The following is a 55,816-nucleotide window of genomic DNA, read 5'->3' as shown; positions in this document are numbered from 1 at the left end:
ACATGAGCTTCCCGTTCGGCGGCTACAAGCAGTCGGGCAACGGCCGCGACAAGTCGTTGCACGCGATCGACAAGTACACGGAGCTGAAGTCGACGATCGTACGGCTGGGGTAGGGGCGTTGCCGTTGGAACGCGGCCGTTCGATCGTTGAGAAAGGATCGAACGGCCCAGTACAGGCGACGATGCAGAAAAGTCCGTCGGTGCATTCGAGCGCGAAGGTGTCGCCGCGGGATCAGGCGTGTGCCAGGGTCGCGCCGAGACGATTGATGTAGCCCGTGAGCTTCGGCAAATCGTTACAGATTGTCTCAAACACTGTGCGGTAATTGGTATCCCAGAAGCGGTGGATCATCCGGTCGCGCATCCTCGCAGCCTCCGTCAGGTTGGCGAGCAGGTCGTATTCGTTCGTCGAGACCTGCTCGATGCCGTCCGGGTGGCGCGCAATCAGGCGCTTGGCCGCTTCGCCGATGATCAGCAGACGGTAACACGCTGCGTCCTGCTCTTTCCGCACGAAACCAGCGAACCCGCGAACCAGCTGTGTTCCAAGGTACTGCGCGATGCATTCGATCGAGAACCGGATGTCGCCGCAAAACTCGATGCCCGTCCTCATTCGTTTTCCGGTAGCGGGCTGATCGGCGGACGAAAGCCGCGACGCTTCACCGTGATGTCGTAATCGTCGTCCGTCACGACGAACGCTTTCAGTCCGAGCTTCTCCTCGATGTTGATCATCACCCTGCTGATATCGAAGAGCGTCGCGCCTCCGACCGGCTCGAGCAGGAGCGTCACATCGTAGTCGGGGTCGTCGTAATCCACGACGCGCGGGTTTGTGAAACGGCGTGCCGACACGATCTCGCGGATAGCGGACGCATGTTGGCGCAACAACGCAATTGGAATGGGCATCTTCGCTCCTTTCAGGGTTTCTCGATCGAACTTGATGTGAAGTGTCAGAGTTGTGCTGACGGTTCGATTATGAGCAGCCCTGACAGAATCGACCAGTCCGCCGAATGGCCAGATCCGGTCGCTGCGGTTATCGGCCAGCACCGCTTCTTCCTGCGTCGCACCACGCGTTACAGGTTTTCCTTGGAAAACGGCGCGAGCGTCGCCGCCGCTTCATCCACATACTGCGGCACGTCGCACAGCGACATGTAGTTCGCGCCTTCGACTATATGGACGTGCTTGTTCTTGCTCGCGACTCGCGCGTAGACGTCATCGCTCATCCACTTGCCGCCCGCCGTGCTGCGCTGCGGTACGCCATCCAGGTTCCGTAGCCGCTGCGGCATGGGCCGGATTTCGCTCCGGATTGCCAAACCTCGGGCCGTCCCCGCGACGCGCGGCCAGCCCGTTTTTTCGCGTCCGCCGGTTGTTCTGTCCCCCAACTTCCGCACCATTCGCCCGCCACAGGGCAAAATACGGGTTTTGCGCCCCCGCGAGGGGGCTGGAATGGCGCGCCCGGCCGGCGCTGCGCGAGTGTCCGCGCGCCCCGTGCCCGCCGCCCAGACAAGCTTGCTCGCCGCGTCGCGAGCCCACAGGAGTCCAAGCCACATGCCCGAATCCAACCTGTCCTTCTTCGGCCGGCTGTCGCTTGCCGTCGGCACGTTCTTCTCCGTGCTCGGCAACCGCGAGTTCGCCGCCGGCGTGCTGCGCGTGCGCGACGGCGCGCCCGTTGCCGCGCAGCCGGCACCCGCCGCCGCGCCGGTGCCGACGCCTGCGCCCGCTCCGGCGCCGGTGAAAGCCGCCGCGCCCGAACTGCGCGAAGCGAGCCCGCAGGCCGCGCTGCAGCTGCTCGGCCTGCTGCAGCGCGATGCGCGCTTCATCGATTTCGTCGAGGAAGACATCGCCGGCTATGCGGACGCCGATATCGGCGCGGCCGCGCGCCTCGTGCACGACGGCTGCCGCGCCGCGCTGCGCGAGCACTTCACGATCGTCCCGGTGCGCGACGAGGCCGAGGGCAGCCGCGTGACGCTGCCGGCCGGTTTCGATGCAACGGCCGTGCGCGTGACGGGTAACGTCGTCGGCGCGGCGCCGTTCACCGGCACCGTCAGTCATCGCGGCTGGCGCGTGTCCGACGTGCGCCTGCCGAAGCTGACCGGCAGCCACGATGCGTCCGTGGTCGCACCGGCGGAGGTGGAACTGTGAGCGATTCCCGTTATTCGATCGGTATCGACCTCGGCACGACCCACTGCGCGCTGTCGTACGTCGACACGGCAGCAAGCGACGGCGAGAAGATCGCGCAGCAGGTGCTGCCGATCGCGCAGCTGACCGGGCCCGGCGCGCTCGAATCGCGCGACCTGCTGCCGTCGTTCCTCTACCTGCCGCATGAAAGCGAGCTGACGCAGGGCGACCTGACGCTGCCGTGGACCGCGTCGCGCAATTTCGCGGTCGGCGAGATGGCGCGCAGCCGCGGCGCCGGCACGCCGATCCGCCTCGTGTCGAGCGCAAAGAGCTGGCTGTGCCATCCGGGCGTCGACCGCCGCGCGGCGATCCTGCCGAGCGACGCGCCGCCCGAGGTGTCGCGCGTGTCGCCGCTCGAAAGCGCGACCCGCTACCTGACGCACCTGCGCGAAGCGTGGGACCACGCGCATCCGGACGCGCCGTTCGCCGACCAGGACGTGACGGTCACGATCCCCGCATCGTTCGACCCGGCCGCGCGCGAACTGACCGCCGAGGCTGCGCGGGCCGCCGGCTACGCGCGGATGACGCTGCTCGAAGAGCCGCAGGCCGCGCTCTACAGCTGGATCCAGAAGAGCGAGGGCGGCTGGCGCAAGCAGGTGCAGGTCGGCGACCTGATCCTGTGCGTCGACGTCGGCGGCGGCACGACCGACCTGTCGCTGATCGCGGTCGTCGAGCGCGACGGCAATCTCGAGCTGCATCGCGTCGCGGTCGGCGAGCACATCCTGCTCGGCGGCGACAACATGGATCTCGCGCTCGCGCACGTCGTCGCGCGCAAGCTCGCGCAGCAGGGCACGCAGGCCGATCCTTGGCAGCTGCGCGCACTCACGTACGCATGCCGCGCCGCGAAGGAGACGCTGCTGTCCGACCCGTCCACCGACGTGGTGCCGCTCGTCGTGCCGAGCCGCGGCTCGAAGCTGATCGGCGGCTCGATCCGCACGGAACTGACCCGCGCGGAACTCACGCAGACGATCCTCGAAGGCTTCTTCCCGCAGGTCGACGCGGCTGCGCGCCCGATCAGCCGCGCGCGCGTCGGCCTCACGCAGCTCGGCCTGCCGTATGCGCAGGACGCGGGCATCACGCGCCACCTTGCGGCGTTCCTCGGCCGCCAGGTCGCGGCGCTCGATACGCTCGAAGGCGTCGAGCGCGCGCTGCCGGCAGGCGCGACGTTCCTGCATCCGACCGCGGTGCTGTTCAACGGCGGCGTGTTCAAGTCGTCGCTGCTGACGCAGCGCGTGCTCGACACGCTGAACGGCTGGCTCGCGGCCGAAGGCTCGGCGCCCGCGCGCCTGCTCGACGGCGCGGACCTCGATCTCGCGGTCGCGCGCGGCGCCGCGTATTACGGCTACGTGAAGCGCGGCCGCGGCGTGCGGATCCGCGGCGGCACGGCGCGTGCGTTCTACGTCGCGGTCGAATCGGCGATGCCTGCGGTGCCGGGGCTCGAACCGCCGGTGCAGGCGCTGTGCGTCGCGCCGTTCGGGATGGAGGAAGGCACGAACGCGGCGCTGCCGCCGCAGGAATTCGGCCTCGTCGTCGGCGAGCCCGTGCATTTCCGTTTCTTCGGTTCGTCGGTGCGCCGCCAGGACCAGGTCGGCACGCTGCTCGACTACTGGTCGCCCGAGGAGCTGCAGGAACTCGAGGAAATCCAGGCGACGCTGCCGGCCGACGGCCGCTCGGTCGGCGAGATCGTGCCCGTGAAGCTGCACGCGCGCGTGACCGAGGCCGGCACGCTCGAGCTCGAGGCGATCCCGAGCGGCACCGACGAGCGCTGGAAGGTCGAGTTCGACGTGCGCGGCGCCGCCTGAGCGCGATGAAGCGCTATACGGTCGGCATCGACCTCGGCACGAGCAACACGGTCGTCGCGTACGTCGAAGCGGGCTCCGACACGATCCGCGTGTTCGACGTCGAGCAGCTCGTCGGGCCGGGCGCGGTCGGCGCGCAGCCGCTGCTGCCGTCGGTGCGCTATCACCCGGCGCCCGGCGAGCTGCCGGCGGACGCGCTGCAGTTGCCGTGGCAGGCTGTTGCGGCGGCCGGCGCAACGGGCGCGGCTGGCGGAACGGGTGCAGCGGGTGCGGCTGGCGCTGGCGGGGCACCTGCAGCGAGCGCCACCGCCGCACCGCCGGCCGTGATCGGCCGGTTCGCGCGCACGCTCGGCGCGCAGGTGCCGGGCCGGCTCGTGACGAGCGCGAAGAGCTGGCTGTCGCACGCGTCGGTCGACCGGCTCGCGCCGATCCTGCCGTGGGGCGCGGCCGAAGGCGTCGCCAAGGTGTCGCCGGTCGACGCGAGCGCCAGCTATCTTGCGCACGTGCGCGACGCGTGGGACGCGCATTTCCCGGACGCGCTGCTCGCCGAGCAGGACGTGATCCTCACGGTGCCCGCGTCGTTCGACGACGGCGCGCGCGCGCTGACGGTCGAGGCCGCGCGTCTTGCGCGGCTGCCCGCGCTGCGCCTGCTCGAAGAGCCGCAGGCCGCGTTCTACGACTGGCTGTACCGCCACCGCGCGTCGCTGCGCGACACGCTCGCCGACGCGCGGCGCGTGCTGATCTGCGACGTCGGCGGCGGCACGACCGACCTCACGCTCGTCGACGTGACGGTCGGCGACGACGGCGAACCCGCGCTGACGCGGATCGGCGTCGGCAATCACCTGATGCTCGGCGGCGACAACATGGACCTCGCGCTCGCGCGGCTCGTCGAGACGCGCCTGACCGAGCCCGGCGCGCGGCTGTCGGCCGCGAGCCTGTCGCAGCTCGTCGAGCGCTGCCGCGCGGCGAAGGAGCGGCTGCTCGGCGACGATGCGCCCGATGCGGTCACGGTCACGCTGCTCGGCGCGGGCAGCCGGCTCGTCGGCGGCGCGCGCTCGGCCGAACTGACGCGGCAGGAAGTCGAGCAGATCGTCGTCGACGGTTTCTTCCCGCAGGTTGCAGCGGACGACCTGCCGCGCCGCGCGCGCAGCGCGATCGTCGAGTTCGGGCTGCCGTATGCGAGCGATGCGGCCGTCACGCGGCACGTCGCGGCGTTTCTCGCGCGGCACGCGGAAGGCCCGCTGCCCGACACGCTGTTGCTCAACGGCGGCGTGTTCCGCGCGGGCGCGCTCGCCGGCCGCCTTGCGCAGACGCTCGGCACGTGGCGCGGGCAGCCGCTCAACGTGCTGCACAACGATCAGCCGGACATTGCGGTCGCGCGCGGCGCGGTCGCGTACGGCCTCGCGCGCGCGGGCCACGCGCCGCGCATCGGCGGCGGCTCGCCGCGCAGCTACTTCCTCGTGCTCGACGACGGCGACGCGGACGCGCGCGGCGTGTGCCTGTTGCCGCGTGGCACCGAGGCGGGCCACGAGATCCGGCTCGAGGCGCGCACGTTCGCGTTGCAGCTCGGGCAGCCGGTGCGCTTTCACCTCGTGTCGACGGTGGCCGATACCGCCTACCGGCCCGGCGACCTGGTCACGCTCGGCGATGGCGATTTCGTTCGCCTGCCGCCGATCGCGACGGTCGTCGAACGGCAGGATGCGCGCGGCACGCGCGAGACGCCGGTAAAGCTCACGGCGTCGCTGACTGAAGTCGGCACGCTCGAGATGCACTGCATCGCGACCGGCGATGCGGCAGCGCGCTGGCGGCTCGAATTCCAGCTGCGCGGCGACACGGCAACTCAGGGCGACGCGGATGCGCCGCTGCGGCATCCGCGGCTCGACCAGGCGATCGAGCTGATCGACCGCTCGTTCGGCAGCCGCGCGTCGGACGTGACGCCGAAGGACACGCGCCGGCTGCGCGCGCAGCTCGAGCAACTGCTCGGCCCGCGCGAGGACTGGGACGTCGCGCTCGCACGCGAACTGTTCGATGCGCTGCTCGCGCGCGCCCGGCGGCGGCGGCGTTCGGCCGACCACGAGCGCGCATGGCTGAATCTCGCCGGTTATTGCGTGCGTCCGGGCTTCGGGCATCCGCTCGATGCATGGCGTATCGAGCAGCTATGGCCGCTGTTCGACGACGGCATCCAGTACGTGAACGACGCGCAGGTGTGGTCCGAGTGGTGGACACTATGGCGGCGCGCGGCGGGCGGGCTCGACGACGACGCGCAAGGACAGGTCCGCGACGCGATCGCGTTTCTCGAACCCGCCGACGGCAAGCGCCGCAAGCTGCCGTTCGATCCCGACAAGGTCGGCCCTGCGGACATGACGCGGTTGTCTGCGTCGCTCGAGCGGCTGCCGGTCGAGCGCAAGATCGAGCTCGCCGAACGGCTGATCGCGCTGCTGCAGAAGCCCGCCGAGCGCACGCTCGGCGCGTGGGCACTCGGCCGCATCGGTGCGCGCCGGCCGTTCTACGGCAGTGCGCATGGCGTGGTGCCGGCCGACGTCGCGAGCGGCTGGCTCGATGCGCTGTTCGCGCTCGACTGGAAGCAGGTGGAGCCGGCCGCGTTCGCGGCCGCGCAGATCGCGCGGATGACGGGCGACCGGTCGCGCGATCTGCCGCCCGACACGCGCGACGCGGTGGTCCGGCGGCTCACGGCGGCCGGTGCGTCGGCGACTTGGGTCGCCATGGTGCGCGAGGTCATCGAGCTCGACGCGGCCGATACGGGGCGTGTGTTCGGCGAATCGCTGCCGGCGGGGTTGAAGCTGCTGGGGGAGTAAGGGGCGATCGGTCGGGCGGCTGTTCGTCGGATGGCGACCTCTCGGGTGTCGATCCCCCAGGTGTTGATCCTTCAGGTGTTGATCCTTCAGGCGGCCAACCATCGGGCCGCAGTCCATCGGGCGATGCGGCCACCGCTGTCGCCGCAATACCTCGGTCGCAATGCGAAGAAGCGGCGCGCCGGCCGCGACAGGCGCCGGCGCAATCACGGAACCGTCAGCCGTGCCGCCGCGCGAGATGAATCCCGGCCAGCATGCACCGCACTGAGCCGCCGGCCAGTTCGATCGTCGGCACGTCGAGCGGCAGCAGCCGCGCCGAGCGCTCGATCAGCTCGCGCTGGCGCGGGCTCAGGCAGTCGAACGCGCGCCGCGACAGCGCGAGCACGCGCGAGTCACGCCCCGACAGTTCCAGCGCATTGCCCGCGAAGTTCGCGATCTGCGACGGGTCGAGCGCGATCACCGTGCGGCCCGTCTCGATCAGGCGGCGCTGGATGTCGTCGCGACGCTTCGGATCACTGATCAGGTCGAGGCCGATCAGCGCGAACTCGGTCGCGACGCTCATCATCACGTTCGTGTGATAGATCGGCCGGCCGTCGGCGTCGGCCGTGTCGAAGCACATCGGCTCGAAGTTGAAGTGCGTGCAGAAGCGTTCGAGCGCGACCGGATCGGCGCGGCGCGAGCGCGCGGTGTACGCGATGCGCGCGACGTGGTCGAGCACCATTGCGCCGGTGCCTTCGAGAAACACGTCATCGTATTCGAGGCCCGAATAGTCGATCACGTCCTGCACGCGGTATTCGGCCTTCAGCATCTCGATCACGTCCGCGCGCCGTTCGCGGCGGCGATTCGGGCTGTACATCGGATACAGCGCGACGTGTCCGCCCGGGTGCGTCGAAAACCAGTTGTTCGGAAACACGGAGTCGGGCGTGTCGCGCTCGCCGCGGTCGTCGAACACGTGCACGCGCACGCCGGCGTCGGCGAGCGTTTGCGCTGCGGCCGTGACTTCATCGCGCGCGGCGGCGGACACCGCGTGCGTCTCGCGCTCGCCACGTGCGCCGGCGGTGCGCTGGAACGCGTTGTCGGCGGCGGTTTCGGGGTTCGGCAGGAAGTGGTGCGGCCGGATCATCACGACGGCGGCCGGCGCCTGAATCGATACGAGGTTCATCGCTAGCAGGGGCGAAGGGCAAAGGGCGGCGCCGCGCACACGCGGCGCCGGCTCGGGTCAGCGCGCGAACGCGGCGACGGCGTCGGTCACGAAGGATGCGTGGCCGTGCGCGATCGCGGACGGGTCGTCGATCAGCGCGAACAGGTTCTTCGGATCGACGGCCGGCGGGATCAGCGCGATCTCGACGCCCGCGTTGTGGTGCTGCGCGAGCGTGAACAGGTAGCGCAGCGCGGAATAGTCCTCGAGCGCGAAGCCGACCGAGTCGAACACGGTGATCTGGTCCGCGCTGTCGCGGCCGCTCGTCTCGCCCTGCAGTACGCGCCACAGCTCGGTCACGGGGAAATCCGCCGGCAGTTGCTGGATGTCGCCCTCGATGCGCGATTGCGGCTCGTATTCGACGAACACGCGGCCTGCGCGCAGCACGTCCGCATGCAGCTCGGTCTTGCCCGGGCAATCGCCGCCGACCGCGTTCAGGTGCATGCCCGGTTCGATCATGTCGGGCGTGATGATCGTCGCGTACGCCTTGTCGGCGGTCACGGTCGTCACGATGTCCGCGCCGCGCACGGCGTCGGCGGTCGACGCGGCGCGCACGACACGCAGCGCCGGATACGCGGCGAGGTTCCGCACGAGTTTGTCGGTGGCCTGCGGGTCGACGTCGAACACGCGGATTTCGTCGATGCCGAGCAGCGTATGGAACGCGATCGCCTGGAATTCGCTCTGCGCGCCGTTGCCGATCAGCGCCATCGTGCGCGCATCCGGACGCGCGAGCGCCTTCGCGGCGAGCACCGACGTCGCGGCGGTGCGCAGTGCGGTGGTCAGCGTGAGTTCGGCGAGCAGCAGCGGATAGCCGGTGTCGACTTCGGCGAGCGCGCCGAACGCCATCACCGTGTGCATCCCGCGCGCCGCGTTGACGGGGTGGCCGTTCACGTACTTGAACGCGAACAGCGACGCGTTCGCGACCGGCATCAGCTCGATCACGCCGTCGCGCGAATGGCAGGCGACGCGCGGCGACTTGTCGAACTCGGCCCAGCGAAGGTAATCGGCGTGCAGCGTGTCGACGAGTTCGCTCAGAAAGCGCGTGACGCCTGTTTGGGCGATCAGCCGGGCGGTGGCGGGAACGTCGAGGAAGCGGGTCATGGGTCTGTCTCCTGTATCGAGTGTCGACCGGCGTTGGCGCATGAGCGCCGACGCCGGTCCTGTTCAAGGCAATGGGTGCGGCACGGCAGGCCGCGCGATAGAGACATTATTTCCGGGACGCCGGCCAACAAATAGCCAGCAAATGTGGCAGATTTATCGATAAACTGCACAAAATGACGGCCACATAGAGCAATGTGTCCAGTTTCCACTGGTCAAGCGCGTTGACGCGCGGCACGCTTGCGGCTCGCTCACCACTCACAGGAAAGGCAGGTCCGATGATTACCCTCGACGACGTCGACCGTCAGCTCATCGCATTGCTGCGCGACAACGCGCGGCTGTCGGTTGTCGCGCTCGCCAAGCAGTTGCGCGTCGCGCGCGCGACTGTGCAGAACCGGCTGACGCGCCTCGAAAAGAACGGCGTGATCGTCGGCTACACGGTTCGGCTGAAGCCTGCGGCCGAACGGCACCGGATCCGCGCGCTGATGTCGATCGCGGTGCAGGGCAACCGCGCGGCTGAAGTGGTCAAGGTGCTGCGCGGGCATCCGAATGTCGCGACGATTCATAGCACCAATGGGCGCTGGGATCTGGTCGCGGAACTGCACGCGGATTCGCTCGAGCACTTCGATCGCGTGCTGGGCGCAATCCGGCTCGTCGACGGGATCGCGAATACGGAGACGAGTATCTTGCTGTCGACGCACAAGGCGTGATGCGCAAGGCGTGACGCACAAGGCGTGATGCGCAAGGGGGCGTGCTGGGACGGCGGGCGGCGCGTGACGGGTCGCCGTCGGCCGATTCCCGTCAACTGAACGTGTCGACGCGCGCCCGCCAGTCGCTTCGCGAAAACGACTCCGTCAGGAACTCGACGAACGCGCGGACCTTCGGCGGCGTCAGCCGTGCGTGCGCGTAGTACACGTGGATCGTGCCGGCCGTCGCCGGATAGTGCGTGAGCACGCGCACGAGCCGGCCGTCGTCGAGATGCGGCAGCACATGATGCACGCCGAGCCGCGCGAGCCCCATGCCGGCCACGGCCGCGTCGCAGATCGCGTCAAGGTTGTGCAGCATCGGGTGCAAATCGGACCGTTCAGGTCGGTTCGGCAATGAATGTCCCGCATAGCAGCTATCACCACGCGAACATCAGCAATGCAAGTAGCTCGATGAACGGGAATCCAACGACGAGAAACAGCACGATCATTGACCTGTTTCGCTTGTCTGTCACGGCTAATCCGATCGCGAATGCGATGGTGGCAAACCATCCAGCGAGGCAGTAGAAAGAATACTGTATGAGAGGGGGCAATGCGCCGGGACCGTCGAGAAAGTCTATATCCGGCCATACTCTGCGCCGGAGCCAGCCGCACGTTGCGATGAACAGTAGCTGAACGATTCCGAGAATGACGTAGCGGAAACTCATTGATCTGGACGGCTCTTTTCGGATATGCCCTTGCCGGTGCCGATTATCTTGAACGATCCGCTGCAATTGCCGCAGGTCGCTTCGTCGCCATCCAATGCAACCTTCTTGCCGTTATCGTAGATCGTAGAGGTGTGAGCGATGACCGATCCGCGCGTCGTGGTCGGATCGCCGTCGCTTACTGCGGCTTTACGCATGGTCCGCACCTGCGAATTGCATGGACGTCGCGACAACTTCGACGAAGTCGTGTTGTGAGACGTCGTCGTCATGACAAACACAATGGCGGCAGCAGGGTTGGAGAAATGCCTTTTCTTTTCTTGATTGTGGAAGCATGCTCGGGACCTCTGTGGTGTAAACGATCGAGGCGAGCGCGGTGCGTTCGAACTTCTTGCATATTGCTCATCCGGCAACGCGTATCAGCCGGAGCATTCTGAGCGTTTGCGCCAGTCGAATGCAATGAGACGAGTTCGAATTTGAGTCAGGTTGACGCAATTCCCGGTTCGTTCCTGGATTGCTGGGGAGGTTTCGTCAAGAGTCCGGACGAGATCAGTGGTACATCATGACGATTCGAAGAGCCGCACGGCGGTCGAGAGTCGGCTTGAGTCCCTCGATGTCGTTTCCGGAAACACCGGCTCCCCAAGCGTCAGCATCAACCGGTTCGCCCACGCAAAGTTCGCGACCGCATGCGACAGGTCGAGGATCTCGTCGCTTGTGAGCCCGACCGCTTCGAGCGCGGCGATGTGCATGCGGGCGAGCTGGATCGTGCGTCTGCGTCCTTCCTGCACGCGTCAGTCGGCTTGGCGTTCGCGCGGTGCACCGGTATCTGCGCCGCCCGCGCTTCCCCGCGACCGCGGAAACATCAGCACCACCGCAAACCCGCCCGCCGGCGGAAACGCGAACCCGACGCGCCCGCCGTGCGCCTTCATCACTTCCTGCACGATCGCGAGCCCGAGCCCCGAGCCCGTGCGCCGTTCGGTGCCGTCCGGCGCGATGCGCACGAACGGCTGCAATGCGGCGTCCCAATGCTCGCGCGGAATGCCGCGTCCGTTGTCGGTGACAGTCAGTGTCACCGCATCGTCCGCGCTCGCGACCGCCACGGCGATGTCGTCCGCATGCCCATGCAGCAGCGCGTTGTGCAGCAGGTTCGACAGCGCTTCCTGCAGGCTGATCGCGTCGCCGTCGATCCACGCGTGCGGCGCATTGCTGTCGAACGCGACTGCGACGTCGCGCTCGTCGGCGAGCGGGATCGTGCGCCCGAGCACTTCCTTCGCAATCCCGACCAGTTCGACTGGCTGCAGCGGCACGACTTCGGTACGGTGGATCACCATTGCGTGATTCAGCAACTGGCCCGTGAGGCGCCCGACGTCCGCGCAGGTCGCGCGCAGCGCATCGAGCCGCGCGGCCTGGCGCGCCGCGTCGGTTTCGCCGCCGAGCAATTCGATCTGCGCATCGAGCCGCGCGAGCGGCGTGCGCATCTGGTGCGCGGCGTCGGCGATGAAGCGCTGCATCGCGGCGATCCGTTCCGCGAGGCGGCGCATCAGCCCGTTGATCGCGCCGATGATCGCGTCGATCTCGCTCGGCGTATCGACGGCCACCGGCCGCAGGTCGGCGGGATCGCGCGCGGCGATGATCGTCTCGATCTGCGCGAGCGGCCGCAGCCCGCGCCGGATCGCGAGGCCGCTCGCGCCGATCGCGAGCACGCTCATCAAGAGGATCAGCGTCCACACCTTGAAGCTCATGTCGTTGGTCAGCGCCTGCCGCGCGTTCGTCGTCTGCGCGACGGTGACGAGCGCCCAGCCGGGCGTGCGCTCCTCGGGCATGTAGCGCGCGATGGTCGCCATCCGGATGCGTTCGCGCTGGTAGGTGCCGTTCGCGAACGCGGGGCCCTGTTTCGCGGCGGCGAGCGTCGCGGGGCTCGCGAGATCGTTGTAGCCGGCCACGACGACGCCGCGCGAGTCGACCACCTTGTAGTACACGAGGTCGTAGCGCGACAGCGTCGACAGCGCGGCAACCGGCGGATTCAGCGCGAGCACGCCGCCCTGCACGTAGAGGTTCTCCGCGACCTGGATCGCCGCGCCGGCGAGCAGCTGGTCGTACGCGCGCTCGGCGGCGACGCCTGCGTAATAGCGCGCGATCGCCGCGAGCGCGAGCGCACCCGTCGCGACGACGAGCGCGACGAACAGCAGCGTGCGTCCGAACAGCGTCTTCGGGAACCAGTCAATGCGCGGCAATCTGATACCCCATCCCGCGTGCGGTGCGGATCTCGACCGAGCTGCCCGACAGCTTCCTGCGCACGCGCGTCACATACTGCTCGACTGCGTTCGCGCTCGGCTCGTTGCCGAAGCTGAACAGCTGGTTCAGCAAGTCGTCTTTCGAGAAGATCCGCTGCGGCCGGCTCGCGAGAATCTCGAGCAGCGCGAACTCCTGGCGCGACAGCGACAGCGGCTTGCCGTCGAGTTCGGCAAGGCGGCTGCTGCGGTCGATCACGAGGCCGCCGAGCGTCAGCACGTCGTTCGCGTGGCCGCTGTTGCGGCGCAGCAGCGCCTGCACGCGCGCGTCGAGTTCGCGATAGTCGAACGGCTTCACGAGATAGTCGTCCGCGCCGAGCCCGAGGCCGCTCACGCGGTCGTCGATCGCGGAGCGCGCGGTGACGAGCAGCACCGGCGTCGTGCTGCCCGATGCGCGCAGGTTGCGCAGGATCGCGAAACCGTCCATCGCGGGCAGCATCACGTCGAGCACGACGAGGTCGAAACGTTCGACGCCGAGCAGGCTGTTCGCGGTCGCGCCGTCCGTCTCGTGGTCCACCGCGTGGCCGAGCCGCGTCAGGCGGCTGCGGATTGCCGCGCCGATTTCCGCGTCGTCCTCTACGACGAGAATGCGCATGATGCCGTCCTGCCGATTCGTTCGATTAGGGGTTTTCCCGGGGAAGGGATGTCAGCATTTTCTCAGACTCGCTCGATAACCTGTGAACAGCCGAGGAATGCAAAGACGGCATTAATACCAGAGGAGACGGCAACATGCAGCAGGCAACGAGCGAAACGGGCGCGCGGCATCGCGCTGCGATCGCATGCGCCTGCACCCCGCCGGATGCGGCGAGCGTCGTATCCGCACGCACGTTGCCGTCGACGGCCCGCGCGGCCGGAGCGCCGGCATGACGCCGTCGCCGCGCCGCCGCGCGTTCGTCGCCGCAGGCCTCGCCGGCGCGCTCGGCGCAGCGCTCGCGCCGGCGCTCGTGCTGTCGAAGCCGCGCACGGTGCGGATCTCGAAGGGCTACGGCGTGCTGTACCTGCCGCTGCTCGTGATGGAGAGAGCACGGCTGTTCGAGCAGCACGCGGCGCGGCACGGCGTGCGCGATGTCAGCGTCGACTGGGTGCTGCTCGACGGCGGCAACTCGGTAAACGACGCGATGATGGCCGGCACGCTCGATTTCGCGGGCGCCGGTGCGCCGGGCTTCATCGAACTGTGGGCGCGGGCGCGCGGGATTCCGAACGTCGAGGTGATCGGCATCAGCGGGCTGTCGACGACGTCGCTGTCGCTGAACGCGAACCGGCCCGCGCTGCGCACGCTCGCCGACTTCACGCCGTCCGACCGGATCGCGGTGCCGGGCATCCGCACGTCGCTGTCGGCGGTCGTGCTGCAGATGGTGGCCGCGAAGCTGCTCGGCCAGAAGCGGTTCGCGCACCTCGATTCGATTACCGTGAACCTGCCGCATCCGCAGGCGATGCAGGCGCTGATCCGGCACGAGAACGGCGTCACCGCGCACTTCACGTCGCCGCCGTTCTCGACGCTCGAGCTCAGGCAGCCGGGCATCCATCGGGTCGTCAATTCGATCGACGTGCTCGGCCCGCTGACGCTCGACGTCGTGTTCGCGCCGAAGCGGCTCGTCGACACGGAGCCGGCGCTCGTCGCCGCATTCCTCGACGCGCTCGACGACGCGAACCGGCTGATCGTGCAGGACCCGCGCGCGGCTGCGGCGATCTACGTCGCCGGGTCCGGCGTCGGCGTGTCGCACGACGACGTGATGCAGATGCTCGCGGCGCCCGAGACGCGCTTCTCGGTGAAGCCGAACCAGCTGATGGACTACGTCGATTTTCTCTACATGGCCGGCACGATCAAGGCGAAGCCGCGCGCGTGGACCGAGATGTTCGTGCCGATGCTCGACGGCTTCAGACCGTCGTGAGCGCACGCCCCGGCCCGCTGGACAAACGACCGGCGCCGCGCGATCGAACGGACGCGGCGCCTGACCCGACACAACCGATACAACCGATACAACCGACACCACGGAGGAGCATGCAGTGAACGCCACCGATACCCTGGACCCCGCGTCCGCCGAAGAGCAGCGCATCATGTCGAAGACGGCGCGGCGCCTGCTGCCCATCCTCGTCGTGATGTTCCTGATCGCATTCATCGACCGGCAGAACGTCGGCTTCGCGAAACTGCAGATGGTGCACAGCCTCGGGATGACGGAGGCCGCGTTCGGTCTCGCGTCGTCGCTGTTCTTCATCGGCTACCTGCTGTTCGAAGTGCCGAGCACGCTCGCACTGCATCGCTACGGCGCGCGCGTGTGGCTCGCGCGCATCATGCTGACGTGGGGCGCGATCACCGTCGCGATGGGCTTCACGACGTCGATGCCGGTGTTCTGCGGGCTGCGCTTCGCGCTCGGCATCGCCGAGGCCGGGTTCTACCCGGGCGTGATCTACTACCTGACGCTGTGGTTCCCGCAAAGCTATCGCGCGAAGGTGCTCGGCATCTTCACGCTCGGCAGCGCGCTCGCGAACATGCTTGGCTCGCTCGTCGGCGGCTGGCTGCTGAGCCTGAACGGCGTGTGGGGCCTCGCGGGCTGGCAGTGGGTGTTCATCGCGACCGGCATTCCGGCCGTGGCGGTCGCGATCGTCGTGTTCCGCGTGCTGCCCGCGTCGTATCGCGATGCACGCTTCCTCGACGATCGCGAGAAGCAGATCGTCGCCGCCGCGCTCGAACGCGAGCAGCCCGTGCAGGCGGAGCACGCGCAGCCGTGGAAGGCGCTGCTCGATCCGCGCGTGATGCTGTTCGCGGCGACCTACATGCTGATGTCGACGTCGCTGTACGGCGTCACCTACTGGTTGCCGACGCTCGTGAAGTCGTTCGGCGTGTCGAGCGGCACGAACGGCTTCCTGAGCATGCTGCCGTGGGCGCTCGCGGTGCTGCTGCTGCTGTGGCTGCCGGCGAAGCTGCGCCGCGCGAAGAGCATCCTGCGCACGATCGCGATCGTCGCGGCGCTCGGCGCGCTCGGCTTCCTGCTGAGCCTCGTGCTGCCGTCGACGCCGCTGCGCTTCGTCGCGCTCGTGCTCGGCGGCGCGTGCATCCCGCTGCTGTATCCGTGCTTCTGGTCGATGCCGCCGCGGTATTTCACCGGCGCACGCGCGGCGGCAAGCGTCGCGGCGATCAACTCGATCGGCAATCTCGGCGGCTTCTTCAGCCAGAACCTGATGCCGTTCGCGGGGAAGGTGACCGGCACCGCGTTCGGGCCGATGATCGTGCCGATCGTGTGCCTCGCGCTGCTCGGCGTCGGTGCGCTGGTCGCGTGGACGCGATCGGAGCGGGGGATGGTCGCGGCGCGGGCGTGAGGGGGACCTGCGTCGACCGCTGGTCCATTAATCCTGCTCCCCCGCAAGACGCCCGCCCGCCGCGAACATCGCGTGCGCATGCTGCAACGGAATCCGGACGTCGACGGTCGTGCCTTTGCCGGGCGCGGTGTCGATCCGCAACGTCCCGCCGACCAGGTACGCGCGTTCGCGCAGCCCGACGAGCCCGAACGACGCGGGCTTGCGCGGGTCGCCGGGATCGAATCCCGTGCCGTCGTCGCGAATGGCCAGCGCGATTTCGTCGTCCGTGCACGCGAGATCGACCATCACCTGCGACGCGGCCGCATGCCGCGCGACGTTCGCGAGCGCTTCCTGCGCGATCCGGAACACGGCCGTTGCATACGGCTCGTCGAGATGATGCTCGGGCGGATCGGCGCGCAGCGTGCACGCGATCCCGTGTCGCTGCCGGAAGTCCTGCACGAGCCACTGCATCGCCGCCGCAAAGCCGAGATCGTCGAGCATCAGCGGCCTCAGGTCCGACGCGATGCGCCGCGTCGCGGCCACCGCGCCGCGCGCGAACCCGTGCATCGCCGCGATCTTGCGTGCCAGCGTGGCGTCGTCCTGCGGCACGTGATCGAGCAGCCATTCGAGATCGTTCTTCAGCGATGCGAGCGTCTGCGCGAGTTCGTCGTGCAGCTCACGCGCGATGCGGCGCTGTTCCGCCTCGCGCGCGGTCGCGCTGATCGCCGAGATCTCGCGCAGCTCCTCGCGCGACGCCTTCAGCGCCCGCTCGGCGCGCACGCGCTCCTCGACCTCGCGGCGCAGGTCGCGGTTCGAGGCGCTCAGCTGCGCGGTGCGCGCTGCAACGCGCTGCTCGAGGCGTTCGTTCGCGTCGTTCAGCTGCTCGGTCTTCTGCAGCACGAGCAGATGCTGGAAGCGCGCGCCCGCAAGCGCGCGCACCGTCTGCGCATGCAGCCGCCCGTGCTCGAACAGCAGCGCGAACAGCACGACGCATGACGCGGCGAGACCGTACGTGCGGCCCGCGTAGAACCCGAGATCGAAGCGCCCGTGGTTCAGCATCGACGACATCGCGATGTCGAACAGCCACGCAACCATCACGGTCATCACCCACAGATCGAGCACCGAATGACGTCGCCGGCGCCACACCATCAGCGCGAGCGCGCCGACGTTCAACGTCCAGACAACCGCGATCGCCCGTGTCATCGCCGCGGTCATCCGGTTGCCCTGCATGATGTGCGGCAGCCGGTCGTGGCCCGCGGTCGCGAACACCGCGAGCGCGACCGTCACCGCGATCGCGCCGGCGACGCACAGCACGATCGGCACCGTTGCGCGGCGGAACGGCACCGGCGGCGAGCGGGGCGCCGCGCGCAGCAGCGCGTAGCACGCGACCGTCAGCGGGAAGCCGCCGTGCCAGAACAGGTACAGCCAGGCGGTCGTCTGCTCGCCCGCGCCGAGGAGGCCTGTCGGCGCGAACAGGCCCGGAAAGGTCAGCATGTGCACGCCGGCCATGAAGCCCGTGAACAGGTAGCCGCCCGCGAGCGCGAGCAGCGCTTTCTCGCGCAGGATCGTGTACTGGCCGAGCAGCAGGCCGGCCGTCACCATGTCGTTGACGAGGATCGCCGTCTGGTAGACCGGGATGAACCCCCATACCTGCGCGAGCTGCACGGTCGCGAACGGCGCGAGCGCGACGAAGAATGCCGCCGACACGATCACCGTCGCGATCGCGAGCCGCCGCTCGCGGCGTCCGGGCGGCAGCGACGCCATGAACATCTGCGCCGTCTCCGGATCGGCCGTGTTCACGGGCGGCGCGCTCCACGGCGGCATATCGTCGTCCGGCGTCGCGGTGGGGCGGGGCAGGTGCGTTTGCGTCATGCTTCGTCCACGTCGATGCCGAGGCCGTGGCGCACCGCGTAGCGGATCAGCGCCGCTTCATGCGGCAGATCCATCTTCTCGAGAATGCGCGTCTTGTACGTGCTGACGGTCTTCGCGCTGAGGCCGAGCACGGCCGCGATCTGCGTGATGGTCTCGCCCGCGACGATGCGGCGCATCACGTCGACCTCGCGTGCCGACAGCCGATCGTGCGGCAGCGTTTCCGCCGGCGCGTGCAGGGTTTTTGCAAGGCTTTCCGCGGCTGACGGGCTTACGTAGACGCCGCCCGCCGCCACCTTGCCGACCGCTGCGACCAGCTCGGCGGTCGCGCTGTCCTTCGTCAGGAAGCCGGTCGCGCCGGCCTTGAACGCGCGCGCCGCGTACTGTTCTTCCGCATGCATCGTCAGCACGAGCGTGCGCAGCGCCGGCGCGTGCGTCCTGATCAGCTTGATGAGCTCGATGCCGGTCGGCGCCGGCATCGACAGGTCGAGCAGCAGCACGTCGGCCGCGCGGCGCTCGGCCAGCGCGAGTGTTGCCGCCCCGTCGCTCGCTTCGCCGACGATTTCGAAGCCGCCGGCCGTCTCGAGTATGTGACGCAGTCCGTCGCGCATGACTGCGTGGTCGTCAGCCAGTATCACCTTGATCATGGAGCGTTCCTCTTCCGGGATGGCGCTTCGGCGCGCAACGCGCGGGTGTCGTGTCAGACGGCAATGCCGGACCGCCGGTCGGCGCGACGTCGCCGAAGCGGTCCATCATCTGAGCAATATATTCCGCCGATGCGGAAAACGGTACACGCGCGGGAGATTTTATGCGGCGCAACACGCGGAATCCATCGCGGGGTGAAACAATCGGGGCGAGATGCCGCCGATGCGTGCGCGCGCCACAGCCGCGCATCGCGGCGCGTATTGCAACCGGCTTTCGGTCCTTTTTCGACCTGCTTGCGGTTCCTCCCGCCCGGTCATCCCGGCCAACCCGGCCCGCTCGTCGCCCTGCCGGCCGCGTCGGGCGGCGCGCCTCGCGAGCGGGCACGATTCGGGGCTAAACTGGTCCCACATCGAACCCGCCATCCGAGGAGACCCCGCGATGATCGATCTCGCCGAAATCCTGCCCACCGCGCTGCCGGCCGCGATCGCGTGGGCCGAAGCGCAAGCGGCGCGCGGGCTCGCGCAGGGCGCGCCGCTCACGCCCGAGCAGGCTGACGACGCACGCGCGGTCGGCGTCGCGCACCCGGACCGGATCCGCATCGTGACCACCGGCGCGTTGCCGTTTCCAGAAACGCCGTCGCTGGCCGCGATCGCGCGCGACGCGGGGCTGCTGTCGCCCGGCACGATCGGCCTCACGCTCGGCCACGCAGTGTTCGTCGTTGAAGGACACGTGAACCGCCGCCTCCTGACCCATGAGTTCCGCCACGTACATCAGTACGAAGCCGCCGGCTCGATCGGTGCGTTTCTCGCGCGCTATCTGCACGAGATCGCGACGGTCGGCTACGTCGACGCGCCGCTCGAAGCCGACGCGCGGCAGCACGAGCGCGGCTGACGCACGCGCACCGCACAAAGGCATGCATACACCGATCGGCCGGACCGTCGCGCCGTCGCCGGATGCCCGGCCGAGTGGCGCCGGGCGCAGGGCGTCGCATCCGGCGCGCTGGCGCGCCGCCAATCGACGAGACCCGCGATGAGCGAAACGATCCATGCGTGGCTCGGCGCCATCGGCATCCATCCGGTGCTCGCGCTCGCCGTCGTGTTCGCGACCGCCTGCGCGGAATCGCTCGCGCTGATCGGCACGCTCGTGCCGGCCGGCGCCGTGATGTTCGCGGCCGGCGCATTGATCGGCGCGGGCGCGCTCGACGGCTGGGCGACGATCGGCGTCGCGGTGGCCGGCGCGATCGTCGGCGACGGGATCAGCTACGAACTCGGCCGGCGCTACCGCAGCGAAGTCCGGACCTGGTGGACGCGCGCCGGGTACGCGCAGTCGTACGAGCGCGGCGAGCAGTTCGTGCTGCGCCACGGCATGAAAAGCATCGCGTTCGCGCGCTTCCTCGCGCCGGTGCGCGCGGTCGTGCCGGTGATCGTCGGCTGCGCGTACCTGCCGCGCCGGTCGTTCTATCCGGTCAACGCCGCGTCGGCGTTCGTGTGGGCGCCAGTCCACGTCGCGCCGGGCATCGTGTTCGGCGCGTCGGCGGCGCTCGCCGCGGCGGTCAGCGCCCGGGTCGCCGCGATCCTGCTGGTCGTCGCGGCGCTGGTCGCGGCCGTGTGGTTCGGCGTGCGCGTCGCGCTGACGCGCGGCCTGCCGCTGCTGCGCCGCGCGTGGTCGGCCGCGACGCATGCCTGTGCGCGGCACTGGCCGTGGCTCGGCGCGACGCGGCGCCGGCTTGCCGAGCGCGGGCGCCGCATGCCGGGCGCGGTGCCCGCGCTCGCGCTGCTGTTCGTCGGCAGCGTGTGGCTGTTTGCCGGCGTCGTGCAGGACGTCGTCGCGAACGATCCGCTGATGCAGGCCGACACCGCGCTCTACACGTTCCTGCAGAACCTCCGCACGCCGCCCGTCGATGCGGCGATGAGCGCCGTCGTCGTGCTGAACGGCCGCGACGTCGTCCTGATCGTCGCGGCCGCGTTCCTCGTCTGGCTGCTGATCCATCGTTGCTGGTTGACCGCCGCGTGGTGGCTCGCGGCCGTCGGCGTCGCGGTGGTGCTCGTGCCGGCGTTCGGCCCCGGGGCGAACGGCGCGGCGCCCGCAAGCCTGCTGCCCGGCAGCGAGCACGTGCCGCTGCCGAACGGCGATGCCGCGTTCGGGATGCTCGTGAGCGGCTTCATGGGCTGGGTGCTGACGCGCGGACGTTCCGCGCTGTGGCGCAGCGGCGTCGCGACGGCGATCGTGATGTGGATCGTGCTCGGCGGCTTCGCGCGGCTGTATCTCGGCGAGACCTGGCTGTCCGGGCTGCTCGGCGGCTGGAGCCTCGGACTCGCGTGGTTCGCGGTGCTGGCCGGCACCTACGCGTACGCGCACGTGCGCGACGAAGTGCAGCCGAAGGGCGCGTTCGTCGCCGTCGTCGTGGTGCTCGCGACGGCGGGCGTCTGGACGATTCCCGCGCAGTGGCAGGCCGAGCGGGACCAGCACGCGCTTGCGGCCCGCGTGGTCGCGATGACCGTCGACCAGTGGATGCGCGGCGGCTGGCTGCGTGTGCCGATGCGGCGTACCGAAATCAGCGGGGATAGCGAGGAATTCCTGCCGCTGCAGTGGAGCGTCAAGTCCGACGCACTCGACCGGCATCTCGCGCAGGCCGGCTGGCTGCGCGCGACGCCGTGGTCGATGCAGTCCGCGCTGCGCTGGCTGCTGCCGCAGACACCGCCGGAAGGCCTGCCGGTGCTGCCGCGCTATACGCAAGGCCAGGGCACGCGGCGCGTGTTCGTGCGCGCCGATCCGCGGCAGCCGGACCGCCGGCTCGTGCTGCGGCTGTGGCGCTATCCGTACGTGCTGGAGGATGCGCAGGGCACGCGCGGGCTGTGGTACGGCGCGCTGTATCGGGAAATGCTGCATCATCCGGCGCGGCTGATGACCGTCGTGCGCACGCGGCCGATCGACAACACGACGGAGATCGCGCAGGCGCTTGATGTCGACGCGACGGTCGTGCATCCGCCGGCCGGCACGCCGTCGGCGCCGGCCGACGTGCTGCTGGTGTGGACGGTGGCGGCGCCGTGAGCGGGGCGGCGCGCGGTTTGTGTGTGGCCTATTGGCTGCGGGCCCGTCACCGCAACGCAACCACCCGTTCCCGCGCGAATCCCGCGAGCGTGCGCAGCGCGTCGCGCGCCGAGCGCAGGTAGAACGACTGCAGATGAAACACGTGCCAGCGCGCCGCGTGGATCTCGAGGCGGCATGGAATGCCGCACGCGAGCGCGTGATCCGCGAGGCGCTGCGCGTCCGACAGCAGCACTTCCTGGTCGCCGGCCTGGATCAGCATCGGCGGCAGGCCGCGCAGATCGGTATCGAGCGGGCCGCGCGTCGCGGCCGCAGCGGCACCGTGATACCAGCGCAGCCCCTGTTCGAGCCAGCCGCGCCGGATCATCGGGTCGTCGCCGCGCCGCGACATCAGCGTGTCGCCGTGAAGCGCCGCGTCGGTGACGGGCGAGATCAGCAGCAGTCCGGCCGGTGCGGGCTCGCCGCGGTCGCGCAGCGCGATCGCGAGGGCCAGCGCGAGCGCGCCGCCCGCCGAATCGCCGGCGACGACGATGCGTTCGGGCGCGTAACCCAGCGCACGCAGCGCGGCATACGCGGCCAGCGCATCGTCGAGCGCGGCGGGGTGCGGATGCTCGGGCGCGAGCCGGTAATCGGGCGTCCACACCGCCATCCCCGATTCGTCGGCGAGCCGCGTCGTCACGCTGCGGTGCGTGCCGGGTCCGCCGACGCAGAACGCGCCGCCGTGCAGGTACAGGATCGCGCCGCCGGTATCGCCGCGTTTCGGCGCGACGACCTCGGCAGGCACGCCGCCCGCCGACGTGCGATAGCGGATCATGCCGCCGATCCCCGGCATCAGCGGCGACAGCAGCCCGACCACGCGCCGCTGGAGGCCGACGCCGAACGGCGGCCCGATCAGCGAGCGGAAGCCGACCCGCAGGAAGCCGCGCAGGAAGCCCGCGTTCAGCGCTTCCAGCACGCCGCCCGGCGCGGCGATCGCGACACCGCCCGCGCGCCCGGCCGCGCCCGGCAGCACGGTCGAGTAGCGGTACGCGGCGAGCCCCGAGAAGCGCGCGAGCCAGCGATACGACAGCGTGAAGCCCGGCCAGTTGGTGCTGTTGTGGCCGGACGCATCCACATACCAGCTCTTGCAGGTGCTCCACACCGAACCCGCGAGGCGCTGCTGGACATGCACGTTGTAGCGCCGGTAGCGGCGTGCGTCGACGTCGACCGCGGTGGCGCCGGCGCGCCGCATCGCGCGCACGCAGCGCATCACGTGCGCGATCTGGCTCTCGAGCATATAGACGATCGAGTTGTGGCCGAGGTTGGTGTTCGGGCCGTACAGCATGAAGAAATTCGGAAAGCCCGGCACCGTCATCCCGAGATACGCCTGCGCGCCGCGCCGCCACGCGTCGTTCAGGTCGAGCCCGCCACGGCCCGTGATGCGCATCGGCGACAGGAATTCGGTTGCCGCGAAGCCGGTACCGTAGACGATCGCATCGACCGGATGATGCGTGCCGTCGGCGGTCTCGATTCCGTGCTCCGTTACGCGGCGGATCCGTTGCGTGACGAGCTCGACGTTATCCTTGCTCATCGCGGCCAGGTAGTCGCTCGACAGCAGGATGCGCTTGCAGCCGATCGGGTAGTCGGGCGTGAGCCGTACGCGCAGCGCCGCGTCGGGCACTTGCCGCGCGAGCAGCTTGAAGAACGGCCGGCCGACCGCGCGCTTCATCAGCCCGTTGAAGCGCGTGAACGCGAGCGCGCGCGATTCGTAGCGAAGGTAGATCGCCGCGCGATGCAGCTTCATCGCCCACGGCAGCCGCCGAAACAGCGCCTGCTCCCACGGCCGGTACGCGCGGTCCGGGCGCGGCATCAGGTACGCGGGCGAGCGCTGGAACACCGTCAGCGTCTTCACGGTATCGGCGATCGCCGGCACGAACTGGATCGCGGACGCGCCCGTGCCGATCACCGCGACGCGCTTGCCGGCGAGCGGATACGCGTGGTCCCAGTGCGCGGAATGGAATGCGCGGCCGCGGAAGGTCTCCATGCCGGGCAGGTTCGGCAGCGCGGGGCGACTCAGCTGCCCCGTGCCGCTGACGAGCAGTGCGGCGCTCAGCGTCGTGCCGTCCGTCAGCGTCACGCGCCACAGCGCGTGCGGCTCGTCGTAGCGTGCGTGCGCGACTTCCGCGCCGAAACGGAGGTAGCGCGCGAGACCGTACTTGCGCGCGCAGTGTCGCAGGTACGCGTGGATTTCCGGCTGCGGCGCGAACGTGCGCGACCAGCCGGGATTCGGCTCGAACGAGAATGAGTACAGATGCGACGGCACATCGCACGCGGCGCCCGGATAGCTGTTGTCGCGCCATACGCCGCCGACGTCGTGCGCGCGTTCGAGGATCACGAAATCGTGCACGCCGGCGCGCTGCAGCGCGATCGCCATGCCGATGCCGGCGAAGCCCGCGCCGATGATGATCGCGGTGAGCGGTGGGGGTGTGTCGTCGAGGGCGGGGAAATCAGGCGAGCGCATCGCGGGTCTCCTTCGGTTGGGCGGTGGCGTGAGTATCGGACCCGGGTTCCGCGAGAGACTCGGCGCCGATCCCGGCGACGGTCCGTACTGCGGCAGCGATCGCAGTCATTGCTTCGGCATCCGTGCCGATCGTTGCGTCGGCATGCGGTCGACCCCGTACGCGGCTGGCCCCGCGCATCAGGTCGACCGCCTTCTCGGCGATCATGATCGTCGGTGCATTGGTGTTGCCGCCGATCAGCGTCGGCATCACGGACGCGTCGACGATCCGCAGTCCCTGCAGCCCGTGCACCCGCAGTTGCGGATCGACGACCGCGTGCGCGTCGCGTCCCATCCGGCACGTGCCGACCGGGTGGTACACGGTGTCGGTGCGCCGCCGCAGCACGTCGCGGATCTCGTCGTCGGTCGTCACGTTCGCGGTGAACATGTCGCGCGTGATCCAGCTGGCGAGCGCAGGCGCCTGCATCAGCCGGCGCGTCAGCTTGAAGCCCGCGACCATGTCGTCGAGATCGCGCGGATCGTCGAGGAACGCCGGATCGATGCGCGGCGCGTCGAGCGGATCGGCGCTTTGCAGCGTGACCGCGCCGCGGCTGCGCGGCCGCAGCAGGCACACGTGGCACGACAGCCCGTGGCCGAGATGAAACCGGCGCGCATGATCGTCGACTAGCGCGACGACGAAATGCAGCTGGATGTCCGGCGCGTCGAGTTCGGCGCGCGTCTTCAGGAACCCGCCGCCTTCCGCGAAATTCGACGTCAGCATCCCGCGCCGTTCGCGGCGAAAGCGCAGCAGCTCGCGCAGCATGCGCAGGCCGCCGCGCGCGGACACGCCCATCGTGTCGACGCTGCGCGTCCGGTAGCCGAAGATGAAGTCCGGATGGTCCTGCAGGTTGCGGCCGACGCCGGGCAGGTCGACGAGCGTGCGGATGCCGAAACGCCCGAGCTCGGCGGCCGGGCCGACGCCGGACAGCATCAGCAAGTGCGGCGTCTGCAACGCGCCCGCGGCCAGCACGACCTCGCGGCGCGCGCGCAGCGTGCGGACCTCGCCATGCTGCCGCACCTCGACGCCGATCGCGCGCGTGCCGTCGAACAGGATGCGCAGCACCTGTGCGTGTGTCTCGACCGTAAGGTTGTCGCGGCGCCCGACGTGTGGCAGCAGGTACGCGCGCGCGGCGCTCCAGCGTTCGCCGTGCTTCTGCGTGACCTGGTAGACGCCGATGCCTTCCTGCTGCGCGCCGTTGAAGTCGTCGGTCAGCGGCAGGCCCGCCTGGCGCGCCGCTTCGCGGTAGCGCGCGTGGAACGGATTGCCCGTGCGCAGGTCGCTGACCCACAGCGGGCCGTCGCGGCCGTGCCATGCATCGTCGAAGCGTTCGTTGTGCTCGCTGAGCAGGAAGTACGGCAGCACGTCGTCGTAGGACCAGCCTTCGTTGCCGAGCGCAGCCCAGTGGTCGTAGTCGCTGCGGTGGCCGCGGATGTAGACCATCGCGTTGATCGCCGACGAGCCGCCGAGCGCCTTGCCGCGCGGCTGGTAGCCGCGGCGCCCGCCAAGCCCGGCCTGCGGCACGGTCTCGAACGCCCAGTTGTTGATGCGGGACGGCATCATCGCGACGGCGCCCGTCGGCACGTTGACGAGCGTGCCGTCGCCGCGGCCGCCGGCTTCGAGCACACAGACGGTGACGCTCGGGTCCTCGGTCAGGCGTCCCGCGACGACGCAGCCGCCCGAGCCGCCGCCGGCGACGATGTAGTCGTATGTCTTGCTCATGGAATCGTCTCCGGAAAGTCGGCGGGTCAGGCGGTGCGCGACGGCGCTCTGCGTGCGACGACGGCGATCGGTAGGTTCGGATGCATGGTGTCTCCTCAGGGCGGTCGATGAGGTCGTTCGGACGACGACTGGATGACGCCGATGGTGCGTGCCGCATGGGAAAACACCAATGCTGCGACGGGACAATTGTTTTAGTATTTGGGCCAAATCGGCGCTTCAAGGGTTTCCCCCGTATGAGCTTCCAGGATTTCACCCGGAGTCCGGCCGGCGCGCGGCTGCTGGTCGATTTCGGCGGCGAGCGCGGCGTGCCGCAGACGAAGCTGCTGGCCGGCACGGGGCTGTCGGCCGCGCAGCTCGACGACCCGAACGCGGAGGTCACGGCGGCGCAGGAACTGCGGCTGACCGGCAACCTGCTGCGGCTGCTCGGGCATCCGCAGGGCCTCGGCTTCGAGGTCGGCCAGCGGTATCACTTCTCGGCGTACGGCGTGTGGGGCTACGGGCTGATCTCGAGCGCCACCGCGCGCGATGCGCTCGGGCTGGCGCTGCGCTTTTTGCCGCTCACCTATGCATACACGGTGATCACGTACCGCGAGGAGGACGACGGCTGCGTGCTGAATTTCGGCGCCCCCGAGCTGGCCGGCGAGCTGAGCCGGTTCGTCGTGGAGCGCGACATGACTGCGGCGGTCGTGCTGCTGCAGGAAATGGGCGGCGCGGATTTCAGGTTGTCGCGCTTCACGTTGCAGGCCGAACGTCCGGCGGCGGCGCGCGGCGTGGCGCCGGCCGCTGCCCCGCGGATCGCTGGCGTCGAGCCCACGTTCGGCGCGCGGTCGAACAGCCTTGCGTTCGCGCGCACGTATCTCGACCGGCCGCTGCCGCAGGCGAATCCGATTACGGTGTCGATGTGCGAGCAGATGTGCCGTCGCTTGCTGGAAGCGCGGCGCGCGCATGTCGGCACCGCGGCGATGATCCGCGATTACCTGACCGCGACGCCGGGCACGCCGCCGTTTTCGCTCGACGACATGGCGCGGCTGATGAACACCAGCGCGCGCACGCTGAAGCGGCGGCTGCAGGAGGAGGGCACGACGTTTCGCGCGCTGCTTGCCGAGTCGCGCGGCGCGATGGCCGAAGCGCTGCTCGGCGACGAGCGGCTGACGCTGACCGAGGTGGCGGAGCGGCTCGGGTTCAGCGATCTCTCGAGTTTTTCTCAGGCGTTCAAGCGGTGGTATGGGGTGGCGCCGGGGGCGTTTCGCAGCGGCGTGTCACGTGAGAGAAAGGGCGGCTGAGGGGCGCTGAATAATGTGCACGCGGGTTTGGCGCGACGAGGCCGGCGTGCGCACCACGACTAACCGCTAGAATGGCTTCGTTGCTTACGGGAATGCCCGGAATTCACTGTAGGAGAGATGCTTGTGAGGCCGTCCGTTGCACTGAACGCACACCGCGTCGAGATTCGCAGGATTGTCGAAGCCAATCGCGCGTCGAACGCGCGCGTATTCGGGTCCGTCTTGCATGGCGATGATACCGATGAAAGCGATCTGGATCTTCTCGTGGAGCCGCAGCCCGGCATGACGCTGCTCAACGTCGGAACCATCCGGTACCGGTTGTCGGAACTTCTCGGCGTTCGGGTCGATGTGTTGACGCCGAATGCATTGCCCGACACATTTCGTGCAACCGTGGTGGCGGAGGCCCAGCCCATATGAAAGGGAAGGAACAGCGCCTGCCCGATTATCTCGGCCACATGGTCGAAGCAATCGATCGGATCGGAGCATATGTCGGCCCATGGACAAGGCGGGATTTGTTGCGAACATGCTCGTCATCGATGCGGTGATTCGCAACATTGAGGTTATTGGCGACGCGAGCAACAAGGTGCGCAAGCATCATCGGGCATTTGCAGACGAACACCCGGAAGTGCCGTGGCGAGGCTGCTATGAGATGAGGAGCGTGGTTGCCCACGACTACTTCAAGGTGGATCTCGACATTGTTTGGGAAACCATTAAGAACGATCTTCCCGGCATGCGCCGGGATGTTCAGGCGCTGTTGGACCGGCTCGTTCGCGAGCAAGGGGCCGCCGCGCCAAGTTCACAAGGCACTGGGGACTGAAAGGGTGCGATGGCGCCCCGACGCGTTCGTCGCTGCATTTGGCGATATCTCGGGCTATTGATCGGCGACGCATCCGTTCGGGTCGAATGCGGCCGCCGCCGCAACCGTCACTGCTTCGCCGGCGCGATCGCCACGACCTTGTCGAGCGCGGACGGGATGAACGTGTCGAGCTGCGCGGTCACCGTCTCGTAGAACGCGATCGGCTTGCCCCAGGCATCCGGCACGTCGTCGTGCTTGCCGGTCGCGTATTCGGCGAGCGTGTACACCTTGCCCGCCGCCGCCGGATATAGCGCGAGCACCTTCTCCTTGTGCTTGTCGGTCATCGTCAGGATGACGTCGGAATGCTTGACGTCGTTCGCATTGAGCTGCACCGAGCGGTGCGCGGACGTGTCGATGCCGCGCCGCTTCATCAGGATCACGCCGTTCTCCTCGGGCTTCTCGTCGTACGGGTCATCGTCGACCGCGCGCGAAATTACCGCGATGTGTGCGTGGCGCTGCGCGATCAGCTGATCCGCGATGGCCTCGGCCATCACGCTGCGTCCGGTGTTGCCGGTGTCGACGAACGCGACCTTCTTCGGTTCGTCCGCATGGGCGAGCGTCGCGCACTGGACGCCGAGGTAACAGAGCAGGGCAAGCGTCTTGATTGTTTTCATGGTTTTGTTCGCCAGTCAGGGTTGAGGTGCCGCCGCGGCATCGTGCCGACGCCGACGGCACATCATGCCGGCCCTCCGTGACGGACAAAAATCGCCGGCCGGTTTTGGCAAGACGGCGTCGCATCACCGCAATTCAGCGCAATTCATCGCAATCGGCGGCGATGCAGCGCCGACCGCCCCCTAACCCCCCGCCTCGCGATGAAACAACGCGAGAAACTGCTGCGCCGGCGCCGACAGCGGCCGGTCGCGCCGCACGACGCTGCCGTACGAAGGCAGCTTCTGCCCGAGCGTGTAGTCGACGATCGCGACCATCCCGTGCGCGGCATTCAGCTCGGCGACCGTCAGCGGGATCACGCCGAGCATCTGCGAGCGGTCGACGAGGTTCATCGTCGTCAGGATCGAGCCCGTCTCGATCAGCCCGCGCGGCATCGGCTGGTGATGCGCGTGGAACTCGCGCTCGACGACCTCGCGCGCGGGGCTGCCGGCCGGCTGCAGGATCCACGGATACGCGAGCAGCGCCGCGAATTCGACCGGCCCGGCGCCGGCAAGCGGATGGTCGCGGCCGGCGACGATCGCGAGCGCTTCGTCGTCGACCGCGCGGAATTCGCAATCGGCGCCGACGTTGCGCCCGATCACGACTTCAAGCACGCCCTCCTGGAGTTGCGGCATCAGCTTGTCGCTCGTATCGACCGCGATGTCGATCGCGAGCAGCGGATACCGCGCCTTCAACTGCACGAGCGCCTCGGTGAGCCGCCCCGGCGCGGCCGCCATGATGCTGCCGATCGCGAGCCGCCCGGCGCTGCCGAGCTGCAGTTCGGCCAGCTCGCGGTTCAGCGCCTCCATGCTGCCGCGGATCCCGCGGAAGTAGCCGAGCACCCGGTCGCCGGCCGGATTCAGCACGAGCCCGCGCCCGACGCGCTCGAACAGCGGCTGGCCAAGCGCGTCCTCGAGCTCGCGCAGCATCTTGGTCGCGGCCGGCTGCGTGAGGCCGAGCCGGTCGGCCGCCGCGCGCAGCGTCGAGCATTCCTCGACCGCCAGCAGCAGCGCGACCTGCCGCATCCGCAGCCGGTTCAGCAGTTGCGGCGTCGAATCCTTCCTGTCGATCGAACCCAATCCGATTACCCCTGGTTATCAATTCATCAAGAGTTTTCAATTTACCGGGGCATTCCGTCTACCTAGCATGAACCCCACATGACGAACGGCCGCTTGCCGGCCAGACAGGAGACGAATATGCAGACGAAACTGGCCACGGCGGCACGCGGCCCGGCCCGCGCGGGAGATCCGGCATGACGGCCGCCCCGACCTTGCCCGTCGTCGCGCTGACGCTCGGCGACCCGGCCGGCATCGGCCCCGAACTGATCGCGAAGCTGCTCGCACGCCCCGACGCGGTGTCGCGCGCGAATCTCGTGCTGATCGGCGACCGCTGGCTGTGGGAAGCCGGCCAGCGCACCGCGGGCGTGCAGGTCGACGTCGAGCCGGTCGCGTCGCTCGCCGACGTGCGCGACCGGCCGTCGTGCGCGCGGCCCGCGTTCGTCGCGGTCGACACCGTCGACGCCGCCGACGTCACGCTCGCGCAGGCCGGCCCTGCAGGCGGCCGCTCGGTGCTCGACGTGCTGAACCGCTGCATGGACGCTGCGCTCGCCGGCGACATCGACGCGATCTGCTTCGCGCCGCTCAACAAGCACGCGATGAAGCTCGGCGGCCTCGAGCACGAGGACGAACTCCATCACTTTGCCGAATACCTCGGCGTGACCGGCTACTTCTGCGAATTCAACACGCTCGGCGAGCTGTGGACCGCGCGTATCTCGTCGCACATTCCGCTGAAGGACGCGGCGCGCTATCTGTCGGTCGAGCGGATCGAGCAGGCGTCCGAGCTGATCTACCGGTCGCTGCTCGCGAACGGCGTCGCAGCGCCGAAGGTCGCGATCGCCGCGTTCAACCCGCACGGCGGCGACGGCGGGATGTGCGGCCGCGAGGAGATCGACGTGATCGCGCCGGCGGTGCGCGCGCTGCAGGCACGCGCGTGGCCGACCGACGCGCCGTTCGACGGCCCGTTCCCGGCCGACACGATCTTCCTGAAGGCGCAGGCCGGCGACTACCACGCGATCGTCACGATGTACCACGACCAAGGGCAGATCGCGATCAAGCTGCTCGGCTTCTCGCGCGGCGTGACCGTGCAGGGCGGCCTGCCGGTGCCGATCACGACGCCCGCGCACGGCACCGCATACGACATCGCCGGGCGCGGCACCGCCGACGTCGGTGCGACCTGGCAGGCGCTGCAGATCGCGTGCCGGATGGGCGCCGCGCACCGCCGGCAGACGACTTCCGCGTGACGGCGGCCCGGCCCCGACCTTAACGAACGACATTCGAATCGAAACCGCATATCAGGAGACAACGCCATGAAGATCAAGGCCGTACGCGCACGCGTGTACCAATGGAAAGGCAAGACCGTGCCGCCGCAGGGCAACTTCTGCTCGAACGCGATGGACCTGCTGTACGCGCCGCAGGAAACGATGAGCACGTTCCGTTTCCACGCGTGGACCGTCGTCGAAGTGGAGACCGACGACGGCATCGTCGGGCTCGGCAACGTCGCGCTCGCGCCGCACATCGCGAAGGCGATCATCGACCAGTACCTCGCGCCGCTCGTCATTGGCCAGGATCCTTGGGACTACGAATACCTGAACCAGCGGATGTACCGCGCGACCCACGCATGGGGCCGCAAGGGCATCGGCATGGCGGCGATCTCGGCGGTCGACATCGCGATCTGGGACGTGCTCGGCAAGAGTGTCGGCAAGCCCGTGTTCAAGCTGCTCGGCGGCCGCACGAAGGAGAAGATTCCCTGCTACTACTCGAAGCTGTACCGCACCGACCTGAAGGCCATGCAGGACGAGGCGAAGCGCTATCTCGACGAGGGCTTCCGCGCGTTCAAGATGCGTTTCGGCTACGGGCCCTCGCACGGGCAGCAGGGGGTGGTCGAGAACCTGAAGTCGGTCGCGGCGATCCGCGAAGTGATCGGCTACGACAACGACCTGATGCTCGAGTGCTACATGGGCTGGAACCTCGAATATGCGAAGCGCATCCTGCCGAAGCTCGAGAAGTACCAGCCGCGCTGGCTCGAGGAGCCCGTGATCGCCGACGACATCGACGGCTACGCGGAGCTGAACCGGCTGACGAGCATCCCGATCTCCGGCGGCGAGCACGAGTTCTCGCTGTACGGCTTCAAGCAGCTGCTCGACCGCAAGGCCGTGTCGGTGGTGCAGTACGACACGAACCGCGTCGGCGGCATCACGATGGCGCACAAGATCAACGCGCTGTGCGAGGCGTACAGCGTGCCGGTGATCCCGCACGCGGGCCAGATGCACAACTACCACCTGACGATGAGCACGCTCGCGTCGCCGATGAGCGAGTACTTCCCGATGTTCGACGTCGAGGTCGGCAACGAGCTGTTCTATTACATCTTCGACGGCGAGCCGGCCGCGGAGAACGGCTTCCTGCAGCTGCGCGACGACGTGCCGGGTCTCGGCCTCACGCTGAAGACCGAGTTCCTCGACCAGTTCGACATCGTGGAGTGACCATGCGCGCACGTTACCAGGGCGTCTTTCCGGTGGCGCCGACCATCTTCACCGCGGACGGCGCGCTCGACCTCGACGGCCAGCGCCGCGCGATCGACTTCATGATCGACGCCGGTTCGCACGGCATCTGCATCCTCGCGAACTACTCCGAGCAATTCGCGCTCGGCGACGACGAGCGCGACGTGCTGACTCGCACCGTGCTCGAGCACGTCGCCGGCCGCGTGCCGGTGATCGTCACCACGTCGCACTTCAGCGCGCGGATCTGCGCGGAGCGCAACCGGCGCGCGCAGGCGCTGGGCGCATCGATGGTGATGGTGATGCCGCCGTATCACGGCGCGACGTTCCGCGTGCCGGAGGCGTCGATCCATGCGTTCTTCCGCGAAGCAAGCGCCGGGCTCGACATTCCGCTGATGATCCAGGACGCGCCCGCGAGCGGCACGACGCTGTCGGTCGACTGCCTCGCGAGACTCGCGCGCGAGATCGACGCGGTGTCGTACTTCAAGATCGAGACGCCCGGCGCGGCGGCAAAGCTGCGCGAACTGATCCGCGTCGGCGGCGACGCGATCGAAGGGCCGTGGGACGGCGAGGAAGGCATCACGCTGCTCGCCGATCTCGATGCGGGCGCGACGGGCGCGATGACGGGCGGCGGCTATCCGGACGGGATCCGCAAGATCACCGACGCGTATTTCGCGGGCCGCCGCGACGAAGCGTGCGAGCAGTACGCGCGCTGGCTGCCGCTGATCAACTACGAGAACCGGCAGGCGGGTTTTCTGGCGGCGAAGGTGCTGATGAAGGAAGGCGGCGTGATCGCGTGCGACCGCCCGCGCGCGCCGTGGCCCGACCTGCATCCGGATACGCGCGCGGGGTTGCTCGACGCGGCGCGGCGGCTCGATCCGCTCGTGCTGCGCTGGGGGCGCTAGACGCCGGTTCGTCACGGCATGACAGCGGTCCATCAGAAGACCGCCGCAGCCATCACCAAAATTGGAGACATCAATGAACACGTTAACCCCGGCCACCCCGGCATACGAAGCCGGCGAAGCCATTCCGCGACGCCGCTGGCTGCGCGTGATCCCGCCGCTGCTGCTCGCCTGCATCATCTCGTACATGGACCGCGTGAACATCGCGTTCGCGATGCCGGGCGGGATGAACGCCGATCTCGGGATGGACGCGACGATGGCCGGCCTCGCCGGCGGGATCTTCTTCTTCGGCTACCTGTTCCTGCAGATTCCCGGCGGCCGGCGCGCCGCGCTCGGCAGCGGCAAGCGCTTCATCGCGTGGTCGCTCGTGAGCTGGGCCGTGCTGTCGGCGTTGACGGGCCTCGTCACGCATACGTGGGAACTGCTGACGCTGCGCTTCCTGCTCGGCGTCGCCGAGGGCGGGATGCTGCCGGTCGTGCTGACGATGGTCAGCAACTGGTTCCCCGATCGCGAGCGGGGCCGCGCGAACGCGATGGTCATCATGTTCGTGCCGCTCGCGGGCATGATCACCGCTCCGCTGTCCGGCTTCATCCTCGCTGCTTACGACTGGCGCCACCTGTTCTTCAGCACGGGCGCGCTGTCGCTGCTGTTCCTGATCGTCTGGCTGCTGTTCGCCGACGACAGCCCGGAGACCGCGCGTTGGGTGTCGCCGCGCGAGAAGGCGTACATCCTCGACGCGCTGCGCGCCGAGCAGGAGCGCAAGCGCGCGGCCGGCACGCCGACCGCGGCGTCGTTCGGCGCGCTGATGCGCAATCCGACGATCTGGCTGCTGATCGCGATCAACTTCTGCTACCAGGTCGGCATCTACGGCTATACGATGTGGTTGCCGACGCTGCTGAAGAACCTCACGCACACCGGGATGGGCAAGATCGGCCTGCTCGCGATGCTGCCGTACATCGCGATGATCATCGGCATGTTCGCGACGTCGTATTTGTCGGACCGAACCGGCAAGCGCCGCCTGTTCGTGCTGCTGCCGCTCGTCGGTTTCGCGGCGTGCCTCGCGCTGTCGGTGCTCACGCATTCGACGATGGCCGTATCGTTCGCGTTCCTGATTGGCTGCGGCTTCTTCCTGCAGGCGGCGGCCGGCGTGTTCTGGGCGATTCCGCCGAAGCTCTGCAGCGTCGAGACCGCCGGCAGCGCGCGTGGCCTGATCAACGCGCTCGGCAACCTCGGCGGGTTCTGCGGCCCGTATGCGGTCGGCGTGCTGACCCAGCACGTGAGCTCGGCGGCCGGCGTGTACAGCCTCGCGGTCACGCTCGCGGTGGCGGGCCTCCTCGCGCTGACGCTGCCGAAGCGCTGCGAGGATTGACGGACAGACGCGCGACCCCGCGAGCGCAGTGCAATGAGCGGACACTTGCCGCGGCGCGATGCGCGCGCCGCGGCGACACATCGAAGTACGGAGACTCACGATGAACGACATCCTGTTGCTGGTGCAGAAGTGCGCCCATACCTTCAGCTTCTACGATCTCGAAACGAAAACGGCGCTCAAGCACATCGTGCTGCCGAACTTCCCGCATGAATTCACCGTCGACGCGAAGAACCGCTTCGCGTACGTCGGCATCTTCGGCATCGAGACCGCGTGGTCGCGCGGCCACGAAGGCGACCACCGGATCGCCGAGATCGACCTCGCCGAGCGCACCCATACGCGCATGCTCGACCTGTGGCCGTACTACCGGCCGCACGGGATGGCGAGCGACAGCGAGGGCCGGCTGTATGCGATGAGCGAGGCGCACGACATGCTGCTCGTGTTCGATCGCCCGACCGAGCAGCCGGTGCCGAACATGGCGGTGCCGTCCGGCGGCGTGAAGACGCACCTCGTGACGCTGACGCGCGACGCGAGCCGAGCGTACGGCGTGCACCTGCTGTCGAACACGGTCACGCAGTTCCATCCGCGCGACGCGACGGTCGCGCCGCGCGCGGTGATGCCGGGGCCGCGTCCGGAAGGCAACGCGCTGTCGAGCGACGAGCGCACGCTGTACGTCGCGAACCGCGGCGACGACACGCTGGTCGCGATCGACACCGACACGATGACCTGCGGCCGCCGCGTGAAGACGCGCAACGATCCGAACCGCATCTACCGGACGAGCGCGCCGGACGGCCGCGACCTGCTGTTGCTGACCAACTCGGGCGAGCGGTCGATCTCGGTGTTCGATGCGCAGCAGCTCGAGGAAATCGAACGCGTCGCGCTGCCCGCGAACCCGACCGCGCTGTCGTTCCATCCGTCGCGCCGTGCGGCCTATGTGTCGTTCCAGGACGACTACGTGCGCGAACTCGATCTCGATACCTGGCGTTTCGTCAGCGCATTGCCGACGCTGCGCGAGCCGGATGCGTCGTATGTACTCGCCGGCACGCGCTGACGGGCGCGGCGGGGCGCCGGACGGGATGCCCGATGCGCTCGTCGATGCGCATCACCACCTGTGGCGGCTCGATGCGGGTGCGCACTATCCGTGGCTGCAGGATCAATACGATCCGGCGCGCTTCATGTTCGGCGACTACGCGGCGCTGTGCCGCGACTTTGGCGTCGACGCATACCGGCGGGCGGCGCACGGCGCGCCGCTCGTCGCGAGCGTGCACGTCGAAGCCGAACGCGCGCGCGACGAGGCGCTCGCGGAGACGCGCTGGCTGCACGACATCGCGGCTGCACACGGGCTGCCGTCGGCGATCGTCGCGTGGGTGGACCTGCTGGCCGACGACGCGGCGGAGCGGCTTGCAGAGCAGGCCGCGTGGCCGCGCGTGCGCGGCGTGCGCTTCAAGCCGCGCACCGCGCCGGCGCCCGATGCGGCCGTCGACGGCCCCGGCACGCTGCGCGACCCGCGCTGGCCGGCCGCGCTTGAACGGCTCGCCGCGCACGGCCTATGCTGGGATCTGCGGGTGCCGTTCTGGCATCTCGGCGACGCGGCGGCGCGGCTCGCGGATGCGCCGGCCGTCGACGTGGTGCTCGAACACGCGGGATTGCCGTGGGACCGCTCGGACGCGGGGCTCGCACGCTGGCGGCGCGGGATGGAAGCGCTCGCCGCGTTGCCGCGCGTGTCGGTGAAGCTGTCCGAATTCGGCTTGCGCGATGCGGCGTGGAACGACGCGGAAAACCGGCGGATCATCCGCGACGCGATCGCGATATTCGGGTGGGAACGGTGCCTGTTCGCGAGCAATTTCCCGGTGGCGGGGTTGCGCGTGACCTATCCCGCGCTGCTGCGCACGTTCGCCGGCGCCATGGCGGACCTGAGCGACGTGGCGCGCCGTGCGATCTGGCACGACAACGCGGTCCGGATCTACCGGATCGAACTCGACGAACCCAACAAGCTGGCAGGTGAATGATGCAGATTTCCGGACAGATGGTGATCGGCGGCGCGTCGGTGCGCGGCACGGCAGGAACGCTGCGCGCGTTCGATCCCGCGCGCGGCGTCGAACTGGAACCCGAATTCGGCGCGGGCGATGCGGCGGACGTGGATCGCGCGTGCACGCTGGCGGCCGCCGCGTTCGATCCGTTTCGCGCGATGCCGCTCGACGTGCGCGCGCGGTTTCTCGACACGATCGCCGACAACCTCGTCGCGCTCGGCGACGCGCTGATCGCGCGCGCGCATCAGGAATCGGCGCTGCCGGTCGTGCGGCTCGAAGGCGAGCGCGCGCGCACGGTCGGCCAGCTCAGGCTGTTCGCGGCGCTCGTGCGCGACGGCCGCTGGCTCGGCGCGACGCTCGATTCCGCGCAGCCGGACCGCCAGCCGTTGCCGCGGCCCGACCTGCGCCTGCGGAAGATTCCGGTCGGCCCGGTCGCGGTGTTCGGCGCGAGCAACTTCCCGCTCGCGTTCTCGGTCGCGGGCGGCGATACGGCGTCGGCATTCGCGGCCGGCTGCCCGGTCGTCGTGAAGGCGCATCCTGCGCATCTCGGCACGTCCGAACTGGTCGGGCGTGCGATCCAGCAGGCGGTGGCCGCCTGCGGGCTGCCGGAAGGCGTGTTCTCGCTGGTGATCGGCGCGGGCAATGCGATCGGCGAGGCGCTCGTCGCGCACCCGGCGATCAAGGCGGTCGGCTTCACCGGCTCGCGCGGCGGCGGGCTGGCGTTGATGAGCATCGCGGCGAAGCGCCGCGAGCCGATTCCCGTTTATGCGGAGATGAGCAGCATCAACCCGTTCTTCGTGCTGCCCGGCGCGCTTGCGGCGCGCGGCGGCGAGATCGCGCGCGGCTTCGTCGAATCGCTGACGCTCGGCGTCGGCCAGTTCTGCACGAACCCGGGGCTCGTCGTCGTGCTCGACGGGCCCGACACGCAGGCGTTCGTCGACGCCGCCGCGCAGGCGCTCGGGCAGAAGGGTGCGCAGACGATGCTGACGACGGGGATCGCGGCCGCCTATCAACGCGGTGTCGCGCAGCGGGCGGCGTCAGCGGGCGTGAGCGCGGTCGCGCAAGGTGCGCAGACTGGCGCGCAGGCGGCGGCGATGCCCGCGCTGTTTGCGACGACGCAGGCCGCATTTGTGTCGGATGCCACGCTGGAGGACGAGATCTTCGGACCGACGTCGTTGATCGTCACGTGCCGCGACGTCGACGAGATGATCGATCTGGCCGAACACGTCGAAGGTCAGCTCACGGCGACGCTGCATCTCGAACCGGCCGACTACGCGCTCGCGCGGCGGCTGCTGCCGACGCTCGAACGCAAGGCCGGACGCATTCTCGCGAACGGCTATCCGACCGGTGTCGAAGTCGCGCATGCGATGGTGCATGGCGGGCCGTTTCCGGCGACGTCCGATTCTCGTGCGACGTCGGTCGGTACGCTTGCGATCGAGCGGTTCCTGCGGCCGGTGTGCTATCAGGCGCTGCCGGCGGAGTTGCTGCCGGAGGCGTTGCAGGACGGCAATCCGCTGGGTGTGTGGCGGTTGAAGGATGGGAAGTTCGGGAAGGATTGAGCGGCCATGCCGAGCAGGCGCGGATAGCCGAAATTTTGTCAATCGAATGACGGATTGTATGGGCGCGGCGTTAATCGCCGCGCTTTTTTTACATGGAAGCGTAGGGCGCCAGAGTCATTGCAACGGTGCACGCTGAAAATCAACGACTTACGAGCAGTCGTGCCACAGGTGCCCGAGCGGGCGCGTCAGAGATCGTGCGACTGGCCTACCTTCGCGCCATACTTGTAGCGCCGGACGCGATTGGCCGTAGCCGACCCGGAAGAGACCTCCGGCGTTTTCGATTGCGGGCACTCGCATGAAGAGCCCTGATAAATTTGGACGGACGACGCCATTGACAGAACGACTGGCAAAACATGAGTCACCCCAGACAGCGCTTCAAAATGAAGCTGGCGCCGCCCGACAACTCGGCGGGCCGCCGTCGCCATGTCAAATGATGACTCGTCACTGTTCAGCAGGCGTAGCAACCACGTTGTCCATAGAAACTGGCCACGATCAAGAGCTGATTTTTAAAACATCGACTCAAATTCACGACAATACAGCGCGCAGTTCGGCCATGACCTAAGCGCTAGAGCGGAAGGACATACAGTTTCGACCTACCCATCTTGTAGGTCGATTACCCATCGAAACCGTCAAGCGCGCACGACATAGTGGACAACATATCAATAAAAAGCGATTCACTGGAACAGCCTGAAGGTGCTGATTGCCGCCGAGCAGAACTGTGTCCTCACGAGAAACTTGCGTTTGCGCGTACGCCGGTTACTCAGGTCCAGGGCAAGGCCCCGCAATTCAGGAGAAAGGAGTATGAGCATGGCAGACGTCGACTCTCTGTTGGAGTTCATTCCGGACCACCTGGGCGGGAATTTATGGAACTGGTATGACCTGGGGGCCGCCACCAAGCACCAAGTGTATGGGAATCCTGCCGTCTACACGCCGGCGGACGGTGGAATACCACACATCTACGTCCGTGGCTTGATCCCTCTTGGCAGGGAGGACAACCTATTGGAGTTCATTCCGGACACCTATTACGGGCGGTTATGGAACGCGTATGACCTGACGGCCGCCACCGGGCAGCAAGTGACGGGGAATCCTGCCGTCTTCACGCCGGCGGACGGTGGCGCGCCACACATCTACATCCCTGGCAGGGACAACCCTGGCACGGCCGCGCCCAACAACCTGTTGGAGTTCATTCCGGACAACATGGGTGGGCAGTTATGGAACGCGTGGGACCTGACCGCCGCCACCGGGCGACAAGTGCTTGGGGATCCTGCCGTGTACACCCCGGTGGGCGGTGGATTACAACACATCTACATCCTTGGCACGGCCGAGAACCTATTGGAGTTCGTTCCGGACGATCTGGGCGGGCAGTTATGGAACGCGTATGACCTGACGGCCCTCACCGGGCAAGGAGTTTATGGGAATCCTGCCGTCTACACGCCAGTGGGCGGTGGGCCGCCACACATCTACATCAGTGGCACGGCCGGCAACCTGTTGGAGTTCAAACCGGATCCGGACAATCCGGGCGGATGGCTCGCGCCTGACCTGACGGCCCTCACCGGGCAGCAAGTGGCTGGGAATCCTGCCGTCTACACGCCGGTGGGCGGTGGCGTGCCACACATCTACATCGGGGGCACGGCCAACAACCTGTTGGAGTTCAAACCTGATCCGGACAACCCGGGCGGATGGCTCGCGCGTGACGTGACGGCCCTCACCGGGCAGCAAGTGGCTGGGAATCCTGCCGTCTACACGCCGGCGGACGGTGGCGAGCCACACATCTACATCCGTGGCACGGCCAGCAACCTGTTGGAGTTCATTCCGGACAACCTGGGCGGGCAGTTATGGAACGCGTATGACCTGACGGCCGACACCGGCGGGCAGCTAGTGACTGGGGATCCCGCCGTCTACACGCCGGTGGGCGGTGGTGCGCAACACGTCTACATCGTGTGGGCACCTGGGGGGCTTTGATGCACCGGGTAGTCGGCGCATGTTGTTTCGGAGCTTCAGCATCCAGATGATGCTCGTCAATGTGGCCGCCAACGCTTGAGCAACGCCGCAAAGCGGTTGCGCTCCTGCGGATCAGCAATCGCGTCGAACTCATCGGTCACGACTACCGGCTGCTTCGAGTGAATGCCGACGATGATCGGCCGGTTGTCGGCGCTCTCTCTGGTACTGGTAGCCGGCTGTCGCCCCGAGCGAGCTCTTGCCCACGCCCCGGTCGCCGTGGATGAACACATTGCGCCCGGGTGCGCACAGTGCACGGTCTATCGCCTCCAGCCGGCGCTCACGGCCCTTGCGCATCTCGGGCGTGCGTACAGGCTGCGCGGCTGACAGCGCGACCTTGAGTTTCTCACGCAAACGCGCCTTGTCGTAGCCGGCAATCGTCATGGGTCCGCCCTGTCTCAGTATGATCGCCGATCGCGTCGCGACCGACGCCGTCCTTTTCGTCGTGTCGCTCAGTCGCAAAGCTGTGGCGCCAGTCGCAGTTACTCTGGCGCCCTACGGGAAGAAATATGCGGCGCTGCCACCGGAAACAAATAAATAAATCGTTTCCAATCGTTCAATGATCTCTGCCGAAACATGAATTAAATGGTTGAAGAAAATTGATTGCGCATTTATATATAAGCATCGAATTACGCACGCTTATAAGAAGGAGATGACACGCCGGATGCGGAGGGCGCCGTACCGGGGGCGATGTCATGCCGCGACGCATTCGCGTCGTCGTATGGCGAACGGTATTGCGCGTTCGCCGTCTCAGTGAACCCGTTCTCGATTCACCTTGTATCCCACCGACAATATTTCGCATACCTGAAGGATGGCGGCGATGAGTAACGTCTATGTGCTGTACACCGGCGGCACGATCGGCTGCGACGGCTCACCGCTCGCGCCGATGCCGGGGCCGAAGTTCAGGGCGCTGATCGAGTCGATGCCGGGGCTCGAGGGCGGGCAGGTGGCCGGCTATCCGGGGCTCGCCTACACGGTCGCGTGGTTCGACACGCCGCTCGACAGCTCGAACATGACGCCGTCCGACTGGATCGCGATCGCGCAGTCGCTCGCCGCGGTCTACGGCGACTACGACGGCTTCGTCGTGCTGCACGGTACCGACACGATGGCGTTCAGCGCGGCCGCGATGTCGTTCCTGCTGCCGGGCCTGGCGAAACCTGTCGTGTTCACCGGCTCGCAGGTGCCGCTCGCGATGACGCTCAACGACGCGTTGACGAACCTTGTCGGCGCGATCGTGCTCGCCGGCACGACGCGCATTCCGGAGAGCCTGCTGTACTTCGATTCGCTGCTGCTGCGCGGCAACCGGTCGGTCAAGGTCAATGCGAACCAGTTCGCGGCGTTCTCGTCGCCGAATTTTCCGCCGCTGGCGACCGTGGCCGCGCAGATCTCGATCGATACGGCGCTGCTGCTGCCGCCGCCGGACTGGAGCACGTCGCTCGACAACCCCGCGAACCTTGCCGCCGCACGGGACCGGCTGACGCGCCAGGCGCAGGCGGTGCGCAATTTCGCGGCGATCGTGATGACGCTCTACCCGGGCATCGGCGCGTCGGTCGCGAACGCGATGATCAACCGCAGCGAACCCGCGGTGCGCGGCGTCGTGATCGAGGCGTTCGGCGAGGGCAACGGCCCGTCGGCCGCCGCCTTCCTGCAGGTGCTGTCGGCCGCGAACGAAGCGGGCGTCGTGCTGATGGACAACACGCAGGTGCTGGCCGGCTCGGTCAACATCGACGCCTACGAGACCGGCTCGGGGCTCGCGCAGGCCGGCGCGATCAGTGCGTACGACATGGTGCCCGAAGCCTCGCTCGCCAAGCTCGTTGCGCTGATCAGCGTCGGCATGGCGCCCGCCGACATCCGCAAGAAAATGCAGCAGAGCCTGGCAGGAGAAATCACGCCGCCCGAGACCGCGGCCGTGAAAACGCTGCCGGTCCATTGAACCGGGGCGGCGATTCACTCAACCCAAGGAGGCAGACCATGTTGCTGAAACCCCATGCACGCTACCGGCTGAGCGGGATGATTCATGACGACGATCCGCGCTACGCGGTGCTCGCCCCGGGGATGGAACTCGCGGCAAACCAGCAGATCGCGCCGCACTATGTGACCGTACCGGGCGGCAGGCAAGTGCCGCAATACGCGCCCACAGTGGTCGGCACGTCGGTCGCCTACGATCCGGCGGCCAACTGCGAAGGATGCTTCATGTCCTACAAGTTCCAGGTGAACAACAACTGCTACAACTACTCGACGAACATCGCATCGAACTCGTTCGCGCAGCCGGGGCGGATGCATGGCTACTTCCTCACGTCGCCGCCGACGGGGCCCGACGTGGTCAAGGGCGCGCAGCTTGACGGGCTCGTCAACCTGGGCTCGTCGACGAAGGAGGACCTGATCCAGCACGTGCGCGCGCAGGGCGGCGTCGGGCATTACGTCGCGCTGCTGATCTCGCCGGGCGATGCGTCGGTCGGCTGGCCGGGCGACTACCACTGGGTGCGCTGCGACTCGACATCGCAATTCGACACGTGGTCGCAGAAGGACGGCGGCGACCAGGTGACGAACTTCGACTTCGCGGGCAATCCGATCTCGTGGCCGCCGACGGCCGACTGGACCGTGAACCAGGGGCCGCTGCTCCAGGGCAATCCGAACGACATCGTCGTGTCGTATACGTTCTACTGCTTCATGTACGTGCCCGCCGCCGGCGTGTCGCTCATCTGAGCGTTCCGGCGCCGACGCCCGGCCGCAAGGCCGGGCGCATCCTCTTCTACGGCGATCCGGTGGGCATCGAAGCGGACATGCATCGACCGGGACTAGAATCGCGGGTGCTGCATCGACCCACCCGCCGATTCCCAAGGACCCGCATGCTCACGATCCGCCCGATGACCGCTGAAGACTTTGCACGCTTCTGGCCGACCTATCGCACCGTGGTCGCCGCACAGGAAACCTACGCGTTCGACCCCGCACCGACCGAAGCGGCGGCGCGCGCGTTGTGGCTCGACGCGCCGCTCTGCACGTGGGTGGCGGAAGAGGACGGCGAGCTGCTCGGCTCGTACTACCTGAAGGCAAACGCGGCGGGGCCCGGCAACCACGTAAGCAACTGCGGCTACATGGTGAGCGAGGCCGCGCGCGGCCGCGGCGTCGCGCGCCGGATGTGCGAGCACTCGCAGCAGGTCGCGCGCGAGCGCGGCTTTCTCGCGATGCAGTTCAATTCGGTGGTCGCGACGAACGAGGTTGCGGTCGGGCTGTGGCAGAAACTCGGGTTCGAGATCGTCGGGCGCCTGCCGCGCGCGTATCGCCATGCGCGGCTCGGGTTCGTCGATTGTCTCGTGATGGTCAAGTGGCTGGGAGAGGGCGCGTAAGTTCGCGCCGGGCGTATCATCGCGTCGATACGACGAAACGAACCGACCCGGAGACAATGCGATGCGCGCAGCACCGCAATCCGCGCATGCCGACGCGCTGGCACCAGGCACCGGCGCGAACGAACCTGACCGCATGGCCGCATGGCGGCTCGCGATCCGCCTGTCGCTCGGCAGCGCGATCGCGCTCGGCCTCGCCCGCTTTTCCTATGCGCTGCTGCTGCCGCCGATGAAGGCCGATCTCGGCTGGAGCTTCGCGCAGGCCGGCGCGCTGAACACCGCGAACGCCGCGGGCTACCTGCTCGGTGCGCTGGCGTTTCCATTTCTGTCCCGGCGCTGGCCGGCCGGCGCGCTGCTGACCGCCGGATGCACGATCACCGCGCTGCTGATGGCCGCAAGCGGGATGGTCGCCGATTCGAACGCGCTGCTCGTGCTGCGGCTCGCGACCGGCATCGGCAGCGCGCTGATCTTCGTCTGCGGCGGCGTGCTCGCGGCGCGCCTCGCGTCCGCCGTGCCGCGCGATGCCGGCTTGCTGCTCGGCCTCTACTACGGCGGCACCGGGTGGGGCATCGTCGCGTCGTCGCTGCTCGTGCCGGCGACGCTCGCGCCCGGGCCGCACGGCTGGCAGCGCGCGTGGTTCGCGCTTGCGCTCGCCTGTGCGCTGTTCGCGGCCGTCGCGGTGTCGGCCGCGAGACGCATCGAGCATGCGCATGCGGTCCCTGTCCCCCCGCGCGACCGGGCCGCGCCAGCCGACCGGGCAGCACATGTCGCGCGCTTTTCCTTCGCATTGGCCGGATACGGATTGTTCGGCGTCGGCTACATCGGCTACATGACGTTCATCGTCGCGCTGCTGCGCGGCGCAGGGATGAGCGGTGCGGTCGTGTCGGGCTTCTACGTGATGCTCGGCGTCGCGACGGTCGTGTCGGCACGGCTGTGGTCGACGCTGCTCGACCGGATGCGCGGCGGCCAGGCGCTCGCCGTGCTGAACGCGCTGCTCGGCGTCGCGACGCTGATGCCCGCGCTCGTCGTGCATCCGGCGGCGGCGTTCGCGTCCGGCGTGCTGTTCGGCGCGACCTTTCTGTCGGCGGTCGCGTCGACGACCGCGTTCGTGCGGCATAACCTGCCCCCCGACGGCTGGGGGAAAGGGATCAGCGCGTTTACGACCGTGTTCGCGTTCGGGCAGATCGCGGGGCCGGTCGCGATCGGCTGGGTGTCGGACAGCGCGGGGCTCGCGCGCGGGCTCGTGTATTCGGCGCTGGTGCTGTTCGCGGGCGCGGTGCTGGCAGCGTGTCAGCGGGCGTTGCCCGCCCGCTCGTAACGCAAGCCTTTGCATGCCGGTCGTCCGGCCTGCGCTTCGCGCGACGCCGGATGCCCTGCGGCCCGCGCCGTCGCCGAATGCATCGTGTCTAGTGACCCCGAATGCCACCACGTCGTCCGGCATGCTGTCGTGCCGCGCAATCGGGCGATTGACCGATCCGCAGGCGTGCGGGTTCACTGCGCGCACGCGGCCCGCGCGACGCGATGAAACGCGCGGCTGAAATAGATCAGGCTGTCGCCGTCGGCGCGCACCCTGATCGCCGACGCCTGCACGAACATGACCGAATGCGAACCGACTTCCTTCAGCTCGACGATCGTGCCCTGCAGGCTCGCGAGCGCGTCGCGCAGCACGGGCACGCCGTGCTCGCCGTCGTCCCACACGGGCAGGTCGAAGCGCCGCTCCATCGGCAGTTCGGTCTGCCCGGCGAAATGACGTGCGAGCGCCTCATGCTCGGCGGGCAGCACGTTGATGCACACGCGGCGGTTCTGCTCGAACGTCGCATGCATCGCGCTCGAGCGGTTGATGCAGACGAGCAGCGTCGGCGGCGTGTCGGTGACGGAGCAGACGGCGCTCGCGGTGATGCCGCAGCGGCCGTGCGGGCCCGCGGTGGTGATCACGTTGACGGCGGCGCCGAGATGGGCCATCGCCTGCCGGAAATGCCGTTGCGCGTCGGACGGATCGAGGCCGGGGTTTCGCGGGGTGTCGGACATGTGCGCTCCTGGTTGGGCGGATATTGCGATTGCGGGTCGCGCGATGCGCGGGCGACGCGCGAATGAAGACAGCGTACGCGACGAAAGAACGGAAGGACATTCGCACGATTGGCGTCGAAGATGGCATTGCCGCCAACGCGTCTAAAGGTTCTACCTAGGCGATTCGCGCGCCGCGCGGGCACGCGTTTCATCCATGCGTAAAGGGGTTTTCGGGGGTTTCCATCAACATTTCGGCTCGTTATGATGTGCCGCAACTCCTCCAAAAAAACGAGGCGGTGACGCGAGCGGAACGCCGCCTGCATCACGCCCGATATCCCCCGATACTTCGCGAGACACCCGATGACGTCACCCGCTCCAATCGTATATATCGTCGACGACGACAACGGCATGCGGACGTCCCTGGCGTGGTTGCTCGAATCGGTCGGCATCCGGTCCGAAGGCTTCGCGAACGCGGCGGACTTCCTGGCGCGCTTCGACGCGACGATTCCCGCCTGCCTCGTGCTCGACGTACGCATGCCGGAAACGAGCGGCTTCGACGTGCAGGCCGAACTGAACGCGCGCGGCGCGACGCTGCCGGTGATCTTCGTGAGCGGCCACGGCGACATTCCGATGTCGGTGCGCGCGCTGCAGAACGGCGCGATCGATTTCGTCGAGAAGCCGTACAACTCGCAGCAGATGCTCGAGCGCGTGCAGCGCGCGATCAAGCTCGCGCAGCAGCGGCATGCGGCGGGACAGCGCCATCGCGAACTGCGGCAGCGGCTCGGTGCGCTGACCGCGCGCGAAAAGGAAGTGCTGCGCGGCGTGATCGACGGCAAGGGCAGCAAGCAGATCGCGTCGGATCTGTCGATCAGCGTGAAGACCGTCGACGTCCATCGTGCGAGCATCAAGGAGAAGCTCGGCGCCGCGTCGATCGCGGCGCTCGTGCGCGACGTGCTGGCGGTGTGGGGCGACGGCGAGTATCCGCCGCGCTAGAGCCCGTCCACGCCAGGAACCGCAACAGGCCCCGGATGCGCGCCGCGTCACGCATGGCGGTCCAGCAGCGCCGGACCACCGCACGTTCTCGACAGCACATTCGGCGAGACATCCTGCTCAACGCATGTACAGCCCGCCGTTGATATCCCAGCACGCACCGTTTGCGAAATGCGCGTCGCCGGACGCGAGCAGCACGGCCGCATCCGCGACGAACGCCGCCGAGCCGAGCCGGCCGCCGGGCAGGCTGGCGAGCACCTGCCGAAGCTTCTCCGGCGACACGCTCTCGTAGACGATCGGCAGGTCGAGCGGGCCGGGCGAGATCGCGTTGACGGTCACGCCTTGCGCGGCGAGATCGCGCGCGAACACCTTGGTCAGTGTCAGCGTGCCGCCCTTCGCGGCCGCGTAGTGTGCGCCCGTCGCCGAGCCGCCGTTCTGTCCGGCGAGCGATGCGATGTTGACGATGCGGCCCTCGCCGCGCGTCGCGAAGTACTGGCCGAACACCTGGCAGCCGAACAGCACGCTGCGCAGGTTCACGTCGATGACCTGGTCGAACTGTTCGGCCGTGATCTCCATCGCCGGCACGACCTTCGACGCGCCCGCATTGTTGACGAGCGCGTCGACGTGCCCCCAGCGGGCGACGAGCGCATCGCGCACGGCCTCGAAATCGCGTTTCGACGTGACGTCGAGCGGCAGCCCTATCGCGCGTTCGCCGCTCGGGTCGAGTGCGTGCGCATGGGTCTGCACCGCGTCGTGCGCGATGTCGGCGAGCGCGACGCGGTAGCCGGTGGCATGGAACCGTGTGGCGATGACGGCGCCGAGCCCGCGCGCGGCGCCGGTGATGAGTACGACTCGATCGGACATGGATCGGGGCTCCCTCGATGAGGTGCGCGATCGTGCGCACCGGGTGGATGTCACGCGGCGAAGGCCGCTTCGAAACGCGCGGCGACCGCGCAGACCTGCTCGTCGGCGCCCTTGCGGCCGACGATCTGCAAACCCGCCTTCAGCGGCGATCCCGCGAGCGGCAGCGGCACGCTGATCGCGGGATGGCCGCTGAGATTGAACGGCCGGATCAGCGACGACATCGCGATCACCGACGTGCCGCTGCGCGCGGCGTCGAGCGTGATCGGCAACGCCGGCAGCGTGGGCAGCACGAGCACGTCAACGTCGGCCAGCGCGCGGTCGATCTGTTCCGTGATGCGCACGCGCACCTGTTCGGCGAGCGCGAGCGCCGCGGACGTCGTCGTCGCGGCGGCGCGCAAGCGGGCATCGAGATCCGCGCCGAGCTTGCCGGACGCGACGAGGTGGCCGAACGCCTGCGACGTCTCCGCGTTGATCACGGCGAGCCCCGCGTCGAACGCCGCGCGAAGCCCGTCGAGCACGATCGCTTGCGACCGGCATCCGGCCCGGCCGACGGCCGCATCGAGCGCGGCGACGATGGCCGGGTCCGCGTCGACGGCGACTCGTCCGACCGTGCAGTCCGGCACCGGCTGCCGCGCGCGTGCACGGTCGAATCCGGGCGCGATCGCCGCCATCACGGCGGCCAGCGTGCCGACGTCGCGCGCGAACGGGCCGACGCAATCGAGCGTTGATGCCGCCGGCGCGACGCCGCGCCGCGACACGCGCCCGAAGGTCGGCTTCAGGCCGACCACGCCGCAGCAGGCGGCCGGGCCGCGGATCGAGCCGCCGGTGTCGGTGCCGAGCGCCGCGTCGACCGTGCCGAAGCCGACGAGCGACGCGGAGCCGCTCGACGAGCCGCCGGGAATCCGCGACGCGTCCTGCGGATTGAGCGGCGTGCCCGTGTAGTCGTTGATGCCGGTCATGCCGAACGCGAGTTCGTGCATGTTCGCCTTGCCGGCGATTTGCCAGCCGGCGTCGAGCAGATGCTGCACGACGTCCGCGTGGCGCGCGGCGGGCGGGGCGTCGGCGAGCGCACGGCTCGCGGCGGTGGTCGGCCGGCCGGCGATGTCGATCGTGTCCTTGATCGCGATCGCCGGGCCGGGGCCGCCCAGCGTGAAGGTGTCGATGAATCCGGTCATGGGCGAGCTCGCGTAATGACGTTCGGGTGAGTTGAGGATCAGGAGGCGGCAGCGAGCGGCCACGGGCCGTTCATCAGCCGCTCGGTGCGGAAATGCCGGATCAGCCAGGTCGTGCCGCCGTCTGCGGGAACGAAGTCGACGGTCAGCCGCGCGGCGATCAGTTCGGCCGACCCGTCCGCATAGCGCGACGCCTGCAGCATGATCCACCGGCCGCATGCGCTCGCGCTGTCGGCGCCGACGTCGATCGATTCGGATGTCAAACAATGCACGTTCGCGGAGAAGTGCGGGTCGGGCGGCAGATAGCGCTGCAGCATCGCGACGATTTCGGCGATGCCTTGCAGCCGGCCGAATTTCTGCGCGTATTGCGGGCCGATGCCTTCCCACACCGCGTCGTCGGCGAACAGGCCGGCGAGCGCGGGCCCGCTGCCGGCGTCCTCGGGCACGTCGCACAGCGCCATGTAGCGCGTCATCGTCGCGCGCACCGCGCGCTCCGCGTCGAGTATCGCGATGCGGGCGGCGAGCGCGGCGAGCGAAACCGGTGCACCGGTCGCGAGCGTGTTCATCGCGCGCCTCACTGTGCGGGCCGCGCGGCCGGCGGCACCGTCAGCGCGCGGCCGACCCGCGCCTCGATCTTGCCGTAGCGCCACAGGTTGTATTCGCCGACGGGCGTCGTGCGGTACAGGTTGCAGACAGCGACCGCGGTGTCGAAGTCGGCGACGTCGGCCATGATGTAGAAGGTCCATGGCGCGCCGTCCGACTGGCCGACGACGAGGCGGTCGTCGTCCATCACGCCGAGCACGCGCACGCCGGGCATCGCTTCGACCGCGGCGAGCATCGTGCCGTACGCCTGCCAGACCTCGCCGATCTTCTCGCGCGGCAGGTCGAAGAAGTTTTGCGTGACGCCGCAGCAAAACAGCACGCGCAGCGGCAGCGGACGGGTATCGGACATGATGAGGGGCTCCTTCGTGAGATCCATGAGAGGGCGATCGGGTTACAGGTAACCGGGGAACGGCGTGACGCCGGTGAACACCGCGCCCGCCGCGTCGAAATTGCCTTCCGCGAGGAACGCGTGCTGCGTGACGACCATCGCGTCGCGCAACAGGCGCTGCAGCGGATGCGTGCGATAGATCGCCGGCGTGCCGCCGAGGCGATACGCGCGCTCGACCACGCTCGCGCCTTCGCGCGCGATGTGCGTCGCGGCGAGGCGCAGCAGGCTGACCTGCTCGGCCGTCACCGTGTCGCCGGCGAGAATCGAGCGCCACACGCCGTCGGTCGTTTCGTAGAAGAACGCGCGTGCGGAACGCAACTGCGCTTCGGCCTTCGCGAGCTCGATGCGGAAATACGCGCGATCGGCGAGACGCGGCGCGCCGGTGGTCGTCTTGCGCCCGCCGGACATCTGGTTCGCGACGTCGAGCGCCGCGCGCGCGAGGCCGAGGTTGACGACGGCGAGCACCTGCGACGCGTAGGCGACGGTCGGGTAGCGGTACAGCGGCTCGTCGACGGTCGGCTCGCCGCCGCGCACGAAGGTCCATTCGTGCGGCACGAACCGGTCGGCCACGCGCAGGTCGTGGCTGCCAGTGCCCTGCATGCCGACCACGCTCCAGTTTTCGACGATCTCGACCTGCTCGGGACGGAACACGGCGGTGCGCGGCTTGCCCGGCGCCTCGTCCTGCGCGCCCGGCACGCTGATGCCGACGCCGAGCCAGTCGGCGCCCTTGCAGCCGCTCGCGAACTTCCACGTGCCGTTCACGCGCCAGCCGCCCGCTTCGGGCTGCGCCGGCTGCACCGGGAACAGGCCGCCCGCGAACACCTGGTCGGGGCCGCTCGCGTAGAGCTCGGCCTGCGTGTCGAGCGGCAGCGCGGCGAGATAGACGTTCGCGGAGCCGAAGCTCGCGACCCAGGCCGCGGAGCCGTCGGCGGCCGCAATCCGCTCGATCATCGCGAGGAATTCGGCCGGCGCGCGCGCGTCGCCGCCGAAGCGGCGCGGTGTGCCCGCGCGATAGATGCCGGCCCGCTTGAACAGCGCGATCACGTCGCGCGGCACGTGCGACAGGCGGTCGAATTCGTCGCGCCGCGCGGCTACGGTGGCGATCACTTCGTCGAGCGGCAGCAGCGGTTCGACGGAGGCGTCGCACACGGGCGACGGCCGGGCGGTATCAACGGCATAAGCGGCATGAGCGGTGTTCGGCATGGCAGGCTCCTGTTCGTCGGCATGAGTGTCGTGCGCGGGTCGATGGCGACGCGCGCCGTATGCGCTGCGGCACACGGAATGAAATGGTCCGAGCCAGTCTAGAAACACCATAAACACGCATCAATTGGTGCGTTGGGCGGCGTTACTGGTGCCGTTCCCCGTCGCGCTAAAGAATTCTTCAGATGCGGCTGCCGCGCCCCGGTGTTATGGTGCAGAACGCGCCGTTTGACACCGCTGGCCGGCCGCCGGATCCGATCATGAGTTTCCCTGCCGAAGACGATTTCCACCGCCTGCTCGACGCGCTGACGTCGTGCGTGCTGCTGCACGATGCGCAAACCAAGGCGATCGTGTGGGCGAACCGCGCCGCATGCATCGCGCTCGGCTTTTCCGTCGAGGAACTGCTGCCGCTGAAGGCGCCGGACATGACGCGTCCGGAACCGAAATACCGCCGCGAGATCGGCGTGGGCGCGATGGATCGTGCGATCACCGACGGGCCGCAGGTGTACGAGTGGTGCTACCGGTCGCGCACGGGCGTCGACATGCTGTCCGAAGCGATCGCGACCTATGTGCCGCTGCGCGAGCGCGACGTGGTGATGGTGCAGTTCCGCGACATCAGCGCGGAAGAGGCGACGCGCCAGGCGCTGCGCCGCTACGAAGCGCGCCTGCGCGAGTTCATGCAGGATCTCGACGAGGGCGTCGCGGTGCTGACGCCGCGCGGCGGCGTGCAGTTCATCAGCGAATCGGGCCGCCGCGTGCTCGGGCTCGCGCCGGACGAAGCGCTCGGCGACGTGCTCGACTACTGCAGCGATGCGGATCGCGATCGGCTGATCGCGCAACTGCGCGATGCGCCGAGCGTGCGCCCGTCGGAGCCGCAGCGCTACCGGATCGTGCGGCGCGACGGCACGGCAGGGTGGTTGCGCATCGCGTGCCGGCACGTCGAGATCGAAGGCGATCTCGACGGCCTGCTGATCCACTTCCGCGACATCGGCGACGAGGTCGCGATCGAGGACGCGCGGCGCGCCGAGGCGCGGATGCTCGAATACGCGGGCCGCTACAACGCAATGGGCGAGATGGCGACCGTGATCGCGCACGAACTGAGCCAGCCGCTCGCGGCCGTGCGCAATTTCATCGAAGGTGCGATCCAGCGGCTCAACGCCGGCGGCTCGGTCGACGACGCGGTCTGGGGGTTGCGCAGCGCGGACCGGCAGGCGGAACACGCGGCGCTGATCATCAAGAGCGTGCGCGAATACATCGTGAAGCGCGAGCCCGTCGTCGTCGTGGCGGACCTGCGCGAGATTCTCGCGGACGTCGCGTACTTCATCGAGTTGCGCGCGAAGGAGGCGGGCGTGGCGGTCACGATCGCGCAGGCTGACCGTGCGCTGCCGATTCGCTGCGAACGCGTGCTGATCGGCCAGGTGATCCTGAACCTCGCGTTCAACGCGATCGAGGCGTTCGCCGGGTGCGAACGCACGCCGCGCACGCTGGTGCTCGGTACCGCGCTCGCCGCCGACGGGCAGGCCGAGCTGCGCGCGATCGACAACGGCCCCGGTGTCGCAGACGACGCGCACGAACGGCTGTTCGACGGTTTCTCGTCGTCGAAGGCGGGCGGCAACGGGATCGGGTTGTCGCTCTGCAAGAGCATCGTGACGCGGCACGGCGGCCGGATTCGCGCGAGCCGCGCGGGGGGCGGCGGGCTCGACTGCCGCGTCGCGTTGCCGCTCGCCGGCGTATAGGCGCGCCGCCGCATCGCTGCGGCGCATGGGCGTGCGGGGCGCGTCCGGCGAGCGCGGCATGGCTAGCGTCCGAGTGCGCGCGCGGTCTTGCCGCCGATGCCGAAATCGGTGTTCGGAATGTCCTTGATCATGACGCGCGTCGCCTGCAACGGCGCATCGAGCACCTCCGCGCTGGTCTCGGACAGCGCGGCGATCAGCGCGCGCTTCTGTTCGTCGGTGCGTCCGGCAATCAGGATCGCGACGATCACGGGCAGCGACGGCGGCGCGCCGTCGGCCGCGCTGCGTCCGCCGAGTCCGATGTGCGTGGCGGGCAGCTCGTTCAGCAGGATCCGCACGGATTCCGCGGGCGCGCCGATCGCGTCGACCGTCGCGCCGGTCAGGCGCGCGATCAGCTCGGCTTTGCGTGTGTCGGCGTGTCCCGCCGGCAGGAAGACTTCGAGTGTGGGCATGGGAGTCCGGGCAATACGTGAGTGGGTCGACCCGGGTTCGCCGTCGCGCCGGCGATGACGAACCCGCCGACGCTCAGAGCAGGAAGCCGATCGCGCTCAGCGCTTCGGTCGAATCGATCAGGCGCACGACCTTCTCGGCGATCCGCATGTCGCCTTCGGCATCGATGCGCAGCCGGTGCGTGATGTCGGCGCCGAACAGCGTCGCCGCGCCGCGCTTGTACGCGACGACGAGCTGTGCCGATTTCAGCTCGATCGTGTCCGCCGCGCCGCTCTCGAGCGTGAAGCGCGACACGGTGCGCACGGTGCGCGCCGCATCGGATGCGGATGCCGAATAGCCGGACAGCATCCGCTGCACGCGTTTCTCGCGCATGTCGTGATCGTCGTACACGTAGTTGAGCGTCGCCGCGAAATCGGTCGCGGCCGGGTCGATCGGCACCACGTAGTGGCCTGCCGGATCCCAAAGGTCGAGCCACGCGCGATAGTCGCGGCGGTCGAGCAGCTCCGCCTCGCGCCACACGAATTCGACCGCGCGGGCAAAGGTCTGCTGCGAGAAGAGTGCGTTTCGGTCGTCCATCATGCGTGCTCCATCATCTTGCGCCATTGTTGGTATGCCTCGCGCATGCCCGTCTCGTCGGTCGCGTGCGCGGTCTTTTCGCCATTCGCGGCGGTCGTTTCGCGGTTCAGGCCGCGGTTGACGAGGATCGGCACGTCGGGCCCCGCGTGCGCGCCGCGCTGCACGCGCTCCCAGGCTTCCGCGTCGTCGGGGCTGCCGAATCCGAACGGGCCCTGGAAGTGTTCGTGAATGCGCAGGCGCACGCGGTTCGCCTCGTCCGGGCCGCCGTCCATCGCGAGCGCGACGTGGCGGATCTCGGTCTCGTGCGCGGAAATCGGCCGCAGCACGCGGAAGAACGCCATCGACAGCGCGAGATTCGGGAACAGGTTCAGGTTGAAACCGACGCCCATCAGCGAGCGCACGATACGGCGCACCTCGTCGGGTGTGTGGCGCTCGGCGAGCGTCGCGGCCAGCGCGTCGAAGCGCTCGGGCAGCGGCGCGCCGTCGTCCTGGTCGAGGTCGACCAGATCGGGCACGAGCACCGCGAGGCTGTGGCCGTTGCCGAGCGAGCGGCAGAACGCGTCGTCGCTCGTCATGAAGCTCGTGATCGCGGCGGCCGTTTCGTCGTCGATCGACTTCATCCACGACTTGTGCACGACCGGGAAGTGATACAGGTCCGTCGTGTTCTCGAGTTGGATCTTCCAGTTGCCCTTGAACTTGAACTTGTGCTCGCCGTTCGCCTTGATCGGGTAGCCGGCGCCCTGCTTCATGAACAGGTCGATCCACGGCTTCGCGCCGCCGAGGAAATCCTCGAGCGGCTCGATGCCGTCGTTGAAGCTCGCGAAGATCAGCCCCTGATAGACGCCGACGCGCAGCTTCACGAGCGGCAGGTCGCCTTTGTCGCACACGCCTTCGTAGCCGTCGCCGTACGGCAGCGCGCGCAGCGTGCCGTCGAGCGCGTACGACCAGCTATGGTACGGGCACGTGAAGCCTTTCGCGTTGCCCTTGTGTTCCTCGCAGACCGTCGCGCCGCGATGGCGGCAGCGGTTCTGCAGCACGTTGATCGCGCCGGTCTTGTCGCGCACGACGATCACCGGCTGGCGGCCGATCGTCGTCGTGACGAAGTCACCCGGATTCGGCAGCTCGCTTTCGTGCGCGACCCAGATCCAGGTGCGGTAGAAGATCCGTTCGAGCTCGGCTTCGAACAGCGCGGGGTCGTGATACATCGCGGGCGCAATGCGATCGGCCTGGGCGAGGCCGCGCAGCGCGCTGGTATCGATCGTCTGGTAAGGAATGTCGCTCATCGTCGTCGTGGGGAAAGAATCGCGAAGCAGTCGCGAGGTCTCGGGTGCAAGTCATTCGTACTGGCAGCGTGACCAGTCTCGCGCTGGCCTTCATATCCGTCAAATTGATCTAAAAACGAATGTCAAATAAACCGGATAAATAATAAGGTGCTGGCACGCACCCGCCGTGCCGTGCCGGCCCGGCGCCGCGCCGCGCCGGGCTGTGGCGAAGCGAGACGAGACGAGACGAGACGGGCGGGGCCGGCCATGCAGCCGTGTACGCGGCGCTGCCCGGCCGGTGCTCAGAACTTGTGCCGCATGCCGATGCGCACCGTGCTCTGGCGATCGCTGGTGGACGGCGTCAGGTTATTGATCGCAGCGACCGCCGCACTGCCTGTCGAATCGGTGCCCGATGCTTTCTGGTAGACGCCGATCACGTATACGTCCGTGCGCTTCGACAGGAAGTAGTCGGCGCCGATGGCACCCTGGTAATAGCGGGCACTCTGGGCGGACCGCGTCGCGGTCGCCGCGCCGCCGCCGGATGTGAAATCGAACGCGGTGCCGAGCACGAGCGCGGACGTGAGCTGGTACTTGAAGTTCACCTCGACGTTGTCGAACGTCGCATGCCCGCGATAGCCGAGCGGATTCGGCCCGGACGCCGCCGTATCGCCGAGCTGCCTGAACTGCGTGTTCGAGTAGGTCGCGCCGACCGTGGCCGCGCCGATCGCATACGCGGCGCCCACGGCGGCGACCTGATAGGTGCGCGCGGACGCATAGCCGCTGTACACCGGCGACGAGATGAAGTTGCCGCTCGCGGTGGCCGCCGTGCTCGCGCCGTTGTCGCCGAAGAACCCGACGTTCGGATTGCGCGCGTTCAGGTACGCGGCGCCGGCGGTCAGCGGGCCGTTTGCATAGCCGACACCGATCGACCAGACCTGGTTGCGCGTCACCTCGCCGGCGACGCCGCCGAGGCTGTACACGCCGCCGAGCCGGAATCCGTAGAAGGTCGGGCTGGAAAACTTGATCGCATTGTTGACGCGATACGCGTTGTTCAGGTTGTCGAGATCGCCCGGATGCGCGGTGACATACCCGCCCCATTGCGTGCCGGCTTCGAATGGTCCGACGAAATCGACGACGGAGTCGTACTG

Annotated in this window: 53 protein-coding genes and 1 pseudogene (2 of these 54 cut by a window edge); 26 read left to right on the top strand and 28 right to left on the bottom strand. The window is 68.5% G+C overall.

What is annotated here, in order from left to right; all coding sequences use genetic code 11:
- Positions 1–113, top strand: the end of a protein-coding gene (locus tag ACV229_RS30230) for an aldehyde dehydrogenase (protein WP_448086749.1). 1,381 nt of this gene lie to the left of the window's left edge; only the last 113 of its 1,494 coding nucleotides appear in the window; its start codon lies off the left edge, out of view; the stop codon is at positions 111–113.
- A 118-nt stretch (positions 114–231) separates the two neighbouring features.
- On the opposite strand, the gene ACV229_RS30225 is transcribed toward ACV229_RS30230, so the two are convergent.
- From ACV229_RS30225 to ACV229_RS30215, 3 genes are read right to left on the bottom strand one after another with little or no spacing between them, the layout of a single operon-like run.
- A complete protein-coding gene (locus tag ACV229_RS30225; protein ID WP_448086748.1) occupies positions 232–606 on the bottom strand; it encodes a HepT-like ribonuclease domain-containing protein in 375 nt (124 codons plus the stop codon).
- On the bottom strand, positions 603–1,037 hold the full coding sequence (locus tag ACV229_RS30220) for a hypothetical protein (RefSeq protein ID WP_448086747.1): 435 nt from the start codon (positions 1,035–1,037) through the stop codon (positions 603–605). The genes ACV229_RS30225 and ACV229_RS30220 overlap by 4 nt, the downstream gene beginning before the upstream one ends.
- Before the next feature lie 26 nt (positions 1,038–1,063).
- On the bottom strand, positions 1,064–1,540 hold the full coding sequence (locus ACV229_RS30215) for a hypothetical protein (RefSeq protein WP_448086746.1): 477 nt from the start codon (positions 1,538–1,540) through the stop codon (positions 1,064–1,066).
- On the opposite strand from ACV229_RS30215, the gene ACV229_RS30210 reads away from it, so the two are divergent.
- Genes ACV229_RS30210 through ACV229_RS30200 form a run of 3 tightly spaced genes read left to right on the top strand, consistent with a single transcriptional unit; the run spans position 1,539 to position 6,783 of the window.
- Entirely contained in the window at positions 1,539–2,132 is a 594-nt protein-coding gene (locus ACV229_RS30210) for a DUF2760 domain-containing protein (protein ID WP_448086745.1), read from the top strand. The genes ACV229_RS30215 and ACV229_RS30210 overlap by 2 nt on opposite strands.
- Positions 2,129–3,970: an Hsp70 family protein gene (locus ACV229_RS30205; RefSeq protein ID WP_448086744.1), complete on the top strand. Its 1,842-nt coding sequence runs from the start codon at positions 2,129–2,131 to the stop codon at positions 3,968–3,970. The genes ACV229_RS30210 and ACV229_RS30205 overlap by 4 nt, the downstream gene beginning before the upstream one ends.
- A 5-nt stretch (positions 3,971–3,975) precedes the next feature.
- Positions 3,976–6,783 carry an Hsp70 family protein gene (locus tag ACV229_RS30200; protein WP_448086743.1) on the top strand — a complete coding sequence of 936 codons (2,808 nt, stop codon included), beginning with the start codon at positions 3,976–3,978 and terminating at the stop codon, positions 6,781–6,783.
- Between the two features lie 214 nt (positions 6,784–6,997).
- Here ACV229_RS30200 and ctlX read toward each other — a convergent pair whose 3' ends face one another.
- Positions 6,998–7,942, bottom strand: coding sequence for a citrulline utilization hydrolase CtlX (ctlX, locus tag ACV229_RS30195; protein WP_448086742.1), 945 nt, complete (start codon positions 7,940–7,942; stop codon positions 6,998–7,000).
- 57 nt (positions 7,943–7,999) lie between these two features.
- A complete protein-coding gene (locus ACV229_RS30190) occupies positions 8,000–9,079 on the bottom strand; it encodes an ornithine cyclodeaminase (RefSeq protein WP_448086741.1) in 1,080 nt (359 codons plus the stop codon).
- 275 nt (positions 9,080–9,354) lie between these two features.
- Between ACV229_RS30190 and ACV229_RS30185 the strand changes: the two genes are divergently transcribed.
- The gene (locus tag ACV229_RS30185) at positions 9,355–9,786 is read left to right on the top strand and encodes an Lrp/AsnC family transcriptional regulator (protein WP_448086740.1); all 432 of its coding nucleotides are present in this window, start codon (positions 9,355–9,357) and stop codon (positions 9,784–9,786) included.
- Positions 9,787–9,877: 91 nt separating this feature from the next.
- Here ACV229_RS30185 and ACV229_RS30180 read toward each other — a convergent pair whose 3' ends face one another.
- The 6 genes and pseudogenes from ACV229_RS30180 to ACV229_RS30155 form a co-directional block, all read right to left on the bottom strand.
- Positions 9,878–10,141 (bottom strand): LysR substrate-binding domain-containing protein, encoded by a 264-nt coding sequence (locus tag ACV229_RS30180; protein ID WP_448086739.1) that lies wholly within the window; start codon positions 10,139–10,141, stop codon positions 9,878–9,880.
- A 58-nt stretch (positions 10,142–10,199) separates the two neighbouring features.
- Positions 10,200–10,487 (bottom strand): hypothetical protein, encoded by a 288-nt coding sequence (locus ACV229_RS30175; protein WP_448086738.1) that lies wholly within the window; start codon positions 10,485–10,487, stop codon positions 10,200–10,202.
- Positions 10,484–10,681 (bottom strand): PAAR domain-containing protein, encoded by a 198-nt coding sequence (locus ACV229_RS30170; protein ID WP_448086737.1) that lies wholly within the window; start codon positions 10,679–10,681, stop codon positions 10,484–10,486. Before ACV229_RS30170 ends, ACV229_RS30175 begins: the two co-directional genes overlap by 4 nt.
- 360 nt (positions 10,682–11,041) lie before the next feature.
- Positions 11,042–11,224, bottom strand: a pseudogene (locus tag ACV229_RS30165) (hypothetical protein); the annotation flags it as partial.
- A gap of 48 nt (positions 11,225–11,272) precedes the next feature.
- Positions 11,273–12,715 carry a sensor histidine kinase gene (locus ACV229_RS30160; protein ID WP_448086736.1) on the bottom strand — a complete coding sequence of 481 codons (1,443 nt, stop codon included), beginning with the start codon at positions 12,713–12,715 and terminating at the stop codon, positions 11,273–11,275.
- The gene (locus ACV229_RS30155; protein WP_448086735.1) at positions 12,702–13,367 is read right to left on the bottom strand and encodes a response regulator transcription factor; all 666 of its coding nucleotides are present in this window, start codon (positions 13,365–13,367) and stop codon (positions 12,702–12,704) included. Before ACV229_RS30155 ends, ACV229_RS30160 begins: the two co-directional genes overlap by 14 nt.
- Before the next feature lie 268 nt (positions 13,368–13,635).
- Here ACV229_RS30155 and ACV229_RS30150 point away from each other — a divergent pair, with 268 nt between their 5' ends.
- Both ACV229_RS30150 and ACV229_RS30145 read left to right on the top strand, forming a co-directional pair.
- Positions 13,636–14,664: an ABC transporter substrate-binding protein gene (locus ACV229_RS30150; protein ID WP_448086734.1), complete on the top strand. Its 1,029-nt coding sequence runs from the start codon at positions 13,636–13,638 to the stop codon at positions 14,662–14,664.
- Between the two features lie 115 nt (positions 14,665–14,779).
- Entirely contained in the window at positions 14,780–16,090 is a 1,311-nt protein-coding gene (locus tag ACV229_RS30145) for an MFS transporter (protein WP_448086733.1), read from the top strand.
- A 27-nt stretch (positions 16,091–16,117) separates the two neighbouring features.
- Here the strand turns inward: ACV229_RS30145 and ACV229_RS30140 are convergent, their stop codons facing one another.
- Both ACV229_RS30140 and ACV229_RS30135 read right to left on the bottom strand, forming a co-directional pair.
- Positions 16,118–17,893 carry an MASE4 domain-containing protein gene (locus ACV229_RS30140; RefSeq protein WP_448086760.1) on the bottom strand — a complete coding sequence of 592 codons (1,776 nt, stop codon included), beginning with the start codon at positions 17,891–17,893 and terminating at the stop codon, positions 16,118–16,120.
- Between the two features lie 44 nt (positions 17,894–17,937).
- On the bottom strand, positions 17,938–18,585 hold the full coding sequence (locus ACV229_RS30135) for a response regulator (RefSeq protein ID WP_448086732.1): 648 nt from the start codon (positions 18,583–18,585) through the stop codon (positions 17,938–17,940).
- A 436-nt stretch (positions 18,586–19,021) separates the two neighbouring features.
- Here ACV229_RS30135 and ACV229_RS30130 point away from each other — a divergent pair, with 436 nt between their 5' ends.
- Both ACV229_RS30130 and ACV229_RS30125 read left to right on the top strand, forming a co-directional pair.
- Positions 19,022–19,474 carry a hypothetical protein gene (locus ACV229_RS30130; protein WP_448086731.1) on the top strand — a complete coding sequence of 151 codons (453 nt, stop codon included), beginning with the start codon at positions 19,022–19,024 and terminating at the stop codon, positions 19,472–19,474.
- Positions 19,475–19,612: 138 nt separating this feature from the next.
- Positions 19,613–21,634 carry an LssY C-terminal domain-containing protein gene (locus tag ACV229_RS30125; RefSeq protein WP_448086730.1) on the top strand — a complete coding sequence of 674 codons (2,022 nt, stop codon included), beginning with the start codon at positions 19,613–19,615 and terminating at the stop codon, positions 21,632–21,634.
- A gap of 46 nt (positions 21,635–21,680) precedes the next feature.
- Here the strand turns inward: ACV229_RS30125 and ACV229_RS30120 are convergent, their stop codons facing one another.
- Both ACV229_RS30120 and ACV229_RS30115 read right to left on the bottom strand, forming a co-directional pair.
- Positions 21,681–24,131, bottom strand: a complete 2,451-nt coding sequence (locus ACV229_RS30120; protein ID WP_448086729.1) for an alpha/beta hydrolase fold domain-containing protein — start codon at positions 24,129–24,131, stop codon at positions 21,681–21,683.
- Positions 24,118–25,887, bottom strand: a complete 1,770-nt coding sequence (locus ACV229_RS30115) for a GMC family oxidoreductase (RefSeq protein WP_448086728.1) — start codon at positions 25,885–25,887, stop codon at positions 24,118–24,120. The genes ACV229_RS30120 and ACV229_RS30115 overlap by 14 nt, the downstream gene beginning before the upstream one ends.
- A 233-nt stretch (positions 25,888–26,120) precedes the next feature.
- On the opposite strand from ACV229_RS30115, the gene ACV229_RS30110 reads away from it, so the two are divergent.
- The 3 genes from ACV229_RS30110 to ACV229_RS30100 all read left to right on the top strand — a co-directional run bounded on the left by ACV229_RS30110 (position 26,121) and on the right by ACV229_RS30100 (position 27,984).
- Positions 26,121–27,170, top strand: a complete 1,050-nt coding sequence (locus ACV229_RS30110; protein ID WP_448086759.1) for an AraC family transcriptional regulator — start codon at positions 26,121–26,123, stop codon at positions 27,168–27,170.
- A gap of 117 nt (positions 27,171–27,287) precedes the next feature.
- The gene (locus tag ACV229_RS30105; protein WP_448080269.1) at positions 27,288–27,584 is read left to right on the top strand and encodes a nucleotidyltransferase family protein; all 297 of its coding nucleotides are present in this window, start codon (positions 27,288–27,290) and stop codon (positions 27,582–27,584) included.
- Positions 27,529–27,984: a HepT-like ribonuclease domain-containing protein gene (locus ACV229_RS30100; RefSeq protein ID WP_448086727.1), complete on the top strand. Its 456-nt coding sequence runs from the start codon at positions 27,529–27,531 to the stop codon at positions 27,982–27,984. The genes ACV229_RS30105 and ACV229_RS30100 overlap by 56 nt, the downstream gene beginning before the upstream one ends.
- A gap of 107 nt (positions 27,985–28,091) precedes the next feature.
- On the opposite strand, the gene ACV229_RS30095 is transcribed toward ACV229_RS30100, so the two are convergent.
- A complete protein-coding gene (locus ACV229_RS30095; protein ID WP_448086726.1) occupies positions 28,092–28,637 on the bottom strand; it encodes an arsenate reductase/protein-tyrosine-phosphatase family protein in 546 nt (181 codons plus the stop codon).
- A gap of 180 nt (positions 28,638–28,817) precedes the next feature.
- Positions 28,818–29,750, bottom strand: a complete 933-nt coding sequence (locus ACV229_RS30090) for a LysR family transcriptional regulator (RefSeq protein ID WP_448086725.1) — start codon at positions 29,748–29,750, stop codon at positions 28,818–28,820.
- A 173-nt stretch (positions 29,751–29,923) separates the two neighbouring features.
- Here ACV229_RS30090 and ACV229_RS30085 point away from each other — a divergent pair, with 173 nt between their 5' ends.
- The 8 genes from ACV229_RS30085 (at position 29,924) to ACV229_RS30050 (ending at position 40,043) form a co-directional block, all read left to right on the top strand.
- Positions 29,924–30,970: a 4-hydroxythreonine-4-phosphate dehydrogenase PdxA gene (locus ACV229_RS30085; RefSeq protein WP_448086724.1), complete on the top strand. Its 1,047-nt coding sequence runs from the start codon at positions 29,924–29,926 to the stop codon at positions 30,968–30,970.
- A 66-nt stretch (positions 30,971–31,036) separates the two neighbouring features.
- A complete protein-coding gene (locus ACV229_RS30080; protein ID WP_448086723.1) occupies positions 31,037–32,209 on the top strand; it encodes an L-rhamnonate dehydratase in 1,173 nt (390 codons plus the stop codon).
- Between the two features lie 2 nt (positions 32,210–32,211).
- On the top strand, positions 32,212–33,129 hold the full coding sequence (locus ACV229_RS30075; protein ID WP_448086722.1) for a dihydrodipicolinate synthase family protein: 918 nt from the start codon (positions 32,212–32,214) through the stop codon (positions 33,127–33,129).
- A 73-nt stretch (positions 33,130–33,202) separates the two neighbouring features.
- A complete protein-coding gene (locus ACV229_RS30070; RefSeq protein ID WP_448086721.1) occupies positions 33,203–34,495 on the top strand; it encodes an MFS transporter in 1,293 nt (430 codons plus the stop codon).
- Between the two features lie 100 nt (positions 34,496–34,595).
- Positions 34,596–35,543, top strand: coding sequence for a YncE family protein (locus tag ACV229_RS30065; RefSeq protein WP_448086720.1), 948 nt, complete (start codon positions 34,596–34,598; stop codon positions 35,541–35,543).
- Complete coding sequence (locus ACV229_RS30060) at positions 35,521–36,501, top strand: amidohydrolase family protein (RefSeq protein WP_448086719.1); 981 nt, start codon at positions 35,521–35,523, stop codon at positions 36,499–36,501. The genes ACV229_RS30065 and ACV229_RS30060 overlap by 23 nt, the downstream gene beginning before the upstream one ends.
- Positions 36,501–38,081 (top strand): aldehyde dehydrogenase (NADP(+)), encoded by a 1,581-nt coding sequence (locus ACV229_RS30055; protein ID WP_448086758.1) that lies wholly within the window; start codon positions 36,501–36,503, stop codon positions 38,079–38,081. The genes ACV229_RS30060 and ACV229_RS30055 overlap by 1 nt, the downstream gene beginning before the upstream one ends.
- Before the next feature lie 807 nt (positions 38,082–38,888).
- Entirely contained in the window at positions 38,889–40,043 is a 1,155-nt protein-coding gene (locus ACV229_RS30050; RefSeq protein WP_448086718.1) for a hypothetical protein, read from the top strand.
- Between the two features lie 129 nt (positions 40,044–40,172).
- On the opposite strand, the gene ACV229_RS30045 is transcribed toward ACV229_RS30050, so the two are convergent.
- On the bottom strand, positions 40,173–40,463 hold the full coding sequence (locus ACV229_RS30045; RefSeq protein ID WP_448086717.1) for a hypothetical protein: 291 nt from the start codon (positions 40,461–40,463) through the stop codon (positions 40,173–40,175).
- 436 nt (positions 40,464–40,899) lie between these two features.
- On the opposite strand from ACV229_RS30045, the gene ACV229_RS30040 reads away from it, so the two are divergent.
- The 4 genes from ACV229_RS30040 to ACV229_RS30025 all read left to right on the top strand — a co-directional run bounded on the left by ACV229_RS30040 (position 40,900) and on the right by ACV229_RS30025 (position 44,741).
- Positions 40,900–42,012 (top strand): asparaginase domain-containing protein, encoded by a 1,113-nt coding sequence (locus ACV229_RS30040; protein WP_448086716.1) that lies wholly within the window; start codon positions 40,900–40,902, stop codon positions 42,010–42,012.
- A 38-nt stretch (positions 42,013–42,050) separates the two neighbouring features.
- Complete coding sequence (locus ACV229_RS30035) at positions 42,051–42,785, top strand: hypothetical protein (RefSeq protein ID WP_448086715.1); 735 nt, start codon at positions 42,051–42,053, stop codon at positions 42,783–42,785.
- Positions 42,786–42,928: 143 nt separating this feature from the next.
- Positions 42,929–43,426, top strand: coding sequence for an N-acetyltransferase family protein (locus tag ACV229_RS30030; RefSeq protein WP_448086714.1), 498 nt, complete (start codon positions 42,929–42,931; stop codon positions 43,424–43,426).
- Positions 43,427–43,487: 61 nt separating this feature from the next.
- The gene (locus tag ACV229_RS30025) at positions 43,488–44,741 is read left to right on the top strand and encodes a YbfB/YjiJ family MFS transporter (protein ID WP_448086713.1); all 1,254 of its coding nucleotides are present in this window, start codon (positions 43,488–43,490) and stop codon (positions 44,739–44,741) included.
- A gap of 173 nt (positions 44,742–44,914) precedes the next feature.
- On the opposite strand, the gene hpaC is transcribed toward ACV229_RS30025, so the two are convergent.
- Entirely contained in the window at positions 44,915–45,451 is a 537-nt protein-coding gene (gene hpaC, locus ACV229_RS30020) for a 4-hydroxyphenylacetate 3-monooxygenase, reductase component (RefSeq protein ID WP_448086712.1), read from the bottom strand.
- A 339-nt stretch (positions 45,452–45,790) separates the two neighbouring features.
- Between hpaC and ACV229_RS30015 the strand changes: the two genes are divergently transcribed.
- Positions 45,791–46,423 (top strand): response regulator transcription factor, encoded by a 633-nt coding sequence (locus ACV229_RS30015; protein WP_448086711.1) that lies wholly within the window; start codon positions 45,791–45,793, stop codon positions 46,421–46,423.
- A 117-nt stretch (positions 46,424–46,540) separates the two neighbouring features.
- Here ACV229_RS30015 and ACV229_RS30010 read toward each other — a convergent pair whose 3' ends face one another.
- Genes ACV229_RS30010 through ACV229_RS29990 form a run of 5 tightly spaced genes read right to left on the bottom strand, consistent with a single transcriptional unit; the run spans position 46,541 to position 50,650 of the window.
- Positions 46,541–47,284, bottom strand: coding sequence for an SDR family NAD(P)-dependent oxidoreductase (locus ACV229_RS30010; RefSeq protein WP_448086710.1), 744 nt, complete (start codon positions 47,282–47,284; stop codon positions 46,541–46,543).
- 50 nt (positions 47,285–47,334) lie between these two features.
- Positions 47,335–48,459, bottom strand: coding sequence for an amidase (locus ACV229_RS30005; protein ID WP_448086709.1), 1,125 nt, complete (start codon positions 48,457–48,459; stop codon positions 47,335–47,337).
- A gap of 38 nt (positions 48,460–48,497) precedes the next feature.
- Positions 48,498–49,022, bottom strand: a complete 525-nt coding sequence (locus tag ACV229_RS30000; protein ID WP_448086708.1) for a nuclear transport factor 2 family protein — start codon at positions 49,020–49,022, stop codon at positions 48,498–48,500.
- Positions 49,023–49,030: 8 nt separating this feature from the next.
- The gene (locus tag ACV229_RS29995; protein WP_448086707.1) at positions 49,031–49,408 is read right to left on the bottom strand and encodes a hypothetical protein; all 378 of its coding nucleotides are present in this window, start codon (positions 49,406–49,408) and stop codon (positions 49,031–49,033) included.
- A gap of 42 nt (positions 49,409–49,450) precedes the next feature.
- Positions 49,451–50,650, bottom strand: coding sequence for an acyl-CoA dehydrogenase family protein (locus tag ACV229_RS29990; RefSeq protein WP_448086706.1), 1,200 nt, complete (start codon positions 50,648–50,650; stop codon positions 49,451–49,453).
- Positions 50,651–50,832: 182 nt separating this feature from the next.
- Between ACV229_RS29990 and ACV229_RS29985 the strand changes: the two genes are divergently transcribed.
- The gene (locus ACV229_RS29985; RefSeq protein ID WP_448086705.1) at positions 50,833–52,383 is read left to right on the top strand and encodes a PAS domain-containing sensor histidine kinase; all 1,551 of its coding nucleotides are present in this window, start codon (positions 50,833–50,835) and stop codon (positions 52,381–52,383) included.
- 62 nt (positions 52,384–52,445) lie between these two features.
- Here the strand turns inward: ACV229_RS29985 and ACV229_RS29980 are convergent, their stop codons facing one another.
- The 4 genes from ACV229_RS29980 to ACV229_RS29965 form a co-directional block, all read right to left on the bottom strand.
- Positions 52,446–52,832 (bottom strand): 2-hydroxymuconate tautomerase family protein, encoded by a 387-nt coding sequence (locus tag ACV229_RS29980; RefSeq protein WP_448086704.1) that lies wholly within the window; start codon positions 52,830–52,832, stop codon positions 52,446–52,448.
- A gap of 73 nt (positions 52,833–52,905) precedes the next feature.
- A complete protein-coding gene (locus tag ACV229_RS29975) occupies positions 52,906–53,409 on the bottom strand; it encodes an aromatic-ring-hydroxylating dioxygenase subunit beta (protein ID WP_448086703.1) in 504 nt (167 codons plus the stop codon).
- Entirely contained in the window at positions 53,406–54,689 is a 1,284-nt protein-coding gene (locus ACV229_RS29970) for an aromatic ring-hydroxylating oxygenase subunit alpha (protein WP_448086702.1), read from the bottom strand. The genes ACV229_RS29975 and ACV229_RS29970 overlap by 4 nt, the downstream gene beginning before the upstream one ends.
- 281 nt (positions 54,690–54,970) lie before the next feature.
- Positions 54,971–55,816, bottom strand: the 3' portion of a protein-coding gene (locus ACV229_RS29965; protein ID WP_448086701.1) for a porin. It continues 357 nt past the right edge of the window; only the last 846 of its 1,203 coding nucleotides appear in the window; its start codon lies off the right edge, out of view; the stop codon is at positions 54,971–54,973.

It is taken from the genome of Burkholderia sp. MR1-5-21, from assembly GCF_053427715.1.
The sequence above is the reverse complement of the archived record's forward strand: the minus strand, read 5'-3'. Positions and strand labels throughout refer to the sequence as shown.

Coding starts and splice junctions, on each gene's coding strand:
- ACV229_RS30225 (WP_448086748.1), bottom strand. CDS start 606: ATGAGGACGGGCATCGAGTTTTGCGGCGACATCCGGTTCTCGATCGAA.
- ACV229_RS30210 (WP_448086745.1), top strand. CDS start 1,539: ATGCCCGAATCCAACCTGTCCTTCTTCGGCCGGCTGTCGCTTGCCGTC.
- ACV229_RS30215 (WP_448086746.1), bottom strand. CDS start 1,540: ATGTGGCTTGGACTCCTGTGGGCTCGCGACGCGGCGAGCAAGCTTGTC.
- ACV229_RS30200 (WP_448086743.1), top strand. CDS start 3,976: ATGAAGCGCTATACGGTCGGCATCGACCTCGGCACGAGCAACACGGTC.
- ctlX (WP_448086742.1), bottom strand. CDS start 7,942: ATGAACCTCGTATCGATTCAGGCGCCGGCCGCCGTCGTGATGATCCGG.
- ACV229_RS30190 (WP_448086741.1), bottom strand. CDS start 9,079: ATGACCCGCTTCCTCGACGTTCCCGCCACCGCCCGGCTGATCGCCCAA.
- ACV229_RS30185 (WP_448086740.1), top strand. CDS start 9,355: ATGATTACCCTCGACGACGTCGACCGTCAGCTCATCGCATTGCTGCGC.
- ACV229_RS30180 (WP_448086739.1), bottom strand. CDS start 10,141: ATGCTGCACAACCTTGACGCGATCTGCGACGCGGCCGTGGCCGGCATG.
- ACV229_RS30175 (WP_448086738.1), bottom strand. CDS start 10,487: ATGAGTTTCCGCTACGTCATTCTCGGAATCGTTCAGCTACTGTTCATC.
- ACV229_RS30170 (WP_448086737.1), bottom strand. CDS start 10,681: ATGCGTAAAGCCGCAGTAAGCGACGGCGATCCGACCACGACGCGCGGA.
- ACV229_RS30155 (WP_448086735.1), bottom strand. CDS start 13,367: ATGCGCATTCTCGTCGTAGAGGACGACGCGGAAATCGGCGCGGCAATC.
- ACV229_RS30150 (WP_448086734.1), top strand. CDS start 13,636: ATGACGCCGTCGCCGCGCCGCCGCGCGTTCGTCGCCGCAGGCCTCGCC.
- ACV229_RS30140 (WP_448086760.1), bottom strand. CDS start 17,893: ATGCCGCCGTGGAGCGCGCCGCCCGTGAACACGGCCGATCCGGAGACG.
- ACV229_RS30135 (WP_448086732.1), bottom strand. CDS start 18,585: ATGATCAAGGTGATACTGGCTGACGACCACGCAGTCATGCGCGACGGA.
- ACV229_RS30130 (WP_448086731.1), top strand. CDS start 19,022: ATGATCGATCTCGCCGAAATCCTGCCCACCGCGCTGCCGGCCGCGATC.
- ACV229_RS30125 (WP_448086730.1), top strand. CDS start 19,613: ATGAGCGAAACGATCCATGCGTGGCTCGGCGCCATCGGCATCCATCCG.
- ACV229_RS30120 (WP_448086729.1), bottom strand. CDS start 24,131: ATGCGCTCGCCTGATTTCCCCGCCCTCGACGACACACCCCCACCGCTC.
- ACV229_RS30115 (WP_448086728.1), bottom strand. CDS start 25,887: ATGAGCAAGACATACGACTACATCGTCGCCGGCGGCGGCTCGGGCGGC.
- ACV229_RS30110 (WP_448086759.1), top strand. CDS start 26,121: ATGAGCTTCCAGGATTTCACCCGGAGTCCGGCCGGCGCGCGGCTGCTG.
- ACV229_RS30105 (WP_448080269.1), top strand. CDS start 27,288: ATGCTTGTGAGGCCGTCCGTTGCACTGAACGCACACCGCGTCGAGATT.
- ACV229_RS30100 (WP_448086727.1), top strand. CDS start 27,529: ATGCATTGCCCGACACATTTCGTGCAACCGTGGTGGCGGAGGCCCAGC.
- ACV229_RS30095 (WP_448086726.1), bottom strand. CDS start 28,637: ATGAAAACAATCAAGACGCTTGCCCTGCTCTGTTACCTCGGCGTCCAG.
- ACV229_RS30085 (WP_448086724.1), top strand. CDS start 29,924: ATGACGGCCGCCCCGACCTTGCCCGTCGTCGCGCTGACGCTCGGCGAC.
- ACV229_RS30080 (WP_448086723.1), top strand. CDS start 31,037: ATGAAGATCAAGGCCGTACGCGCACGCGTGTACCAATGGAAAGGCAAG.
- ACV229_RS30075 (WP_448086722.1), top strand. CDS start 32,212: ATGCGCGCACGTTACCAGGGCGTCTTTCCGGTGGCGCCGACCATCTTC.
- ACV229_RS30070 (WP_448086721.1), top strand. CDS start 33,203: ATGAACACGTTAACCCCGGCCACCCCGGCATACGAAGCCGGCGAAGCC.
- ACV229_RS30065 (WP_448086720.1), top strand. CDS start 34,596: ATGAACGACATCCTGTTGCTGGTGCAGAAGTGCGCCCATACCTTCAGC.
- ACV229_RS30060 (WP_448086719.1), top strand. CDS start 35,521: ATGTACTCGCCGGCACGCGCTGACGGGCGCGGCGGGGCGCCGGACGGG.
- ACV229_RS30055 (WP_448086758.1), top strand. CDS start 36,501: ATGCAGATTTCCGGACAGATGGTGATCGGCGGCGCGTCGGTGCGCGGC.
- ACV229_RS30050 (WP_448086718.1), top strand. CDS start 38,889: ATGGCAGACGTCGACTCTCTGTTGGAGTTCATTCCGGACCACCTGGGC.
- ACV229_RS30045 (WP_448086717.1), bottom strand. CDS start 40,463: ATGACGATTGCCGGCTACGACAAGGCGCGTTTGCGTGAGAAACTCAAG.
- ACV229_RS30040 (WP_448086716.1), top strand. CDS start 40,900: ATGAGTAACGTCTATGTGCTGTACACCGGCGGCACGATCGGCTGCGAC.
- ACV229_RS30035 (WP_448086715.1), top strand. CDS start 42,051: ATGTTGCTGAAACCCCATGCACGCTACCGGCTGAGCGGGATGATTCAT.
- ACV229_RS30030 (WP_448086714.1), top strand. CDS start 42,929: ATGCTCACGATCCGCCCGATGACCGCTGAAGACTTTGCACGCTTCTGG.
- ACV229_RS30025 (WP_448086713.1), top strand. CDS start 43,488: ATGCGCGCAGCACCGCAATCCGCGCATGCCGACGCGCTGGCACCAGGC.
- hpaC (WP_448086712.1), bottom strand. CDS start 45,451: ATGTCCGACACCCCGCGAAACCCCGGCCTCGATCCGTCCGACGCGCAA.
- ACV229_RS30015 (WP_448086711.1), top strand. CDS start 45,791: ATGACGTCACCCGCTCCAATCGTATATATCGTCGACGACGACAACGGC.
- ACV229_RS30010 (WP_448086710.1), bottom strand. CDS start 47,284: ATGTCCGATCGAGTCGTACTCATCACCGGCGCCGCGCGCGGGCTCGGC.
- ACV229_RS30005 (WP_448086709.1), bottom strand. CDS start 48,459: ATGACCGGATTCATCGACACCTTCACGCTGGGCGGCCCCGGCCCGGCG.
- ACV229_RS30000 (WP_448086708.1), bottom strand. CDS start 49,022: ATGAACACGCTCGCGACCGGTGCACCGGTTTCGCTCGCCGCGCTCGCC.
- ACV229_RS29995 (WP_448086707.1), bottom strand. CDS start 49,408: ATGTCCGATACCCGTCCGCTGCCGCTGCGCGTGCTGTTTTGCTGCGGC.
- ACV229_RS29990 (WP_448086706.1), bottom strand. CDS start 50,650: ATGCCGAACACCGCTCATGCCGCTTATGCCGTTGATACCGCCCGGCCG.
- ACV229_RS29985 (WP_448086705.1), top strand. CDS start 50,833: ATGCGGCTGCCGCGCCCCGGTGTTATGGTGCAGAACGCGCCGTTTGAC.
- ACV229_RS29980 (WP_448086704.1), bottom strand. CDS start 52,832: ATGCCCACACTCGAAGTCTTCCTGCCGGCGGGACACGCCGACACACGC.
- ACV229_RS29975 (WP_448086703.1), bottom strand. CDS start 53,409: ATGATGGACGACCGAAACGCACTCTTCTCGCAGCAGACCTTTGCCCGC.
- ACV229_RS29970 (WP_448086702.1), bottom strand. CDS start 54,689: ATGAGCGACATTCCTTACCAGACGATCGATACCAGCGCGCTGCGCGGC.